35 protein-coding genes and 1 tRNA gene (1 of these 36 only partly in view) are annotated in these 42,310 nt (G+C 71.1%); 22 read left to right on the forward strand and 14 right to left on the reverse strand.

Annotation, left to right across the window (positions count from 1 at the left end):
* Both recB and recD read left to right on the forward strand, forming a co-directional pair.
* Positions 1-2,292 carry the 3' portion of an exodeoxyribonuclease V subunit beta gene (gene recB / locus JMV16_RS07250; protein WP_201493569.1) on the forward strand. It extends 1,398 nt beyond the left edge of the window, so the window shows 2,292 of its 3,690 coding nt (coding positions 1,399-3,690); its start codon lies beyond the left edge, outside the window; the stop codon is at positions 2,290-2,292.
* A complete protein-coding gene (gene recD, locus JMV16_RS07255; RefSeq protein ID WP_201493571.1) occupies positions 2,289-4,256 on the forward strand; it encodes an exodeoxyribonuclease V subunit alpha in 1,968 nt (655 codons plus the stop codon). The genes recB and recD overlap by 4 nt, the downstream gene beginning before the upstream one ends.
* Before the next feature lie 3 nt (positions 4,257-4,259).
* Here the strand turns inward: recD and JMV16_RS07260 are convergent, their stop codons facing one another.
* From JMV16_RS07260 to JMV16_RS07270, 3 genes are all read right to left on the reverse strand, one after another.
* Positions 4,260-6,908, reverse strand: coding sequence for an AAA family ATPase (locus tag JMV16_RS07260; RefSeq protein WP_201493573.1), 2,649 nt, complete (start codon positions 6,906-6,908; stop codon positions 4,260-4,262).
* The gene (locus tag JMV16_RS07265; RefSeq protein WP_201493575.1) at positions 6,905-8,041 is read right to left on the reverse strand and encodes an exonuclease SbcCD subunit D; all 1,137 of its coding nucleotides are present in this window, start codon (positions 8,039-8,041) and stop codon (positions 6,905-6,907) included. The genes JMV16_RS07260 and JMV16_RS07265 overlap by 4 nt, the downstream gene beginning before the upstream one ends.
* A gap of 68 nt (positions 8,042-8,109) precedes the next feature.
* Positions 8,110-8,592, reverse strand: a complete 483-nt coding sequence (locus JMV16_RS07270; protein WP_201493577.1) for a hypothetical protein — start codon at positions 8,590-8,592, stop codon at positions 8,110-8,112.
* 259 nt (positions 8,593-8,851) lie between these two features.
* Here JMV16_RS07270 and JMV16_RS07275 point away from each other — a divergent pair, with 259 nt between their 5' ends.
* Positions 8,852-9,367 carry a GNAT family N-acetyltransferase gene (locus JMV16_RS07275; RefSeq protein WP_201493579.1) on the forward strand — a complete coding sequence of 172 codons (516 nt, stop codon included), beginning with the start codon at positions 8,852-8,854 and terminating at the stop codon, positions 9,365-9,367.
* Here the strand turns inward: JMV16_RS07275 and JMV16_RS07280 are convergent.
* Positions 9,344-10,465, reverse strand: coding sequence for an HD-GYP domain-containing protein (locus JMV16_RS07280; protein ID WP_201493581.1), 1,122 nt, complete (start codon positions 10,463-10,465; stop codon positions 9,344-9,346). The two genes, JMV16_RS07275 and JMV16_RS07280, sit on opposite strands and share 24 nt — an antisense overlap.
* A gap of 132 nt (positions 10,466-10,597) precedes the next feature.
* Between JMV16_RS07280 and JMV16_RS07285 the strand changes: the two genes are divergently transcribed.
* The 4 genes from JMV16_RS07285 to ybaK are packed head-to-tail and all read left to right on the forward strand — an operon-like array spanning position 10,598 to position 16,422.
* Positions 10,598-12,355, forward strand: coding sequence for an acyl-CoA synthetase (locus JMV16_RS07285; RefSeq protein WP_201493583.1), 1,758 nt, complete (start codon positions 10,598-10,600; stop codon positions 12,353-12,355).
* Between the two features lie 60 nt (positions 12,356-12,415).
* Complete coding sequence (locus tag JMV16_RS07290; protein ID WP_201493585.1) at positions 12,416-13,717, forward strand: UDP-N-acetylglucosamine 1-carboxyvinyltransferase; 1,302 nt, start codon at positions 12,416-12,418, stop codon at positions 13,715-13,717.
* 41 nt (positions 13,718-13,758) lie between these two features.
* Entirely contained in the window at positions 13,759-15,921 is a 2,163-nt protein-coding gene (locus JMV16_RS07295; protein ID WP_201493587.1) for a prolyl oligopeptidase family serine peptidase, read from the forward strand.
* A 6-nt stretch (positions 15,922-15,927) separates the two neighbouring features.
* A complete protein-coding gene (gene ybaK / locus JMV16_RS07300) occupies positions 15,928-16,422 on the forward strand; it encodes a Cys-tRNA(Pro) deacylase (RefSeq protein WP_201493589.1) in 495 nt (164 codons plus the stop codon).
* 39 nt (positions 16,423-16,461) lie between these two features.
* On the opposite strand, the gene JMV16_RS07305 is transcribed toward ybaK, so the two are convergent.
* Both JMV16_RS07305 and JMV16_RS07310 read right to left on the reverse strand, forming a co-directional pair.
* Positions 16,462-17,004: a carboxymuconolactone decarboxylase family protein gene (locus tag JMV16_RS07305; RefSeq protein ID WP_201493590.1), complete on the reverse strand. Its 543-nt coding sequence runs from the start codon at positions 17,002-17,004 to the stop codon at positions 16,462-16,464.
* A gap of 14 nt (positions 17,005-17,018) precedes the next feature.
* Positions 17,019-18,017 (reverse strand): tripartite tricarboxylate transporter substrate binding protein, encoded by a 999-nt coding sequence (locus JMV16_RS07310; protein ID WP_201493591.1) that lies wholly within the window; start codon positions 18,015-18,017, stop codon positions 17,019-17,021.
* Positions 18,018-18,155: 138 nt separating this feature from the next.
* Here JMV16_RS07310 and plsY point away from each other — a divergent pair, with 138 nt between their 5' ends.
* The 5 genes from plsY to JMV16_RS07335 are packed head-to-tail and all read left to right on the forward strand — an operon-like array spanning position 18,156 to position 21,429.
* Positions 18,156-18,854, forward strand: a complete 699-nt coding sequence (gene plsY / locus JMV16_RS07315) for a glycerol-3-phosphate 1-O-acyltransferase PlsY (protein WP_201493592.1) — start codon at positions 18,156-18,158, stop codon at positions 18,852-18,854.
* A gap of 1 nt (position 18,855) precedes the next feature.
* On the forward strand, positions 18,856-19,200 hold the full coding sequence (locus JMV16_RS07320; RefSeq protein WP_201493593.1) for a RidA family protein: 345 nt from the start codon (positions 18,856-18,858) through the stop codon (positions 19,198-19,200).
* A gap of 4 nt (positions 19,201-19,204) precedes the next feature.
* Positions 19,205-19,603: a glutaredoxin family protein gene (locus JMV16_RS07325; protein ID WP_201493594.1), complete on the forward strand. Its 399-nt coding sequence runs from the start codon at positions 19,205-19,207 to the stop codon at positions 19,601-19,603.
* Positions 19,604-19,609: 6 nt separating this feature from the next.
* Entirely contained in the window at positions 19,610-20,320 is a 711-nt protein-coding gene (locus JMV16_RS07330; RefSeq protein ID WP_201493595.1) for a B12-binding domain-containing protein, read from the forward strand.
* Between the two features lie 11 nt (positions 20,321-20,331).
* The gene (locus JMV16_RS07335) at positions 20,332-21,429 is read left to right on the forward strand and encodes a GGDEF domain-containing protein (protein WP_201493596.1); all 1,098 of its coding nucleotides are present in this window, start codon (positions 20,332-20,334) and stop codon (positions 21,427-21,429) included.
* On the opposite strand, the gene JMV16_RS07340 is transcribed toward JMV16_RS07335, so the two are convergent.
* Genes JMV16_RS07340 through JMV16_RS07350 form a run of 3 tightly spaced genes read right to left on the reverse strand, consistent with a single transcriptional unit; the run spans position 21,386 to position 24,168 of the window.
* Positions 21,386-22,009: an L-threonylcarbamoyladenylate synthase gene (locus JMV16_RS07340; protein WP_201493597.1), complete on the reverse strand. Its 624-nt coding sequence runs from the start codon at positions 22,007-22,009 to the stop codon at positions 21,386-21,388. The genes JMV16_RS07335 and JMV16_RS07340 overlap by 44 nt on opposite strands.
* A gap of 31 nt (positions 22,010-22,040) precedes the next feature.
* Positions 22,041-23,567, reverse strand: a complete 1,527-nt coding sequence (locus tag JMV16_RS07345; RefSeq protein ID WP_201493598.1) for a fumarate hydratase — start codon at positions 23,565-23,567, stop codon at positions 22,041-22,043.
* 16 nt (positions 23,568-23,583) lie between these two features.
* The gene (locus tag JMV16_RS07350) at positions 23,584-24,168 is read right to left on the reverse strand and encodes a TIGR00645 family protein (RefSeq protein WP_201493599.1); all 585 of its coding nucleotides are present in this window, start codon (positions 24,166-24,168) and stop codon (positions 23,584-23,586) included.
* 190 nt (positions 24,169-24,358) lie between these two features.
* Here JMV16_RS07350 and acs point away from each other — a divergent pair, with 190 nt between their 5' ends.
* Entirely contained in the window at positions 24,359-26,335 is a 1,977-nt protein-coding gene (acs, locus tag JMV16_RS07355; RefSeq protein WP_201493600.1) for an acetate--CoA ligase, read from the forward strand.
* 79 nt (positions 26,336-26,414) lie between these two features.
* On the opposite strand, the gene JMV16_RS07360 is transcribed toward acs, so the two are convergent.
* Positions 26,415-26,750 carry a c-type cytochrome gene (locus JMV16_RS07360; protein WP_236580399.1) on the reverse strand — a complete coding sequence of 112 codons (336 nt, stop codon included), beginning with the start codon at positions 26,748-26,750 and terminating at the stop codon, positions 26,415-26,417.
* Here JMV16_RS07360 and JMV16_RS07365 point away from each other — a divergent pair.
* Positions 26,749-27,096: a TIGR04438 family Trp-rich protein gene (locus JMV16_RS07365; RefSeq protein WP_201493601.1), complete on the forward strand. Its 348-nt coding sequence runs from the start codon at positions 26,749-26,751 to the stop codon at positions 27,094-27,096. The genes JMV16_RS07360 and JMV16_RS07365 overlap by 2 nt on opposite strands.
* An 11-nt stretch (positions 27,097-27,107) precedes the next feature.
* On the opposite strand, the gene ilvD is transcribed toward JMV16_RS07365, so the two are convergent.
* Positions 27,108-28,787: a dihydroxy-acid dehydratase gene (ilvD, locus tag JMV16_RS07370; RefSeq protein WP_201493602.1), complete on the reverse strand. Its 1,680-nt coding sequence runs from the start codon at positions 28,785-28,787 to the stop codon at positions 27,108-27,110.
* 125 nt (positions 28,788-28,912) lie between these two features.
* On the opposite strand from ilvD, the gene lgt reads away from it, so the two are divergent.
* The 8 genes from lgt to JMV16_RS07410 all read left to right on the forward strand — a co-directional run bounded on the left by lgt (position 28,913) and on the right by JMV16_RS07410 (position 37,911).
* The gene (lgt, locus tag JMV16_RS07375) at positions 28,913-29,713 is read left to right on the forward strand and encodes a prolipoprotein diacylglyceryl transferase (RefSeq protein WP_201493603.1); all 801 of its coding nucleotides are present in this window, start codon (positions 28,913-28,915) and stop codon (positions 29,711-29,713) included.
* A gap of 4 nt (positions 29,714-29,717) precedes the next feature.
* Positions 29,718-30,425 carry a DNA polymerase III subunit epsilon gene (gene dnaQ, locus JMV16_RS07380; RefSeq protein WP_201493604.1) on the forward strand — a complete coding sequence of 236 codons (708 nt, stop codon included), beginning with the start codon at positions 29,718-29,720 and terminating at the stop codon, positions 30,423-30,425.
* A 44-nt stretch (positions 30,426-30,469) separates the two neighbouring features.
* Positions 30,470-30,544 (forward strand) — tRNA-Val (locus tag JMV16_RS07385).
* Positions 30,545-30,790: 246 nt separating this feature from the next.
* Positions 30,791-34,258: a type I restriction-modification system endonuclease gene (gene hsdR / locus JMV16_RS07390; protein ID WP_201493605.1), complete on the forward strand. Its 3,468-nt coding sequence runs from the start codon at positions 30,791-30,793 to the stop codon at positions 34,256-34,258.
* 54 nt (positions 34,259-34,312) lie between these two features.
* Positions 34,313-34,627 carry a type II toxin-antitoxin system Phd/YefM family antitoxin gene (locus tag JMV16_RS07395; protein WP_201493606.1) on the forward strand — a complete coding sequence of 105 codons (315 nt, stop codon included), beginning with the start codon at positions 34,313-34,315 and terminating at the stop codon, positions 34,625-34,627.
* A gap of 2 nt (positions 34,628-34,629) precedes the next feature.
* The gene (locus tag JMV16_RS07400; RefSeq protein ID WP_201493607.1) at positions 34,630-35,061 is read left to right on the forward strand and encodes a type II toxin-antitoxin system VapC family toxin; all 432 of its coding nucleotides are present in this window, start codon (positions 34,630-34,632) and stop codon (positions 35,059-35,061) included.
* Position 35,062: 1 nt separating this feature from the next.
* On the forward strand, positions 35,063-36,520 hold the full coding sequence (locus tag JMV16_RS07405) for an N-6 DNA methylase (RefSeq protein WP_201493608.1): 1,458 nt from the start codon (positions 35,063-35,065) through the stop codon (positions 36,518-36,520).
* Positions 36,517-37,911, forward strand: a complete 1,395-nt coding sequence (locus tag JMV16_RS07410) for a restriction endonuclease subunit S (protein ID WP_201493609.1) — start codon at positions 36,517-36,519, stop codon at positions 37,909-37,911. The genes JMV16_RS07405 and JMV16_RS07410 overlap by 4 nt, the downstream gene beginning before the upstream one ends.
* 231 nt (positions 37,912-38,142) lie before the next feature.
* On the opposite strand, the gene JMV16_RS07415 is transcribed toward JMV16_RS07410, so the two are convergent.
* From JMV16_RS07415 to JMV16_RS07425, 3 genes are all read right to left on the reverse strand, one after another.
* Entirely contained in the window at positions 38,143-38,847 is a 705-nt protein-coding gene (locus tag JMV16_RS07415) for a PEP-CTERM sorting domain-containing protein (RefSeq protein WP_201493610.1), read from the reverse strand.
* A 34-nt stretch (positions 38,848-38,881) separates the two neighbouring features.
* Positions 38,882-39,097, reverse strand: coding sequence for a hypothetical protein (locus JMV16_RS07420; RefSeq protein WP_201493611.1), 216 nt, complete (start codon positions 39,095-39,097; stop codon positions 38,882-38,884).
* Between the two features lie 118 nt (positions 39,098-39,215).
* On the reverse strand, positions 39,216-42,310 hold a 3,095-nt coding region (locus JMV16_RS07425; protein ID WP_201493612.1), incomplete at its 5' end, for an ATP-binding protein.

The raw sequence follows: 42,310 nt of genomic DNA on the forward strand, positions 1-42,310 counted from the left end.
CGCTCGACCACCGCCCTGGTGGCGGCTGTCAACCACGTCTTCGGCACGGCCGAGGCGCGCGGCGGTGCCGGGGCCTTCCAGCTGCGTGCGGCGGACCAGGAAGGCGAGGATGACGGCGCCGCGCTGCCCTTTGTGGCTGTCGCTGCCCGCGGGCGTGCCGAGCGCTTTGTCTGCGGCGGCAGCGAGTGGCCGGCTCTGACCCTGTTTGTCGACGACCAGGGCCTCAACAAGGCCGACAGCCGGGCGCTTTACGCCGCGCTGTGCGCCGAGCGCATCGTGACCCTCCTCAACGACGCCGGCGCCGCCTTTGTGGGCGACGGCGCACAGCCGCGCCCGCTGCGGCCGGCCGACATCGCGGTGCTGGTGCGTACCGGCGGCGAGGCCGCCGCCGTGCGCCAGGCGCTGCAGCGGCGCGGCGTGGCCTCGGTCTATCTGTCGGACAAGGACAGCGTCTACGCCAGCGCCGAGGCGGCCGACCTGCTGCGCCTGCTGCAGGCCGTGGCCGCGCCGCGCGAGGTGGCGCTGGCCCGCGCCGCCCTGGCCAGCGCGACCATGGGCCTGAGCCTGGATGAGTTGCGGGCCCTGGCCGACGACGACGAGGCCTTCGACGCCCGCTGCGACACGCTGCGCCAGCTGCAGACGGTGTGGCAGGGCCAGGGCGTGCTGGCCATGCTGCGGCGCGCGCTCCATGCCTTCGGCCTGCCAGCGCGCTGCCTGGGCGCGCCCGACGGCGAGCGGCGCCTCACCAACCTGCTGCACCTGGCCGAGCTGCTGCAGGCGGCCAGCGCCACGGCCGAGGGCGAGCAGGCGTTGATGCGCTGGCTGGGGCAGCAGATCGCCGATGCCTCGGCCGGCCGCGGCGGCGGCGACGAGCAGGTGCTGCGCCTGGAAAGCGATGCCGACCTGGTGCAGGTGGTCACCGTCCACAAGTCCAAGGGCCTGGAGTACCCGCTGGTCTTTTTACCCTTCGCGGCCCACTTCCGTGGCCGCCGCAGCGGCGACGTGCTGCTGCTGGCCGATGGTGCCGGCGGCCGCCGCCTGGTGCTGGAGCCCGACGCCGAAGACCTGGCCGCGGCCGAGGCCGAACGGCTGCGCGAAGACCTGCGCCTGCTCTACGTGGCGCTCACGCGCGCCCGCCACGGCCTCTGGGTCGGCGCGGCGGCGCTGTGCGTGGGCAGGGCAGCCGAGTACATCTGGCACCGCAGCGCCCTCGGCTGCCTGCTCACCGGCCCGGTGGCGCGCCCGCGCGAGTCGCTGGTCGCTGACCTGCGGGCCCTGGCCGCCGGTTGCGCCGGCATCGAGGTGCAGGCCCTGGATCCGGGCGCTGCGGCCGTGCCGCCACTGACTCGGCTGCGCCCCCGCGCCGCGCCGCTGGCGCTGCTGGCGGCGCCGGCCTACAGCGCCGCCTTCGACCGCGACTGGGCCATCGCCAGCTATTCGGCCCTGGTGCGCGAGCTGGGTGCAGCGCCCGTGGCCGTCACCGCCGCCGGCGCCGTGCAGGTCCACACCGTGCTCGACGACGAACCGGCCGAGGCGGCGCCGTCGCCGACCGCGGCCGCCGCGCCCTGGCACCGCTTTCCACGCGGCGCCCTGGCCGGCAACTTCCTGCACGACCAGCTCGAATGGCTGGCCGGCGAGGGCTTTGCGCTGGCTGATTCGGCGGCCCTGCAGCAGGCTCTGCTGCGGCGCTGCGAGCGCCAGGGCTGGGGTCACCGGGGCGACGATGTGCGGCGCTGGCTGAGCGAGATCTGCAGCCGCCCGCTGCCACCGCTGGGCGCGGCGCTTTCCGAACTGCCGGCCCTGGTGCCCGAGCTGGAGTTCTGGTTTTCCAGCGACGGCCTTGGCGCCGCGGCGCTGGACGACCTCTGCCGCCGCCACCTGCTGCCCGGCCGCCCGCGCCCGGCCCTGCCTGAGCGTGAGCTGCACGGCCTCTTCATGGGCTTTGCCGACCTCGTCTTCGAGCACGGCGGGCGCTGGTGGGTGCTGGACTACAAGTCCAATGCACTGGGCGCGGGCGATGCCGACTACACAGCCGCGGCCCTGGAGGCGTCGATGCTGGAGCACCGCTACGACGTGCAGGCCGCGCTCTACCTGCTGGCCCTGCACCGGCTGCTCAAGGCACGCCTGGGCGCGGCCTATGTGCCGGCACAGCACCTGGGCGGCGCGGTTTATCTCTACCTGCGCGGCATCCACGGCCCGGCCGGCGGCTGCTGCCACCTGGCGCCGCCGCCGGCGCTGGTCGAGGCGCTGGATGCACTCTTGCCCGCGCCGGGCGCGGAGGCCGCGCCATGACGCCGGCCCAGCAATTGCAGAACCTGCGCGCCTGGCGCGAGGCCGGCTGGCTGCGCAGCCTGGACCTGGCCTTCGCCGCCTTCCTCCACGAGCTGGACCCGCAAGCCCCCGCCAGCCTGCTGCTGGCCTCGGCGCTGCTGGCCAGCCTGGAAGGCCGCGGCCACGGCGGCCTGCCGCTGAATGGCCTGGCCGAGCAGGCCGCGGCGCTGCTGGAAGGACCGCCCGAGGCCCAGGCCGCCTGGCGCGAGGCGCTGGCCGGCTTTCCCACCGACGAGGCCGCGTGCCGCCAGGCCTGGCAGGGGCGGCCGGTGCTGCAGTTCGATCCGATGGACGAGGGTGGCCGCACGCCGCTGGTGCTGTCGCGCGGCCTGCTCTACCTGCGCCGTGGCTGGCGCCATGAGTCGCGCGTGGCGGCCCGCATCGTCGCGCGTGCCGAGGCCGCGCCGGGCCAGGTCGATGCGGGTGCGGCGCGGGCCCTGATGCGCCAGCTCTTCAAGCCGTCGGCCGCCGCCATCGACTGGCAGCAGGTGGCCTGCGCCGTGGCCCTGCGCGGGCGCCTGACCGTCATCACCGGCGGCCCCGGCACCGGCAAGACCTACACCGCGGCGCGGCTGCTGGTTCTTTTGCAGGCGCTGCACGCGGGGCCGCAGCCCCTGCGCGTGGCCCTGGCCGCGCCCACCGGCAAGGCGGCGGCAAGGCTGCGCCAGTCCATCGATGCGGCGCTGCAGGGCCTGCGCCAGGCGCTGGGCACGGCGTTGCCGCTGGACGACTGGGCGGATGGCCTGGGCCCGGCGCGCACCCTGCACGCGCTGCTGGGCGCCCGGCCCGGCACGCGGCGCTTCCGCCACGACGCCACCGCACCGCTGGACCTGGACCTGCTGGTCGTCGACGAGGCCTCGATGGTGCATCTGGAGATGATGGCGGCGCTGCTGGACGCGTTGCCGCCCACGGCCCGCCTGGTGCTGCTGGGCGACAAGGACCAGCTCGCCTCGGTCGAGGCCGGCGCGGTGATGGGCGATTTGTGCCAGGGCGCTGGCGGCCCGGGCCAAGCCGGCGCCTACCGGCCGCACACGGCGCAGTGGGTGCAGGCGCTCACGGGCCAGACGCTGCCGGACGACAGCCTGGGCGATGGCCCGGCCCTGGCCCAGCAAACCGTGGTGCTGCGCGAGAGCCGCCGCTTTGCCGGCCCCATAGGCGCGCTGGCGCAGGCGCTCAACGGCGGCGACGCGGCGGCGGCGCTGGTGCTGCTGCGGGCCGCGCCCGCGGGCGCACTGGCCCTGGTGCAGCCGCGCACGGCCGACGCCGTGGCGGCGCTGGCCGTGGCCGGCCGGCCCGGCGCGCCCGGTGGCTACCGCGCTTACCTGGAACTGCTGGCGCAACGCCCGGCCGCCGCAGCCGATTTCGACGACTGGGCCCGCCACCTGCTGCGCGCCTACGACGGATGCCGTGTGCTGTGTGCGCTGCGCGACGGGCCCTGGGGCGTGGCCGGCCTCAACCCCGCCATCGAGCGCGCGCTGCAGGGCGAAGGCCTGCTGCAGCGGCGCGGCGAGTGGTACGAGGGCCGGCCGGTGATGGTGACGCGCAACGAGGCCGCCCTGGGCGTCTTCAACGGCGATGTCGGCCTCGTGCTCAAGCCGCCGGGCGGCGGCACGCTGCGCTGCTGGTTCCTGGACGGCGAGGCGCTGCGCTCGGTGTCGGTGGGCCGGCTGGCCGAGGTCGAGACAGCCTTCGCGATGACGGTCCACAAGAGCCAGGGCTCGGAGTTCGGCCATGTGCTGCTGGTGCTGCCTGGCGAAGACCGCGCCGTGCTCACGCGTGAGCTGGTCTACACCGGCATCACGCGCGCCCGCCTGGCCTGCACCGTGGTCTGCGCCGATCCGGCCGTGCTGGCGCTGGCGGCGGCGCGGCGCACGCGGCGCATCAGCGGCCTGCGCCAGCGCCTGGAGGGGCCGCAAGGCGAGTAAGGGTCAGCCGCGCAGCGCTTCCAGCGCCTGCAGCGGCACGCCCATGTCGCGCCATAGCGCCGGGTGGCAGGTGAAGAGCAGCACCTGGTGGCGCTGGGCGGCGTCGAAGAGGGCGCGCTTCATCAGCGAGAGGCGCTCCTCGTCGCTGTGTACCAGGGCGTCGTCCAGGATCACCAGGGTGGGCCGGCCGGCCTCCTTCAGCAGGTCGGCATAGGCCAGGCGGCTGATCACGCCCATCTGTTCGCGGGCACCGAAGCTCAGGGCCTCGAAGGGGTCGCTGCGCGGGCCGCGCGGCCCGCTGCGCGAGAGGGCGCCGGGCACCAGGTCCTGATCGACCTCCAGCCGTGCCGCCGGCAACAGCAGGCCCAGGTAGTGCTCGAGATGCTTTTGCAGCGGCGCCTGCAGCCGCCGCGTCAGATCCTGGCGGCGCTGTTCCAGGCGCTGCAGCAGATAGTCCAGCGCCTCGGCGCGGCGGCGCAGCTCGGCCAGCCGCCGCGCGGCCTGGGCCTGCTCGCCTTGGCAGCGGGCCAGCTCTTCCTCCAGCCCCTGGGCGCCGGCGGCGGCCAGCGCGGCCTCGAGCTGAACGATCTGGCGGTCGCGCGCCTGGTGCTGGCGCTCGGCCTCGTCGGCGCTGCGGCGCAGGCGTGCGACGTCCTGGTTCAGGATGTCGGGGCGGGCGGCGGCGATCTGGGCCTCGAGGGCCTCGACCGCGGCGCGCTGCGCCGCTTCCTGCACGCCGGCCTCGACCAGGGCCAGGCGCTGGGTGGCCAGTTCGGCCAGCAACTGCGGGCTGTCCAGCGCCAGCTGCAGTGCATCGCGCTCCTGCTGCGCCGCTTCGCGCCGGCTGGCCTGGGTGGCCAGGGTCTGGCGTGCCTTCTGCAGCGCCTGCAGGGCGGCGTCGGCCTGGGCGGTGGCGGCCTCGAAGGCGCGTTGGGCGGCATCCAGGGCCGGCACGGGGCCCGTGGTCGGCTCCGGCGGCGCGGGCAGGCGGGCGAGGGCGCTGCCGGCCTCGGCCTGGCGTGCCTGCGCCGCGTCGAGGGCGGCACGCAGCGTCTCCAGGCCCTGGGGCGCCAGCACGCGGGCGGCCTTCTCGGCGCCCTCGGCATCGGCCAGGCGGGCTGCGTGGCTGCGCTCGCGGGCATCGGCCGCCGCCGCCGAGTCCAGGCCCAGGCGCTGCAGCAAGGCCTGGTGCTCGCCGCGCAGGCGCGCCTGCTCCTGCGCCAGCTCGGCCAGGTCGCGGCCACCGGGGGCGATGGTGAGCGTGCCCACGCCTGCGATGAACACGGTGCAGGGTTCGATCAGCAGGCGTTCGCCGCGGCCGTTGATCTCGCCGCCCTGCAGCTGAATGCGGGCGCCTTCGGCGAGGTCGAAGCCCAGGCGGGTGGCGACGGCGGCCTGGCCGATCTCGAGCGCGGTCAGGCGCTGCTGCTGCTGGCGCAGCGCTTTCAGATCGGCCTCGGCCAGGCCCAGGCGGACGGCCTCGCGGCGCAGCGCGGCGGCGCGCTCGCTCTCGGTGCTGGCGCGCTGCAACAGTTCGGCCAGCTCGGCGGCGCGCGCCTGGGCATCGGCCAGCTGGCGCTGCAGCGTGGCGCGGTTGTCTTCCTGCCGCGCCAGCGCCAGCGCCTGGCGCGCGGCGCGCAGCGTGGTGGCCGCTGCCGCCTCGGCCTGCTCGCTTTGGGCCGCCACGGCCTGGGCCTGCTCATGCTGGTGGCTGGCCTCGGCCAGGGCCTGGCCGCGGGCCAGCAATTGCTGCTGTTGCTGCTCGGCCGCCAGCAGGCGCTGGGCCAGCAGTTCGCGCAGCCCGCTGGTCTGGCGCAGCTGCTCGCGCTCGCGGTCACGCGTGCCGGCCAGGGCCTGGGCCGCCTGCAGCGCCTGGCGGGCGCCAGCCTCTTGCTGGCGCAGCGCGGCCCAGGGCGCATCGCGCGTGTCGGCCGCATGGGCCTGCCGCAGCAGGCGCAATTGGTCGACCTGGCCGCGGTAGTCGGCCACGGCCTGTTGCAGCGCGGCCAACTGCGCCGCCAGCGCCAACTCGTCGGCGATGGCCTTCTGGTAGGCGCCGCGTGGCTTGCCGGTGCCGGTGAGCAGCTCTTCGCGCAGGCCTTGTACCTGGGCCGTGATCTCGTCGCCGCCGCTGGCCGCCACCTCGCCCAGCGAGTTGTCGAGCGCACGGCGCAGATGATCGGCGGCAAAGCCCACCGCGTCGCGCACCGCCTGGCCCGCGCCCTGCTCGATCCACAGCAGGCCGGGGATGCCCCAGTGCTCGGCCCTGCTCGCGCCCTTGCCGGCGAACTGGAAGCCCAGCTGCTCGGCCAGCCAGTCCTCGGCCTCCACGCCTTCGAGGCGCCGCGTGCCCACCATCAGCTCGCAGCGCTTCTTGTGCAGAAAGCTCTTGCTCAGGCGGCAGCTTTCGCCGCCCAGCTCAAAGGCCAGCTCCACCAGCGGCGCGGCGGCACTGTCGCCATGGGGACGCAGGTCGTCGACGCTGGTCGAGCGGTGGCGCTCGAAGAAGGCGGCGCGGATGGCGCGCACCAGCGTGCTCTTGCCGGCCTCATTGGCGCCGGTGTAGATGTTGAGGCCGGGTGCAATGCCGGCCAGCTCGAAAGGCTCGCGGAACTGCCGCAGCTCGGCCACGCGCAGGCTTTGCAGCCTCATGCGGCCCCCGCGCCGCGCGCCACCAGCAGGCCGGTGAGCAGGGCCAGCGCGTCCTGGGCGCGGCGTGGATCGTCGCCGGCGGCGGCGCCGGCCGCGCCGCCGACACCGCGCAGTTCGGCCACCAGCTCGCCCAGCCAGCCATCGACGTGGAGGGCGGCGATGTCTTCGTCGGTGGGTGCCAGGCGCAGGCCGCCCAGGTCGCTGCGCAGGCAGCGCAGCCGCGCCTCGGCCGCACCCAGCGCGGCCTGCAGGCGGGCCTGGCCGGCGAGGTCGATGTGGCCGCTGAGTTGCAGGTCGATCACATCGGGCGCGCCCAAGGCCTCGAGGCGGGCGATGAGGCCGTCGAGGTCGCTCGCCACGTCCAGGCGTGCGGCCAGCTGTTGCCAGCGAAACTGCGCCACCGCCACCGGCCGCACGCGCGGCGGCGTGCCCGGCTCGGCCAGGCTCACCAGCAGCGCCTGCCCGGGATCGTTGCCCTTGAATCTATCGGGCTCGGGCGTGCCGCTGTACCAGGTGCGCGCGTCGATGCACTTGGTGCCATGCCAGTCGCCCAGCGCCAGGTAGTCCAGCCGGGCGCGGACGGCGCGGTCGGGGGCGATGGGGTTGGCGGAATCGATTTCGTCGGCCAGCAGGCCCTGCACGGCGCCGTGGGCGACGCCGATGCGCCACCAGCCGTCGGGCGTCTCGGCGCCGTCGAACCAGTCGCTCAGATCTCCGTGGGTGTGGCGCTGGGTGAGCGGCGCACACAGCAGGGCCAGGCGCGATGCCGCCAGCTCGACCACCCGCGGCTGCAAGGCCAGGTACACATTGTCAGGAACGGCCTGCAGCCGCAACGCGTGGCTCCACACGCTTTCGGCCAGGGCGGCGTCGTGGTTGCCGGGGATCATCACCCAGGGGCCGGCGTAGGCCGCCAGCGCATTGAAGAGGCGGCGGATGCTGCGCGCCGAAACGGTCTGGGCATCGAAGACATCGCCGGCCACGACCACGGCGTCGACCTTCTCGGCCGTGGCCAGGGCGGCCAGTCTTTCGACGGCTGTGTAACGGGCCTCGGCCAGGGCGGCGGCGTCGTCGGGCGCAAAGACGCCGTACTGGCGGCCGATCTGCCAATCGGCGGTATGCAAAAGCGTGGGCATGCGCGAACCTGGATGCGGCTGCGGCGGCGCCGCAGGCTGCGCATTGTCGCGGTGGCCGCGCGCCTTGTTCAGTCGCTGCGGGGCCGGGCGGTGGGAGTGGGTGCTGTGCCGGCCTCGGGCTGGCGCAGCAGGCGCACCAGCAGCAGGGCGGCCGAGGCGGTGAAGGCGGCCATGCCCACGGGCTGCTGGCCGATGAGGCGGGTGAACTCGTGCAGGGCCTGGGGCTGGACCTGGGCGACGAAGCGCGCCAGTTCGGCCATCTGGGCGTTGGAGTAGCGCGCCACCTCGGTCATCGCCGCCTTGCTGCCTTCTGATCCGCTCTGGTACAGGTAGCAGCCGAAGGCACCCGCGGCCACACCCATCGTGCCCAGCGTGCCCAGGGGTTCGAGAAGGCAGTGCAGCAGACGCTCGCGCAGGGCCGGCGGGGCCGCGGCATAGAGGCGCGACACCAGCCGCGGCACCGGCGCCGGCCGCGGCACCGGGGGCTGGGCCAGGGCGGCGGCCTGGGCGCGTGCCGGTTCGGCCAGGTCGTCGAATTCATCAACCAGCAATCCTGAGCTCCTGCATCGTTGGGGGCCTTGATCGAGTGGCGGGTAAACCATGAGTTCCGCCACAAGGGCCGCACTGTGGCGCCTGGACGGCACCTTGATGTTTCGAGCTGTTTATGCCGGTTGCATGTCGGGGGTGTGAAGGGTGAGGGAGCCGGATGTCCCTCCTGGATCGCCGAGCCCATTCTTTCGACGCAGGCGGCTCCAACTTCGAGCTTGCGGAAATGGCAAGCAGCCCTGCGCCGAACGCCACAATCCCGCCATGACCACCCCCACGCCCACCCCCACCCTGCGCCCCGCCACCCCCGCCGACGTGCCCGCCATCGTCGGCCTGATCCGCGAGCTGGCGGTGTTCGAAAAGCTCGAGCACCTGGTCGTCGTGACGCCGGAGTCGCTGCTGCCCCAGCTCTTCGGCGAGCGCCCGGCGGCCGAGGCGCTGGTGGGCGAGGTGGGCGGCACGGTGGTGGCCTTCGCGCTCTTCTTCCACAACTTCAGCACCTTCCTCGGCCGCCCCGGGCTCTACCTGGAAGACCTCTACGTGCAGCCGGCCCACCGCGGCACCGGCCTCGGCAAGGCCCTGCTTCGGGCCCTGGGTGCGCTGGCGGTGGCGCGCGGCTGCGGGCGCTTCGAGTGGAGCGTGCTGGACTGGAATCGCAACGCGATCAACTTTTATGAACGCATGGGCGCCACCGTGATGCCCGATTGGCGCATCTGCCGCATCGCCGGGCCGGCGCTGCAGGCCTTTGCCGCGGGCTCAGGCCAGGATGGCGGCGAGTAGCCGGTCCAGCGGCAGGCGCACATTGAGGCTGCGCTCGCCCACCACGGCAGCCACGGCGCGCCGGCGCGGGTCGGTGGTCACGCGCAGCGGCCGCGGCAGCGGCATGCCGCGTTCGTTGCTCAGGCAGGCCACGATGGGCGTGGTGATGGTGGGGCCGCGCGCCACCACCAAGGCCAGTTCGCCCGAGGCCAGGCGCACATAGCAGCCGGGCGGGTAGAGGCCGAACTCCTTGACCAGCGCCGCCGTCATCTCGTTGCCGGGCTCGCGCACGAACATCTCGCGGCCGGCGCGGTCGGCCGCCTGGGCGTCGCGGCCCACGCGGCCGGCCAGGCGCGCGGTGTAGTTGTCGGCGCGCCGCGCCAACGAGGCCAGGTCGCCGGGCTCCCTGCAGCCGCTGGGGTAGCCGCTGCCGTCTTCGCATTCGTGGTGGCGCAGCACGCCTTCCAGCCACAGCGGGTCGCTGATGCCGGCCTGCTCGAGCATGCGCACGCTGCGCATCGGGTGGGTGCGCAGCAGGCCCAGCTGCTGCGCCGTGGGCGCGGTGATCTGGCGCGCCAGCTGGCCTTGCAGCTCGAGCATGGAGATGTTCATCGTCAGCCCGACCTTGAAGGCGCGTTCGGTCTGCGCCGCGTCCCAGCCCAGGCGCTGCGCCACCAGGGCGCAGGTGATGGCGGTGCGCAGCGAGCGCTGGGCGCCGTAGTCGATATCGTCGTTGTGAACCTGGCGCAGCACCTGGAAGATGGCGAGATCGGGGTCGCGGGCGATGAGCGTCTGCACCGGCGCCGCGGCGGCGTCCAGCGCGTTGGCAAAGCCGGTGCTGTCGGCGCGTGCCAGCGTGCGCGCCGCCTCGGCCAGGCAGCGCGACCACAGCGCCGGCAACTCGTCGCGCCGCGCATTGGCGATGTCGGGCTCGGCGCGCTTGAGCTCGGCGATGTCGACCAGGGCGCCGCGCGTGAACAGCTCTTCGAGCTGGCCCTGCGATTCGATGCGGATGCCGCGCGCCAGCAGCAGCAGGCCGTCGGCGTCGCGCACATTGAAAGGCAGTGCGTGGCCGGGGTGGACCAGGTGCTTGACGGCAGAGAGGGCGGCGTAGGGCATGGGGTTTGCGTACTGCGTGGGCGCGGATGCGTGTACCCGGTGGCTTGTTTTCGGCCCGGGCAGGGCCGAACTTGACGCGACCCCGGGAAACGCCCCGGGGCGTGGGTGCAGAGGCCGCCTTAACCTCGCAGGATGAAAGCTCGGCGAACCCCTTCCCGCACCGATCCGGCCCTGGCCCATGATCATCTCCACGGCAGCTTCCGCTGGCAGGTGCCGGCGCGCTTCAACATCGGCCAGGCCTGCTGCGCACGCTGGGCGCGGCGGCCGGCCACGGCGCGCCGCACCGCCATCGCCTGGGAGCATGAAGACGGCCGCAGCGGCCGCCTCAGCTACGGCCAGCTGCAGCGCCAGGCCGATGCACTGGGCCATGCGCTGCGGCGCCTGGGCGTGCAGCGCGGCGACCGCGTCGCCATCGTGATGCCGCAGCGGCCCGAGACGGCCGCGGCCCACATGGCCGTCTACCAGCTGGGCGCGGTGGCGATGCCGCTGTCCATGCTCTTCGGCCCCGAAGCGCTGGCATACCGGCTGCAGGACAGCGCCGCCGTGCTGGCCATTGCCGACGAGAGTTCCATCGCCAATCTTCGCGCGGTGCGAGGCGAGTGCCCGGCCCTGAAGTGCCTGGTGGCCGTGGGCGGCGCGGCCGGGCAGGGCGATCTGGACTGGGTCGATGTTCAAGCGGCGGGTGCCGGCCTGCCACCGCCCGTGTCCTGCGACACCGCGGCCGACGACGCCGCGGTGCTGATCTACACCAGCGGCACCACCGGCCCGCCCAAGGGCGCGCTGATCCCGCACCGCGCCTTGATCGGCAACCTGAGCGGCTTTGTCTGCAGCCAGAACGGCTTCGGCCTCGGCCGCGGCGAGGTCTTCTGGAGTCCGGCCGACTGGGCCTGGACCGGCGGCCTGATGGACGCACTGCTGCCCACGCTGTACTTCGGCCGCCCCATCGTGGCCTACCAGGGCCGCTTCGCGCCCGAGCGCGCCTTCGAGCTGATGCAGCGCCACCGCGTCACGCACAGCTTTCTCTTCCCCACGGCGCTGAAGGCGATGATGAAGGCGGTGCCGGCGCCGGGCCAGCGCTACCGGCTGCGCCTGCGCGCCGTGATGAGCGCGGGCGAGGCGGTGGGCGATGCCGTCTTCAACTGGTGCCGCGAGGCCCTGGGCCTGACCGTCAACGAGATGTTCGGCCAGACCGAGATCAACTACATCGTCGGCAACTGCGGCGCCTGGCAGGACGTCGAAGGCCGCCGCCACCCCGGCTGGCCGGCGCGGCCCGGCAGCATGGGCCGCGCCTACCCGGGCCACCGCGTCGCCGTGCTCGACGACGAAGGCCGCGTCTGCCCGCCGGGCACGCAGGGCGACGTGGCAGTGCACCGGCGCGACATCCACGGCCACCCCGACCCGGTGTTCTTCCTCGGCTACTGGAACAACGAGGCCGCCACGCGCGCCAAGTTCACCGGCAGCCCCGACGACAGCTGGTGCCGCACCGGCGACACCGCGGTGATGGACGCCGACGGCTGGCTCTGGTACCAGGGCCGCAGCGACGATGTCTTCAAATCCGCCGGCTACCGCATCGGCCCCAGCGAGATCGAGAACTGCCTCGTCAAGCACCCTGCGGTGGCCAATGCCGTGGTGGTGCCCAAGCCCGACGCCGAGCGCGGCGCCGTGGTCAAGGCCTATGTCGTGCTGGCTGCCGGTCATGCGGGTGACGATGTGGACAAGAAGGCCCTGGTGCTGGCGCTGCAGCAGCATGTGCGCGGCCGGCTCGCGCCCTATGAATACCCGAAGGAGATCGAGTTCATAGACGCCCTGCCCATGACCACCACCGGCAAGGTGCAGCGCCGCGTGCTGCGCCTGCAGGAAGAGCAGCGCGCGGCGGCGGCAAAGACCTGAGCCGGGCGGCCCTGGCCGGGGGCGGCGCCACAATGGCGCTTTCAGCTCCACAGGCGCTCCATGGCCAACCTCATCGTCCACGGCGGCACGCCGCTCACCGGCCGCATCACGCCCTCGGCCAACAAGAACGCGGTGCTGCCCATCCTGTGCGCCACCCTGCTCACGCGCGAGCCGGTGCGGCTGCTGGGCATTCCGGAGATCACCGACGTGCGCAAGATCCTCGAGATCTTCCGCATGCTGGGCAGCGAGGTGGCGGTGGACTACGCAGCCGGCGTGCTCGACGTACACCACCGCGACACCCGCTTCGACCCCGCCCAGCACCACCTGCCCGAGGAGATGCGCTCGTCCATCATGCTGGTGCCGGGCCTGCTGGCGCGCTTCGGCGCGGCGCGCATCGAGAACGACGTGCAGGGCTGCACCCTGGGCGTGCGCGAGATCGATCCGCACGTCGAAGTGATGGAGCGCTTTGGCTGCAGCGTCGAGCGCCGGCCCGAGGCGCTGATCATGCGTGCCGACGCCGGCCTCAAGGCCAACCACCACTGGCTGGACTACGCCAGCGTCACCACGACCGAGAACTTCGTGCTCTGCGCCGCCCTGGCCCATGGCACGAGCACGCTGACGAACGCCGCCAGCGAGCCCCATGTGCAGGAGTTCTGCCACTTCATGGCCAAGCTGGGGGCGCAGATCGAGGGCATAGGTACGAGCCGGCTCACGGTACACGGCGTGGCGCGGCTGGGCGGGGGTGAATTCCGCTTCGCGGAGGACTTCCACGAGGCCGTCACCTTCCTGGCCCTGGGCGCCATCACCGGCGGCTGCATCACGGTCAAGAACTCGGCGCCCGAGCAGTTTCCGCTCATCGACCGCACCTTCGCCAAGTTCGGCGTCCAGGTGGTGCATGAGGGCGGCTGGTCGCACACGGTGGTCGACGGCCCGCTGCGCGTGAAGCAGCCCTTCACGCAGAACATCCTGCAGAAGATCGAGGCCGCGCCCTGGCCCTATGTGCCGGTGGACCTGCTGCCCATCTTCGTCGCGCTGGGCGTCAAGGCCGAGGGCAGCGTGATGTACTGGAACAAGGTCTACGAGGGCGCGATGGGCTGGACCAGCGAGCTGGGCAAGTTCGGCGGCCATGCCTTCATGGCCGACCCCCACCGCATCATCACCTTCGGCGGCAAGCCGCTGGTGCCGGCCGAGGTCGAGAGCCCCTACATCATCCGCGTGGCCATTGCGCTGCTGATGCTGGCGGCCAGCATCCCCGGCAAGAGCGTGATCCGCAACGCCACGCCGGTGCGGCGGGCCCACCCGCACTTTGCCGAGAACATCCGCGACCTGGGAGCGCAGATCGAGTGGGTGGATGGAGACTGAGAAACAAGCCTGCGCATGGCGCAGGCCAGGGAGATGACAAGATGAAGTGGACGAATTTCGTTGCCGCTGCGGCGGCCCTGCTGGCCCTGCACCTGGGCGCCGCCCGCGCCGCGCCGCCGGTGGCCGAGGTCGAGAACCAGCCCAGCGTGCTGCACGGCGTGACCGTGCCCGACCCCTACCGCTGGATGGAAGATGTGAAGTCGCCGCGCGCCCAGGCCTGGATGCAGGCCCAGGGCGATGCGACGCGGGCGCTGCTGGACCGCATTGAAGGGCGTGAGCAGATCGCCGCGCGGATGGCCGAGCTGTCGCGCGGCCGCGGCGATGTGCTGCGCGATCTGCTGCGCATGCCGGGCGACCGCCTCTATTACCTCAAGCGCGGCGCCGGCGAGAACCAGTACAAGCTGGTGATGCGCCAGGGCCTGGGCGGACCGGAACGGGTGCTGGTCGACCCGGCCGCCGAGACCGCCCGCACCGGCCAGCCCCACGCCATCAACCACTTCAAGCCCTCGTGGGACGGGCGCTACCTGGCCTATGGCCTGTCGGCCGGCGGCTCCGAGGACGCCGACCTGCGCGTGCTGGACATCGCCAGCGGCAAGGCCGTCGCCACGCCGCTGCCGCGCGTGCCCACGGCCGTGCACTGGTTGCCCGACAGCCGCGGCCTGCTCTTCAACCAGCTCAAGGAACTGGCGCCCGGCGAGCCGCAGACCGAGTTCTTCATGGACAGCCGCGTCTTCTTGTGGCGCCCGGCGGTCGGCGCGGCGCCACTGCCGGTGTTCGGTCGCACGGTCACCCCGGCGCTGGGCCTGGAGCGGCTGGACGTGGCCGAACTGATCACCGCGCCCTCCAGCCGCTGGGTGGTGGCGCGCACCACCGACACCACAGTGCCCGAGGGCAAGCTCTTCGTCGCCCCGGTGGCCGCGCTGGGCCGGCCCGGCATCCGGTGGCGCGCCATCGGCGAGCCGGCCGACAAGATGCAGGAGGTGGCGCTCAAGGCAGAGCGCCTGTTCGTGCTGACGCACGCCGGCGCGCCGCGCAAGCGCGTCGTCGCGGTCGACCTGAAGCGCGGCACGCTCAAGACCGCCGCCGAGGTGGCGGCCGAACCCGCCAGCGGCGTGCTCGAATGGATGCAGCTCACGCGCGGCGGCCTCGTGGTCGGCCACCGCACCGGCACCACGATACAGCCGCGCCGCCATGCCGCGGGTGATCGCGCCGGCCAGCTGGTGGCCTTGCCCGGGCCTGGGGCAGCCAGGCCCACCGATGCGCCGGCGGCCGATCACGATGACCTCATCCTGCGCTATGCCACCTGGTCGGACACCGACCGCCACCTGCGCCTGCAGGGCACGCGCACGGCCGAGCTGGCGCTGCGCAGCGAGGCGCCGGCGCCGCTGGCGCTGAAGCTGCAGGCGAGCGATGTCGAATTCGCCAGCCACGACGGCGTCAAGGTGCCGATGACGGTGCTGCACCGCGCAGGCCTGCCGCTGGATGGGCGCAACCCGGTGCTGGTGATCGGCTATGCCAGCTACGGCTTCTCGATGACGGCCGGCTTCTGGCCCGGCAATATCTCGTGGATGGAGCGCGGCGGCGTGATTGCGCTGGTCAACGCGCGTGGCAGCGGCGTACACGGCGAGGCCTGGCACCGCGCCGGCTTCAAGCAGACCAAGCGCAACACCTGGCTTGATGGCGTGGCGGCGGCACGCTGGCTCATCGCCCAGGGCTATGGCTCGGCGGCGACGATGACGGCCCTGGGCGGCAGCGCCGGCGGCATCTTCGTCGGCCGTGCCACCACCAGCGCGCCCGAGCTGTTTGCCGCCGCGGTCTACTCGGTGGGTGTGCTCGACGCCGTGCGCTCCGAAGAAAGCGCCAACGGCATCACCAACATCTCGGAGTTCGGCAGCGTCAAGAACGCCGGCGAGTTTGCGGCCCTGGTCGAGATGAGCACCTACCACGCCATCCGCGACGGCACGGCCTATCCCGGCGTGCTGCTGGTGCATGGCATGAACGACCCGCGCGTGGACGTCTGGCACAGCGCCAAGACGGCGGCGCGGCTGCAGGCCGCCAGCAGCAGCGGCCGCCCGGCCCTGCTGCGGCTGGACCTGCAGGCCGGCCACGGCGTGGGCAGCACCGTGAGCCAGCGCGACGCCGAGGAGGCCGACATCCAGGCTTTCTTGCTCTGGCAGACGGGCAAGCTCAAGCTCAGGGATTGAGCCGGCATGGCGAAGAAGGACAAGCACGTCAGCGAGACGCCGGCCACGCAGATGCTGCGCGCGGCCGGCATCGCCTACAGCGAGCACCCTTACGACTACGTGGACCACGGCGGCACGGCCGAGAGCGCGCGCCAGCTGGGCGTGCCCGAGCACGCGGTCGTCAAGACCCTGGTGATGCAGGACGAGAAGGCCCAACCCCTCATCGTGCTGATGCACGGTGACCGCCAGGTCAGCACCAAGAACCTGGCGCGCGAGATCGGCGCCAAGAGCGTGGAGCCCTGCAAGCCCGAGGTCGCCCAGCGCCACAGCGGCTACCTGGTGGGTGGCACCTCGCCCTTCGGCCTGCGCAAGGCCATCCCGGTCTACGTGGAGGCCTCGGTGCTTGATCTGCCGCGCATCTGCATCAATGGCGGCCGGCGCGGCTTTCTCGTGGGCATGGCGCCGCAGGTGCTGGTGGCGCTGCTGGGCGCCAAGCCGGTGCATTGCGCACTGGCGGGCTGAAGCCCGCCTGCGTTCTCCAGCGTCCGGCTGCCGAATCGATCAGGGCGCGGTCTCGGGCCGCGCGTCGTCGGCATGGATGTCCAGCGCTTCCAGAAACCGCGACACCATGTTGTAGGCGGCAATGGTGCCCACCAGCTCCACCACTTCGCGTTCGCCCAGCAGCGCGCGCAAGGCCTCGATCTGCACCCGCGGCACCTGGATCTCGCGCGTCATCGTGTCGGCCAGGGCCAGCGCCGCCTGTTGCAGCGGGCTGAAAAGCGCTGCAGCTGCACGCCAGTCGGCCAGCGCGGCCAGCTGGGCGGGGCTCAGGCCTTCCTGGATCGCGATGGGCGCGTGCTGCTGGGCTTCATAGGGCGCGCCGTTGAGATGGGCGATGCGCATGATGACCAGCTCGCGCAGCCCGCCGGCCAGTTGCAGGCGCTGGCGGACATTCGTCAGAAAGCCGAGCCAGCCCTCGGCCAGCGGCGGGCTGTGCAGCAGCATCTGGTACAGGTGCAGCACGCTGCCGCGCTCGGCCACGATGCGCTCGACCAGCGGCGCGGCCTCGGGGTGGGCGAGATCGGCATAGGGCAGGTGGGCCATGGCTTTGCGCCTTCTCAATCGGTCTTGATGCCGCTGGCCTTGACGACCTTGGCCCAGGTCTCGATCTGGCCCTCGATGAAGGCCTGGGCCGCCGCCGTGGTGTCGGCCGCGACCTCAATGCCCTGGGCCGCCAGCTTCTGCGCCACCTCGCCTTGTTGCAGCGCCTTGTTGATCTCCTCATTCATGCGCTTGACGATCTCCGGCGGCGTCTTCGCCGGCGCCAGCACGGCCCACCAGGCGGGCGCGTCGAAGCCGGCGTAGCCGTTCTCGGCAATGGTCGGCACCTCCGGCAGGTTGGCGCTGCGGCGGCTGGTGGTGACGGCCAGGGCGCGCAGGCGCTTGCTGTCGATGTGGGGCTTGGACAGGAAGACCGAGCCTATGGCCAGCGGCACATGGCCGGCGATGGCGTCGTTCATCAGTGGGCCGCCGCCGCGGTAAGGCACATGGTCCAGCGCCAGGCCGCCGCCCTGGGCCATCAGCGTGATGGCCAGGTGGCCCAGGCTGCCCGAGCCTATGCTGCCGTAGCCTATGCTTTTCGCGCTGCCGCCCTTGGCCGTTTTCACCACGTCGGCAAAGCTCTTGTAGGGCGAATCGGCAAAGGTGGTGAGCACCATGGCGCCCTTGCCGATCAGCGCCACCGCGGCCAGGTCCTTGCGTGTGTCGAAGGGCAGGCTGGCCTGCAGGCTGGGGTTGACGCCGTGGGTGTCGAAGACCACGGCGAAGGTGTAGCCGTCGGGCGGCGCGGCGGCCACGGCGGCCGTGCCGATGGAGCCCGAGGCCCCGCCCTTGTTGTCGACCACCACCGCCTGGCCCAGTTGCTGCTGCAGCACCGGCGCCAGGATGCGCGCCACCTGGTCGACCGAGCCGCCGGGCGGGAACACGGCCACCAGCTTGATGGGCTGCTTGGTCGGCCAGGCCTGGGCCAGGACCGATGCGGCGGGCAGCAGGGCTGACAGGCCGAGCAAGGCGCTGGCGGCAAGGCGCTGCCAGGGGTGGCTGGAATGGCGAAGCATGGGCAGGCCTTGTTCTGTGGGTGGTGACGCGGGCCAGTGTGCCCGCGCGCCTGCCGGCCTCCGGCCCAGGAAAACACGGGGCCGCCCCAGCACCGTCACCGCCGCCGCGGCGCCGCGCCGACTTAAACTCGTCCGGCCATGAACATCCTCGCCAACGCCGCCGCCGTGCTTGCCGGCTACCTGATCGGCTCGCTGTCCTTTGCCGTCATCGTCAGCCGCCTGATGGGCCTGGCCGATCCGCGCAGCTACGGCTCGGGCAACCCCGGGGCCACCAATGTGCTGCGCTCGGGCAATCGCGCCGCCGCCGTGGCCACGCTGGCGCTGGACGCGCTCAAGGGCTATCTGCCGGTGCTGGCGGTCTTGCTCTGGGGGCCGGCCTATGGCGTCGGCGAGACGGCCGCGGCCTTCGTGGGCCTGGCCGCTTTTGTGGGCCATCTGTGGCCGGTGTTCTTCCGCTTCCAGGGCGGCAAGGGCGTGGCCACGGCGGCCGGCGCGCTGCTGGCCATCAACCCCTGGCTGGGCGCGGCGACGCTGCTCACCTGGATCATCATCGCCGCCTTCTTCCGCTATTCCTCGCTCGCCTCGCTGGTGGCGGCCCTCTTCGCGCCCTTCTACCAGGCCCTGATCTGGGGCCTGGAGCCGCTGGTGCTGGCCCTGGTGCCGATGAGCCTGCTGCTGATCTGGCGCCACGAGGGCAATATCCGCAAGCTGTTGGCCGGCACCGAAAGCAAGCTGGGCCAGAAGGCCGCCGCGGCGCCGCCGCCCAAGGCCGCGCCCGCCCACCACGGCCACACCCATTCTCATCACCACTCCAAGCACCGCAAGGGACACCACTGACATGGTTCAACGATTCGACGTCGGCGCCCGCCTTTCCGAGATGGCCGTCCACAACGGCGTCTGCTACCTGGCCGGCCAGGTGGCCGCCGACGGCAGCCAGGACATCACCGGCCAGACGCGCCAGGTGCTGGCCGCCATCGACGCCCTGCTGGCGCGCGCCGGCAGCGACAAGAGCAAGCTGCTGCGCGTGCAGATCTTCATCAAGGACCTGGCCGACTTTCCGGCGCTCAACGCCGTCTGGGAAGCCTGGCTACCGGCCGGCGCCGCGCCGCCGCGGGCCACCGTCAAGGCCGACCTGGCCAAGCCGGAGTGGCTGGTCGAGATGGTGGTGACCGCGGCGCTCTGAAGCCTTGAAGACGACGCCGCGCGAATGGCTGGTGCTGGCGCTGCTGGTGCTGGCCGTGGGCGGCGCCAGCCAGTGGTGGGCCGGCCACCGGCGCAACGCCACCGCGGTCGAGTTGGCGGCGCTGGCGCGGCCGGGCGACATTCGCATGCTGGCGTCCGAAACCTGCGGCATCTGTGTGCTTGCCCGGCGGTGGTTTGCGGAGCACGGCATCCCGTTCAGCGAGTGCGTCATCGAGCGCGACCCGGCCTGCCGCGCCCAGTTCGAGGCCAGCCGCGCGCCCGGCACGCCCCTGATGCTGGTGCGTGGCAGCGTGGTGGTGGGCTTCGACCCGCAGCGCCTGCTTGCCGTGTTGCAGCAGCCGCCGCGGTTCAGCCTCAAGTCAGGATTTGACTTGCCGAAGTAGCGGGGTATGCACAAGCTGTACGCATCTCGGGCGCCGGGTGACACTCTGGCCGCCTACCTGGCCGCACTACTGGCCGGCGACAGGGATGCGGCGCTCGAGGCCGCGCTGGCGCCGGTGCGTGAAGGCGCCGACGTCCTTGACGTGCATACCGGCCTGCTGCAACCGGCCCTTGACGAGATCGGGCGCCTCTGGGAGACGGGAAGGGTCTCGGTGGCCGCCGAACATGTGGCCACGGCGATCACCCAGTTCGTCGTCGTGCGCCTTTACGCCTGGCTGGTGCGGCCGCCGACCCAGCATGGCCGCCTGTTGCTGACGGGCATCGAAGGTGAACACCACCAGCTTGGCGCCCACATGGTGGCCGACGCGCTGGAGTCCGATGGCTGGAACGTGCGCTTCCTCGGCTCGGATGTGCCGGCGGCCGATGTGATGCGCTGCGTCCATGATTTCCGCCCTCAGGTGCTGGGCATCTCCTGCACGATGCCAGCCAATCTGGGCCGGGTGGCCGTCCTCATCGACGCCTTGCGCCAGCGCCAGGGAGCCGACGCGCCCCCCACGCTCGTGGGCGGCGGCGCCTTCCGCCGCCTCGACGGTGAACGCGCGGCGCGTGCCGCCCGCGCCGATGCCTGGGCCCCCGACCTGCGCGCCGCAGTAACGGCGGCACGCACGCTGGTCACCGAGGCACCGGCGAGCCTCCGCCTGGTCGCCGGCGGGCGGTAGCAGCAGCGGCCATGCCTGAGTTTGAATGGGGCGCCAGCCCGGCTGTGGCCGATTGCGACAGCCTGCTCGAGCTGATGCGGCAGGCGCCCGAGATCGTCCAGTGGCGCACCGATGCCCTGGGCCGCCTGGTCGCCACCAATGCGGCGGCCATGGCTGCGGACGGCCCCGCCGCCCCCTGGCAGATCGGCCTCATGCTGGGCGAACTCGCGGCCCCAGCCGACGCGGCCTGGCTGATGGCCCTGCTGGCGCAGCCGCCGTCGCACCATGGCCCTCGCCTGCTCAACCTGCTCGATGCCTGCGGCCATCCCTACACGGTTCGCGGCGTGGTGGATGTCGGCCCGTCGGGCCTCACCCTGAGTGGCGTGTGTACGGTGCGGCACGAAGCCCTGCTGCGGGACGAACTGGTGCGGCGGAACAACGAGCTCTCGACCGTCACCCGCGAACTGGCGCGCCAGGGCTTCGCGCTGGAGCGCACGGTGCGCGAACTGCAGCTCCGCAATGACGAACTGGCACAGGCCAACGCCGAGATCGACCGCCTGGCCCGCACCGATCCCCTCACCGGGCTGCTCAACCGGCGCGCGCTGGAGGACGAATTGGCGCGCGAGATCGAGCGCACGCGCCGCCATCCCGCGCCGCTTTCGGTGGTGGAGTTCGATCTGGACCACTTCAAGCGCATCAACGACGTCTGGGGCCATGCCACCGGCGACCGGGCGCTGGTTCAGGTGTGCCGCCTCCTCCTGGCCGGCATCCGCCGGGTCGATGTGGCGATCCGCCTGGGCGGCGAGGAACTGTTGCTGGTGCTGCCGCAGACCGCCATCGGCGCCGCCATGTGCATTGCAGAACGCCTGCGCGAGGCGGTGGCCCGGCTCGACATCGAGGGCCTGCCCGAGCATGTGACGGCCAGTGTGGGCGTGGCGGCCCTGACGCGTGGCGAGAGCGCTGAATCGCTGCTGCGCCGGGCCGACCAGGCCATGTACCGGGCCAAGGCTGCCGGCCGCAACCGTGTGGTGCGGGCGGTGGGCAAGGCCCGCGCGGGCAGCGCCGGCTTGGCGCGGGGACTTCCGCCTACAGACCCAGCCGCGCCAACGGCCCGCGCCCCTGGCGGATGAGCTGCGGCTCGTCGCCGCTGAAATCGATGATCGTCGTCGGCTCGAGCGGGCAGGCGCCCGCGTCGACCACCGCCTGCACCAGCTTCTGGAAGCGGTCGCGGATCTCGGCCGCGTCGTTCAGCGGTTCGGTCTCGCCGGGCGGGATCAGCGTCGTCGCCAGCAGCGGTTCGCCGAAGAGGGCCAGCAGTTCCTGCGTCACCCGGTGCTCGGGCACGCGCAGGCCTATGGTGCGGCGGCTGGGGTGGGACAGGCGCCGCGGCACCTCTTTCGTGGCCTCGAGGATGAAGGTGTAGGGCCCCGGCGTGCCCAGCTTGAGCAGGCGGTACTGGCGGTTGTCGACGCGGGCGTAGCTGGCGAGCTCGCTCAGGTCCTTGCACAACAGCGTCAGGTGGTGCTTCTCGTCCACCTGGCGGATGCGCCGCAGCGCCTCGGCCGCGGCCTTGTCGTCGAGCCGGCACACCAGCGCATAGCTGCTGTCGGTGGGCACGGCGGCCACGCCGCCGGCCTGCAGGATCTGCGCCGCCTGCTTGAGCAGGCGGGGCTGCGGGTTCTGCGGGTGGACTTCGAAGAACTGCGACACCGGGCCGGGGCCTCCCTCAGGTGCTTGCTCGTCAGGCCGTGGCGACCGGAATCTTGCCGATGCGGCCCTGCCACTCGGCCGGGCCGGTGTTGTGGACGCTCACGCCCGCGGCGTCCACCGCCACCGTCACCGGCATGTCGGCCACGTCGAACTCGTAGATGGCTTCCATGCCGAGATCGGCAAAGCCCACCACCTTGGCGCCCTTGATGGCCTTGGCCACCAGGTAGGCGGCGCCGCCCACGGCCATCAGGTAGGCGCTCTTGTGCTTGCGGATGGCCTCGATGGCGGCGGGGCCGCGCTCGGCCTTGCCGACCATGCTGATGAGGCCGGTCTGGGCCAGCATCATCTCGGTGAACTTGTCCATGCGCGTGGCCGTGGTGGGGCCGGCCGGGCCGACGACCTCGTCGCGCACCGGGTCGACCGGGCCGACGTAGTAGATGACGCGGTTGGTGAAGTCCACCGGCAGCTTTTCGCCCTTGGCCAGCATGTCCTGGATGCGCTTGTGGGCGGCGTCGCGGCCGGTCAGCATCTTGCCGTTGAGCAGCAGGGTGTCGCCCGGCTTCCAGCTCGCCACCTGCTCGCGCGTGAGCGTGTTGAGGTCGACCTTCTTCGACTTGTTGTAGTCGGGCGCCCAGTTCACGTCGGGCCACAGGTCGAGGCTCGGCGCTTCGAGGTAGGCCGGGCCCGAACCGTCGAGCACCACATGGGCGTGGCGGGTGGCGGCGCAGTTGGGGATCATCGCCACCGGCTTGCTGGCGGCGTGCGTGGGGTAGGTGGCGATCTTGACGTCGAGCACCGTGGTCAGGCCGCCCAGGCCCTGCGCGCCAATGCCCAGCGCGTTGACCTTCTCGTAGAGCTCGATGCGCAACTCTTCCAGCTTGTTGGCCGGGCCGCGGGCCAGCAGCTCGTACATGTCCACCGGGTCCATCAGCACTTCCTTGGCCAGCAACATGGCCTTCTCGGCCGTGCCGCCCACGCCAATGCCCAGCATGCCCGGCGGACACCAGCCGGCGCCCATGGTGGGCACGGTCTTCATGACCCAGTCGACCAGGTTGTCGCTCGGGTTCATCATGATGAACTTGCTCTTGTTCTCGCTGCCGCCGCCCTTGGCCGCCACCGTGACATCGAGCTTGTCGCCCGGCACCACCGTCATGTGGATCACTGCCGGCGTGTTGTCCTTGGTGTTCTTGCGCTCGAAGATGGGGTCGGACAGCACCGAGGCGCGCAGCTTGTTGTCGCCGTCGAGATAGCCGCGGCGCACGCCCTCGTTGATGGCGTCTTCCAGCGAGCCCGAGAAGCCCTCGAAGCGCACGTCCATGCCGATCTTGAGGAAGACGTTGACGATGCCGGTGTCCTGGCAGATGGGCCGGCGGCCCTCGGCGCACATGCGGCTGTTGGTGAGGATTTGCGCGATGGCATCCTTGGCCGCCGGGCTCTGCTCGCGCTCGTAGGCGCGCGCCAGGTGGGCGATGTAGTCGGCCGGGTGGTAGTAGCTGATGTACTGCAGGGCGGCGGCGACGGTCTCGACGAGGTCGGCCTGGCGGATGGTGGTGGTCATGGGGCGGGCTCCGGTGTCAGTCGTGCGGCTTGCTGGGCGCCATCAGGCGGTCGGTGACGGCGATGGCCATCGCCGAGAGCAGGAAGGCGATGTGGATCAGGGTCTGCCACAGCAGCACCTTTTCCTCGTAGTTGGCGGCGTTGATGAATGTCTTGAGCAGGTGGATCGAGCTGATGCCGATGATGGCGGTGGCCAGCTTGACCTTGAGCACCGAGGCGTTGACGTGGCTCAGCCATTCCGGCTGGTCGGGGTGGCCTTCGAGGTTGAGGCGCGAGACGAAGGTCTCGTAGCCGCCGACGATGACCATGATGAGCAGGTTGCTGATCATCACCACGTCGATCAGCGCCAGCACCACCAGCATGATGATGGTTTCGTTGAGCGAGGTGACGGCGGCGTCGCTCTTGTAGCCGATGCTGCTCACCAACTTGGCCAGCGCCGCGGTGTTGCCGAAGGCAGCCTCGACCAGGTGGACCAGCTCGACCCAGAAATGCACCACGTAGACGCACTGCGCCACGATCAGGCCCAGGTACAGCGGCACCTGCAGCCAGCGGCTGGAGAAGATCAACCGGGGCAAAAGGCCGGGCAGGGGAGTTGGGTTCATGCGCCTTCGATGCGGTTCGGTGTGGAGGGGGTCGGGGCCCAGGCTGGGGCAGGGGGAAAAGCCCTGGCCGGGAAATTGTAGATGCCGCACCATGGCGCAGTCGCACGCTACCGTAAGGGGTCCGTCAGAGCGGACCCTTAGCTTTCGCGCTCTCAGACCGCCCCCTAAATCCGCATCGCAGGAGACAAACATGGCCCAGGATCAAGCAACCGAGTTGAAGACACACGAACCGCCCGCCTCGCTGGTGGCCGGCGCCCGCGTGTCGGGCATGGCCGCCTACGACGCCCTGTGCGCCGAGGCCGACCGTGACTACGAGGGCTACTGGGCGCGCCTGGCGCGCGAGTTCGTGACCTGGAAGACGCCCTTCACCAAGGTGCTCGACAGCAGCAACGCGCCTTTCTTCAAGTGGTTCGAGGACGGCACGCTCAACGTCAGTTACAACTGCCTCGACCGCAACGTCGAGCGCGGCCTGGGCGACAAGACGGCCATCATCTTCGAGGCCGACGACGGCGCCGTGACCAAGGTCAGCTACGCCGAGCTGCTGGCCAAGGTGAGCCAGTTCGCCAACGCGCTGAAGGCGCGCGGCGTCAAGAAGGGTGACCGCGTCGTCATCTACATGAGCATGAGCGTCGAAGGCGTGGCCGCGATGCAGGCCTGTGCCCGCATCGGCGCCATCCACTCGGTGGTCTTCGGCGGCTTCAGCGCCCAGAGCGTGCGCGACCGCGTGCAGGACGCCGGCGCGGTGATGATCATCACCGCCGACGAGCAGCTGCGCGGCGGCAAGAGCCTGCCGCTGAAGGCCATCGTCGACGAGGCCATCGGCCTGGGCGGCTGCGAGACCATCCAGAACGTCATCGTCTTCAAGCGCACCGGCGGCAACATCGCCTGGAACCCGGCGCGCGACCGCTGGCTGCACGAAGAGCTGGCCGGCCAGAGCACCACCTGCGAGCCCGAATGGGTGGGCGCCGAGCATCCGCTGTTCCTGCTTTACACCAGCGGCTCCACCGGCAAGCCCAAGGGCGTGCAGCACAGCACCGGCGGCTACCTGCTGCATGCGGCGCTGACCACGGCCTGGACCTTCGACCTCAAGCCCGACGACGTGTTCTGGTGCACCGCCGACATCGGCTGGGTCACCGGCCACAGCTACATCACCTACGGCCCGCTGGCCCTGGGCGGCACCGAGATCGTGTTCGAGGGCGTGCCCACCTACCCCGACGCGGCGCGCTTCTGGAAGACCATCGAAAAGCACAAGGTCAGCATCTTCTACACCGCGCCCACCGCCATCCGCTCGCTCATCAAGGCGGCCGAAGGCAATGCCGCGGTGCACCCGAACAAGAGCGATCTGTCCAGCCTGCGCATCCTGGGCTCGGTGGGCGAGCCCATCAACCCGGCCGCCTGGGAGTGGTATTACCTGCATGTGGGCGGCGGCCGCTGCCCCATCGTCGACACCTTCTGGCAGACCGAGACCGGCGGCCACGTCATCACCCCGATGCCGGGCGCCACGCCCATGGTGCCGGGCTCGTGTACGCTGCCCTTCCCGGGCATCACCGCGGCCATCGTCGATGAGACCGGCGCCGACGTGCCCCACGGCAGCGGCGGCATCCTGGTCATCAAGAAGCCCTGGCCCAGCATGATCCGCACCATCTGGGGCGACGGCGACCGCTTCGTCAAGAGCTACTACCCGCCCGAGCTGAAGGGCTACTACCTGGCTGGCGACGGCGCCATCCGCGACGCCAAGACCACCTACTTCACCATCACCGGCCGCATCGACGACGTGCTCAACGTCTCCGGTCACCGCATGGGCACGATGGAGATCGAGAGCGCCCTCGTCAGCTGCACCGACCTGGTGGCCGAGGCCGCCGTGGTGGGCCGCCCCGACGACACCACCGGCGAGGCCATCTGCGCCTTCGTCGTGCTCAAGCGCAGCCGCCCCACCGGCGACGAAGCCAAGAAGATTGCCACCGAGCTGCGCAACTGGGTCGCCAAGGAAATCGGCCCCATCGCCAAGCCCAAGGACATCCGCTTCGGCGACAACCTGCCCAAGACGCGCAGCGGCAAGATCATGCGCCGCCTGCTGCGCAGCATCGCCAAGGGCGAGGCCATCACCCAGGACACCAGCACGCTGGAGAACCCGGCCATCCTGGATCAGCTGACGCAAGCCAACTGACGGGGCGCGCGGCGCGCAAGAGCGCGCTGCCCACACATCGAAGGCCCGGCCTGCACGCCTGCAGGCCGGGCCTTTTCCTTTACTTGACCGTCAGCACCCAGGCCGCCAGCCGCCGCGCCTCGTCTTGCGACACGCGGGGGTTGGCCGCCATCGGCACCGGGCCCCAGCCACCGCCGCCGCCCTGGATGATCTTCTTCGCCAGCAGCGGCTCGGCGCCGGGCTTGCCGGCATAGCGCGCCGCCACATCCTTGAACGCGGGGCCGACGATCTTGCGGTCCAGGCCGTGGCAGTTCAGGCAGTTGCGCTCGCGCGCCAGTTCGGGGTTGGCCCGGGCAGGGCCCGCGGCGGTCAGGATCAGCAGCAGCAGCGCCATGGCCGCTTGCGCTACATTGCCGCCAGGAGAGATCGTCGTCATGCCCATGGTCGTGCTCGGATTGCTGCTGGTGGGGCTCAAGGTCGCCGAGTTCGGCCCCTTTGCCAACTGGCCCTGGTGGGGCGTGCTGCTGCCCTTCGGCCTGGCCATCGTGTGGTGGGAGTTCGCCGACGGCAGCGGCCTGACCAAGCGTCGTGCGATCGAGAAGATGGAAAAGCGCAAGGAAGAGCGGCGCGACCGCGCTCTCGAGGCGCTGGGCCTCAACACGCGGCACCAAAAGCAGGTAACCAAGGTGCGCGAGGCCAAGGCCCGCACCGCGTCCTCGGCCGATCCGACCCAGGCCGACACCCGGCCGCCCGAGCCGCCGCGGCGCGATCCGCGGCTCTGAGCCCGGCCGGATCAGTCACCGTCCAGCACCGCGCCGCGGCTGGCGCTGGAAGCGTTCTTGGCAAACTTCGCCAGCACGCCGCGCGTGTAGCGCGGGCCCGGCTGCACCCAGGCGGCGCGGCGGCGCGCGATCTCGGCCTCGGCCACATCCAGCTGCAGCAGCAGGCGGTGGGCGTCGATGGTGATGGTGTCGCCCTCGTGTACCAGCGCGATCAGGCCGCCCGCGTAGGCCTCGGGCGCGACATGGCCGACCACCATGCCCCAGGTGCCGCCCGAGAAGCGGCCGTCGGTGATCAGGCCCACGCTCTCGCCCAGCCCCTGGCCGATCAGCGCGCCGGTGGGCGCCAGCATCTCCGGCATGCCGGGGCCGCCCTTGGGGCCCAGGTAGCGCAGCACCATCACGTCGCCGGCGACGATCTTGCCGGCCATGATGGCGGCCAGCGCGCTCTGCTCGTCGTCGAACACGCGCGCCGGGCCGGTGATGACCGGGTTCTTGAGCCCGGTGATCTTGGCCACGCAGCCCTCGGGGCTGAGATTGCCCTTGAGGATGGCCAGGTGGCCCTCGGCATAGATCGGCTTGGTCACCGGGCGGATCACGTCCTGATCCTTGCGCAGCGGCGCCAGGCCGGCCAGGTTCTCGGCCACGGTCTTGCCGGTGATGGTGATGCAGTCGCCGTGGATGAGGCCGGCGTCGAGCAACTCCTTCATCACCGCCGGGATGCCGCCGGCGCGGTGCAGGTCGATGGCCAGGTAGCGCCCGCTGGGCTTGAGATCGCACAGCACCGGCACCTTGCGGCGCACGCGCTCGAAGTCGTCGATGGTCCACGGCACCTCGGCCGCGTGGGCGATGGCCAGGAAGTGCAGCACGGCATTGGTGCTGCCGCCGGTGGCCATGATCACCGCCACGGCGTTCTCGATCGCCTTCTTGGTGACGATGTCGCGCGGCTTCAGGTCGGCCTTCACTGCGTCCACCAGCGCCCGCGCCGCGGCTGCGGTGTGGGCGACGATGGGGTCTTCGACATTGGCCATGGTGCTGGCAAAGGGCAGGCTCATGCCCAGGGCCTCGAAGGCGCTGCTCATGGTGTTGGCGGTGTACATGCCGCCGCAGCTGCCGCTGCCGGGGATGGCGCGCCGCTCGATCTGGCAGAAGTCTTCCTCGCTCATCTTGCCGGCGCTGAACTGGCCCACGGCCTCGAAGACGCTGACGATGTTGAGATCCTGGTCCTTGTAGCGGCCCGGCAGGATGGTGCCGCCGTAGACGTAGATGGCCGGCACATTGGCGCGCAGCATGCCCATCATGCCGCCGGGCATGTTCTTGTCGCAGCCGCCGATGACGAGCACGCCGTCCATCCACTGGCCGCCGACGCAGGTTTCCACGCAGTCGGAGATGACCTCGCGGCTGACCAGGCTGTACTTCATGCCCTCGGTGCCCATCGCCATCCCGTCGGAAATCGTGGGCGTGCCGAAGATCTGCGGGTTGGCGCCGGCTGCCTCGAGCGCATCCACCGCCGCATCGGCCAGCTTCTGCAGCCCCGAGTTGCAGGGCGTGATGGTGCTGTGCCCGTTGGCCACGCCGATCATGGGCTTGCCGAAGTCGCCCTCGGTATAGCCCATGGCGTAGTACATGCTGCGGTTGGGCGCGCGGGCCACGCCTTCGGTGATGTTCTTCGAGCGGCGGTTGCTGGTGGTCATCGGGGCATCCTTGGTGAGCAGCCGGGAGTTTAGCCAGCCCGCCGAAGGCGCCGTCGGTACAGCAGGCGTCGGGGACGCGGCAGGCGCCGTACACAATGGCGGCTGTCCCAGCCCGGAGCCCATCGATGCTCGTGCATCCGCAGTTCGACCCCGTCGCCCTGGCCCTCGGGCCCTTGCGCATCCACTGGTACGGGCTTACCTACCTGGCCGCCTTCGGCCTTTTTCTCTGGTTGGGCGCACGCCGCGTGCGCCTGCCGCATTACGCCGCCGCCGGCTGGACGCGGCGCGACATCGAGGACATGCTGTTCTACGGCGTGCTGGGCGTGGTGCTGGGCGGGCGCATCGGCTATGCGCTGTTCTACAAGCCGGGCGACTACCTGGCCCATCCGCTGGACATCCTGATGGTGTGGAAGGGCGGCATGTCCTTCCACGGCGGCTTGATCGGCGTCACGGCGGCGATGGCCTGGTTCGCGCGGGCGCGCAAGCGCTCCTTCCTGCAGGTGATGGACGTGGTGGCGCCCTGCGTGCCCACCGGCCTTGCGGCGGGCCGCATCGGCAACTTCATCAACGGCGAGTTGTGGGGTCGCGCGGCCGACCCGGCGCTGCCCTGGGCGATGGTGTTTCCGCAGAGCGGCAGCGCGCTGCCGCGCCACCCCTCGCAGCTCTACCAGTTCGCGCTTGAAGGCCTGCTGCTGTTTGCCCTGCTGTGGCTGTACGCGCGGCGTGAACGCGCCACCGGCCAGGTGGCGGCGGCCTTCGTGGCCGGCTACGGCGTGCTGCGCTTCGTGGCCGAGTACTTCCGCGAGCCCGATGCCTTCCTGGGCGTGCTGGCCCTGGGCATGAGCATGGGCCAATGGCTGTGCCTGCCGATGATCTTCGGCGGCGCCGCGCTCTGGGCCTGGTTCGGGCGCAGCCGGGTAGCATGAGGCCATGAGACAGATCTTCCTCGACACCGAGACCACCGGCCTCAACCCCGACCAGGGCGACCGCCTGATCGAGATCGGCTGCATCGAGATGATCGACCGCCGGGCCACCGGCGTGAACCTGCACCGCTACGTCAACCCGCAGCGCAGCAGCCACCCCGACGCGCTGCGCGTCCACGGCATCACCGACGAGTTCCTGGCCGACAAGCCGCTTTTCGCCGACATTGCCGACGAGTTGCTGGCCTACCTGGCCGGCGCCGAGATCGTGATCCACAACGCCGCCTTCGACGTCGGCTTCATCGACGCCGAACTCGCCCGCCTGGGCCGCGGCCGCCTGGCCGGGCAAGTCGCGCGCATCACCGACAGCCTGACGCTGGCGCGCGAGACCTTCCCCGGCAAGAGCAACTCGTTGGACGCGCTGTGCAAGCGGCTCGAGGTCGACAACAGCCAGCGCGAACTGCACGGCGCCCTGCTCGACGCCGGCCTGCTGGCCGAGGTCTACCTGCGCATGACGCGCGGCCAGAAATCGCTGGTCATCGACAGCGAAGAAGCTTCGCGCGGCCCGGCGGCCGTCGAGGCCATCGACCTGGGTTCCATCGCGCTGCCGGTGCTGGCCGCCAGCGCCGAGGAAGAGCAGGCGCACCAGGCCCTGCTGGCCGAGATCGACAAGGCCAGCGGCGGCAAGACCTTGTGGCGCCGCTTGGAGGCCGCGTGAGTCATGGCATAATCTTTGGCTCACCGGATCGGTAAACAGATTCCGGGCGGTTAGCTCAGCGGTAGAGCACTGCCTTCACACGGCAGGGGTCGCAGGTTCGAACCCTGCACCGCCCACCAGACAAAAGCCCTGCAAGTTCAACAGCTTGCAGGGCTTTTTCTTTGGGCGCAACGGGCCCATCGGCGGGCCCGGTGCAAGGCGCTGGGGCAAGGCGCTGGTGCAACCAACGGCGGCGGCCAAGGCTTTCGAGGGCTCTGCGCTGGGGCGGCCAGCCTGCCCATGCGGGCGCCCCCGCAGCCTTTACATTCCACCGCAGGGACTTCTGTCCTGCCATACCAACAAGCCATGGGCACGCGGAAACAGGGATGAGCACGCCGGGCAACTTCGCCTTCCTGGCCGAGCACTCGCCTTTGCTGGCCGATCTGGGCGCCACGGCCGAGCGCCTGTTTCCCTTTGACCCGGCCAGCTGCGTGCTCAAGCTTCGGCTGCTGGCCGAAGCCATCACGCAGGACATCGCCGCACGCCTGGGCATCAGCCTGGTCCAGCCCACCCAGGCCGAGCTGCTGCGCGCCGTGGATGCGCGCCTGGGCATGGACGCCCAGGTCAGGCAGCTGTTCCAGCTGCTGCGGCGCACCGGCAACCAGGCCGCGCACCAGGCCGACCACGGCATCTCCTACCGCGAGGGCCTGGGCGCGCTGAAGGTGGCGCGCGAGATCGCCGTGTGGTACCACCGCAGCTTCGGCGGCACGCCGGGCTTCAAGCCGGGGCCGTTTGTGCTGCCGGACGATCCAAGCCAGAAGCTGCTGACCCTGCAGCAGCAGATCGGCCAGCTCAACACCCGGCTGCAGGATGCGCAGGCGGCCCAGGCCGCTCAAGTGGAGATGGCGGCGCTGCACAGCGCGCAGGCAGAACAAGAACGCGCCATGGCGCTGCAGGCGCAGGAAGAGGTCGCCATCTACCGCGTGCTGGCCGAGGAAGCCGGTGATCGCGCCGCGCGGCTGCAGGCCCAGTTCGATGCCCAGCTCGAGGACATCGGCCGGCGCGCCAACGCCGATGACCTGGCCCGCTTCAGCCAGCGCGCGGCCGAGGCCGCCAAGTCGGTATTGCTGGACGAGGCCGGCACGCGCCAGCTGATCGACCTGCAACTCATAGCAGCCGGCTGGGACGCCGACACGGTGAAGATCAGCCACGCCCGCGGCGCACGCCCCGAGCGCGGCCGCAACAAGGCCATTGCCGAGTGGCCGACCCAGGGCCAGCAGGCGGCGGACTACGTGCTGTTCGCCGGCCTCACCCCCGTCGCGGCCGTGGAAGCCAAGCGCAAGAACATCAACGTGTCCGGCAAGATCGTCCAGGCCGAACGCTATGCGCGCGGCCTGGTGGTGGCAGAAGGCATGAACCCGGCCTGGCAGGTGGCAGGGCGCGACGGCCCCTGGCCCGATGGCCAGGGCGGGCTCTTCCAGCTGCCCTTCGTCTACTCCAGCAACGGCCGCCCCTTCGTCAAGCAATTGGCTGAGCTGAGCGGCACCTGGTTTCGCGACGCCAGGGCGCCTTCGCACACCGCCCGCGCCCTGGCCGGCTTCCACTCACCCCAGGGCCTGCTGGACCTGCTGACACGCAGCCGGGAAGCCGCCGGGCAAAAGCTGCAGCAAGACAGCTACGGCTACCTGCGCCTGCGCGACTACCAGATCAAGGCCATCGCGGCGGTGGAGGCCGCGCTTGCCGAAGGCCGCGGCACCTGCCTGCTGGCCATGGCCACCGGCACGGGCAAGACGCGCACCATCATCGGCCTGATGTACCGCCTGCTCAAGGCCGAACGCTTTCGCCGCATCCTGTTTCTGGTGGACCGCACGGCGCTGGGCGCGCAGGCGCAGGACGTTTTCGACGAAGCGCCGCTGGAGCAGAACCAGCCGCTCAGCAAGATCTACAACGTGGCCGAGCTGGGCGACATGGCCGCCGCGGCCGAGACCCGCGTGCAGGTGGCCACGGTGCAGGCCATGGTCAGGCGCGTGTTCGGCAGCGACACCCCGCCGCCCGTGGATGCCTACGACTGCATCATCGTGGACGAGGCCCACCGCGGCTATGCGCTCGACCAGCAGATGACCGAAGGCGAGCTGGCTCTGCGCGACCACGCGCAGTACCTGTCCAGCTACCGCCGCGTGCTGGACTACTTCGATGCCGTGCGCGTGGGCCTGACCGCCACGCCGGCCCGCCACACCTCCGAGATCTTCGGCAAGCCGGTCTTTACCTATTCCTACCGCGAGGCCGTGGCCGACGACTGGCTGATCGACCACGAGCCGCCCATCCGCTACCAGACCCTGCTCAGCCGCCACGGCATCCACTTCGCCAAGGGCGAGACGGTGGAGGCGCTGAACCTGGCCACGGGCGAGCTGGAAGCCGCCGAACTGGACGACGAGCTTGATTTCCAGGTCGAGAGCTTCAACAAGCGCGTCATCAACGAAGACTTCAACCGCGTCATCTGCGAGCAGCTGGCCGAGGAACTGGACCCCTTCGGCGAAGAGAAGGCGCTGATCTTCTGCGCCACCGATGCCCATGCCGACATGGTCAAGCGCCTGCTCGACACCGCCTTCAAGGCCAGGTACGACGAGCAGTACAACGAAGCCGCGGTGCGCAAGATAACCGGCGCCTCGGACAAGGTGGACCAGCTCATCCGCCAGTTCAAGAACGAACGCCTGCCCAGCATTGCCATCACCGTGGACCTGCTGAGCACGGGCATCGACGTGCCCACCATCTGCCACCTGGTGTTTCTGCGGCGCGTGCGCAGCCGCATCCTGTACGAGCAGATGATCGGCCGCGCCACGCGGCGCTGCGACGAGATCGGCAAGACGGTCTTCAAGATCTACGACCCGGTGGACATCTACGCCACGCTGCAGGCCGTGAACACCATGCGCCCGCTGGTGAAGGATTCGAACGTCACGCTGGAACAGCTGATCGACGAGCTGAACAACCCGGCCAGCTTTGCGGCCCCCGGCAGCGCCCAGGGCAGAACGCACGCCCACGAGGTGCTGGACCAGTTGAACCAGAAGCTGATGCGCGTGCTGCGCCGCGCCGGGCACGAGGCCGCCAAGCGGCCCCCGCTGCAGGCCCGGCTGGACGAACTGGAACAGCAATGGGGCGTACACCCGGCCCAGCTGCACCGGCATCTGCACGGCCTGGGGCCGCAGGGCGCGGCTGATTACTTGCGGCACAGCACCCGGCTGCTGACGCAACTGGTGGAGGTGCAGGCGCTGATGGGCTCGGCCTACAGGCCCATCCTGTCAACGCACGCCGATGAACTGCTGGCCCGCGAACAGAGCTGGGGCCAGCACACCCGGCCCGAGGACTACCTGGACAGCTTTGGCCGCTTCGTGCGCGAGCAGATCAACCAGTCGGCCGCCCTGGCCGTGGTGGTCAACGCGCCCAAGGATTTGACGCGCGACCAGCTGCGCGAGGTGCGCCTGCTGCTGGACGCCCATGGCTTCAGCGAGGCCAGGCTCAAGGCCGCCTGGCGCCACACCCGCCACGCCGACATCGCCGCCAGCATCATCGGCTACATCCGCCAGGCGGCGCTGGGCGAGGCGCTGCTGCCCTTCGAGCAGCGCGTGGCCCAGGCCATGCTGCGCATCTACGCCATGAAGCCCTGGACGCCGGTGCAGCGCAAGTGGCTGGACCGCCTGGCCCGGCAGCTCGTGCTGGAAGTGGTGATCGACCCCGCCTTCGTGAACCAGGCCTTTGAGCTAGACGGCGGCGCCCGGCGGCTGGACAAGCTGCTGGGCGGCGAACTGGCCCCCGTGATGCACGACCTGGCCGCCCACCTGTGGCCCAGCCAGGCCTGAACGCCGCCTTGCAGTTGTACAATTGAAACGTACAACTCAAAGCAAGGGCGGCCCATGGACAGCATCCCCTACAGCGAAGTCCGCGCGCATCTGGCCGAAACGCTCAAGAAGCTGGAAGTGCGTGAAGAGCCGGTCTACATCAGCCGCCGGGGTGAACCGGCCGGGGTGTTGATGTCGGTGGCGCAGTACCAGCGGCTGCAGAGCAAGGCCGACGGCCCATTCGCGCGCTGGTTGGAGTGGCGTACCCAACATGCCAAGGAGTTCGAGGCCTGGAAGGACGAGCCTGACCCTTGGGCCGATGTGCGAGACCGCACACCGCCTCGCCCGGTGACTTGGACGGACGACATTGCCGACCCTGAAGAGCCCTGAGCATGGCCGCTCACGACGGCCTGCTCTGGCTTCTGGACACCAACACCATTTCCGAATTGGGCCGCGCGCAGCCGTCTGCGCAAGTGGTGCAACGTTTCACCCACGAAGCCTCGGCGTGCGCGCTTGCGGCGGTCGTTTGGCATGAGCTTTGGTTTGGCGTCTTGCGCCTGCCCACGGGGCGCCGCCGTGACGGTTTGACCCACTTCGTGCGCAGCGTGGCGGGCGGCCTGCCCAAGCTGCCCTACACCGAAGCCACGGCGCGCAAGCATGCTGAACTGCGTGCGCAACTGGCTGCGAAGGGCCGCATCCTGCCCGAGCCCGACGCACACATTGCAGCCGTCGCCATCACCCACGGCCTGACCCTGGTCACCCGCAACACGCGCGACTTCAAAGGCCTGCCCGGCCTTCAACTGGCCAACTGGTTCCAGGACTGAGATGACCCCCAACGACATCGTCCAGAAACTCTGGAACCTCTGCGACGTGCTGCGTGACGACGGCATCAACTACAGCGACTACGTGGCCGAGCTGGTGCTGCTGCTGTTCATCAAGATGGAGCACGAGAACCGGGCCAGCGGCATCCTGGCCGAGCACAAGCTGCCCGAGTACGCGCGCTGGTCCACGCTGTCGGCGCTGAGCGGGCTGAACCTGCTCAAGCACTACCGCGCCGCGCTGCTGCGCCTGAGCGAAAGCGAAGACCCGCTGATCGCCGCCATCTACGCCGACGCGCAGACCAGCCTGAAGGAAGCGCGCCACCTGGAACAGCTGATCAAGAGCCTGGACGGCATCGACTGGTTCAGCGCCGCCAAGGACGGCCTGGGTGACCTGTACGAAGGCCTGCTGGAAAAGAACGCCAGCGAAACCAAGAGCGGCGCCGGCCAGTACTTCACGCCGCGCCCGCTGATCGACAGCATCATCGCGCGGGTCAAGCCGCTGCCCGGCGAAACCCTCCAGGACCCGGCCGCCGGCACGGCCGGCTTTTTGATCGCCGCCGACACCTACATCAAGGCCCGCACCGACCAGCTCTATGACCTGGGCGAAAAGCAGCGCCGCTTCCAGCGCACCCGCGCCTACCTGGGCATGGAGCTGGTGACCGGCACGCGCCGCCTGGCGCTGATGAACTGCCTGCTGCACGGCATGGAAGGCGATGCCGAGGGCGTGGTACACCTGGGCAACACGCTGGGCAGCGCCGGCAGTGCACTGCCGAAGGCCGACGTCATTCTCAGCAACCCGCCCTTCGGCACGGCCAAGGGCGGCGGCGGCCCCACGCGCGACGACCTCACCTACGCCACCAGCAACAAGCAACTGGCCTTTTTGCAGCACATCGTGCGCCACCTGAAGGACGGCGGCCGCGCCGCGGTGGTGCTGCCCGACAACGTGCTGTTCGAGGCCGGCGTGGGCGCCGACATCCGGCGCGACCTGATGGACAAGTGCAATCTGCACACCATCCTGCGCCTGCCCACCGGCATCTTCTACGCCCAGGGCGTGAAGACCAATGTGCTGTTCTTCCAGAAGCTGAGCGAGGCCGCCACCGGCAGCACGAAGGAAGTGTGGGTCTACGACCTGCGCGCCAACATGCCGAAGTTCGGCAAGCGCACGCCGCTGACGCGCGAGCATTTCAGCGCCTTCGAGGCGGCCTATGGCGACGATGCCAACGGCCGCAGTGCACGCACCGACGAAGGCGAGGGCGGGCGCTTCCGCTGCTTCAGCCGCGAGGCGGTGAAGGCGCGCGGCGACAGCCTGGACATCAGCTGGCTGAAGGACGACAGCGCGGAGGACGCGGCGGACTTGCCGGAGCCGGCGGTGTTGGCGCGGGAGGCGGTGGAGGAGTTGAACGGGGCGTTGGCGGAATTGGAGGCGATCCTGGCCGAATTGGGCGAGGAAGCGGTGTCGTGAGCGACTGGCCAGAGAGTTGGGTTCCGGCCACGGGCAACACTGTTTTTGAACTGGTGACCAGCGGGTCGCGCGGTTGGGCCAAACACTACGCTGAGTCCGGTGCAGCGTTCATCCGCGTCGGCAACCTCGATCACGACACGATCCGACTGGACCTCCGCGACATCCAGCGCGTGGTACCTCCAGCCGGCGCCGAGGGTGAGCGGACCCGCCTGAAGGCGAATGACTTGCTGGTCTCGATCACCGCCGAAGTGGGCATGGTGGGGCTCGTTCCGGAGGGACTGGGCGAGGCCTATATCAACCAGCACATTGCGTTGGCCCGTTCACTGCCTGGTGTCGATCAGCGGTTCATCGCTTGGTACCTGGCCTCCGAAGCCGATGGAAAACGTCGGCTTCGCGAAGTCAGCCGTGGTGGAACGAAGTCGGGCCTGGGTCTGGACGATATTCGCAATGTCAGCGTCCCACTTGCTCCGCTGGCAGAGCAGCAACGCATCGCCGACAAACTCGACACCGTGCTCGCCCGCGTGGACTTCTGCCGCGACCGCCTGGCCCGTGTCGCCCCGCTACTCAAACGCTTCCGCCAATCCGTCCTCGCCGCCGCTACGTCGGGGCGGTTGACTTTGGACTTTCGGATTCACGGAGGCGATGACTGGACTCAGGCATCGCCGCGGGAGCTCAAAACGCACTGCGAACTGGATGTCGGATACGCATTCAGGAGCGCCGAGTTCGAAGACGAAGGCGTAAGACTTCTACGCGGCGACAACATTGAACCGGGCCGTTGTAGATGGATCGACGCAAAGTGCTTCCCAGCCGAGAAGCTTGCTGAGCTCGCGCACTTTATGCTGCGTGAGGGTGATGTCGTGCTGGCAATGGATCGCCCGATCATCAGCACCGGTCTCAAGCTCGCGCGGGTCAGAGCATCGGACCTGCCTGCGGTACTGGTGCAACGAGTCTGCCGCTTTCGACCGATACCTCAGCTGCATTCGGCATTCCTCTACTTGGTGCTTCAAAGTTCGGCGTTCATTGAACACCTGAGCAGCAAGCAAAACGGCTCGAGCATCCCGCACATCAGTGGTGGTCAGATTCTCAGCTTCGCTTTTGTGGTGCCGCCACTTGAAGAGCAAACCGAAATCGTCCGCCGCGTCGAAACCCTCTTCGCCTTCGCCGACCGCCTGCAAGCCCGCCTCACCCAGGCCCAGACCGCCGTGGACCGCCTGACGCCGTCGTTGCTGAGCAAGGCCTTCCGCGGCGAACTGGTGCCGCAAGACCCGGCCGACGAACCCGCCGCCGAACTGCTGGCCCGGCTGGCCCGGGCTGCGGCCGACAATGGCGGGCCCACCCGCCCGGGCCCGCGCCGCGGGCGCCGGCCCGCCGCTGTGCAGGACACGCCATGAAGATCGAATCCATCCGCCTGAAGAGCTTCAAGGCTTTGCAGGCCGAGCTGCTGGCATTGCCGGGTGGCGGGCCGGTGTGATGCGCGTCCAATGGGTTCAAACCGCGGCCAGCAGCCCCGCCGGCAGTGGATGGTCACCCGCTCCATGCCGATAACCACCCCCCTGGTGGCCCTTTCGCCGCGGGGAAGCCTTTGATCCTGCTGCCTTGCGAAGGACGCGCCGCCCTGGCGCCTAGGCGGGCTGGCCCATGCGGCGGCGGCGCGCCAGCAGCAGGCCCGCGCCGGCCAGCATCAGCAGCGTCGCATGCGGCTCGGGCACCGGGGCCGACACCAGCGTCAGATCGGCGGCGGTGACGAGGGCATCGTCGGCATAGCGCATGGGAAACAGGCCGCCGTGCGATGACAGCCAGTTGAACAGTTCCGCCGGGTTCATGCCCACCTGGGAGACCAGGCTGGTGACGATGCTGCCGCTGTTGTAGTTGCCGGCCACGCCGTTGATGAAGCTGGGCAAGGTCCAGGCCGGGAACAGCCCGGTCACGCCGTCGGAAGGCAAGGCCACATCGGTGCTGGGCCCCACGCCGTTGATGAAGAACTGCGTGTTCAGCGTCAGCCGCAGCCGCGCCTCCACCAGGCCGCCGGTGGCCATGAAGGCGGCGTAGCCGGGATCGGCCGTGAAGTCGAAGGCCCAGCGCGTGGTCTCGTCCACGCCGTCGCCGGTGACATGGCCCGGGCCGGCGGCAGGGTTGGCGCCTATCGTGAAATCGCCATTGACCAGGTCTTGCGTCAACGCCACCGGGCCGGGCTGGCTGCTCGCCGCGGTGGCCGTGGCGCTGATGGTGATGGCGTGGGCCGGCGCGGCTGCGCACAGCAAGCCTGCCAGCACGGTGATGGCCGGGGTGATGGCCGGAGTGATGTGCTTGAAGAATCGGGCTTTCATGGGGGCGCTCCTGTCGTGGTGGTGAAAGAGGGGGTCAGCGCAGGCCCGGCGGTTCGCCGCGGGGCGCGTCAATGCGGTCCAGCCGCGCGATGTAGCCGATCAGCGCCGGCAGCGTGGCAAAGCGCAGCGGCGGTGCGCCGGGCGCGGCAGACAGCTCGGCCGACCATTGCGAAAGCGGCCCCGTGCGCCGCAGCCGCAGGTGCAGTTGCAGCGTGAGTTGCAGTTCGGGTTCGGCGGGCTCGGTGACCATGGGGCCACTGTGCCGGCAGGGCGTTGCGAATGCGTTGCAAGCCTCGGCCGGGCGCGCGGGCCGGGCCTGGCGCAGCCTGCCGCCGGCCCTTGCGGGCCTTGCGGCCCTTGCGGCGGGCTCAGGGCAAGGCGGGCTGCCAGCGGCGCTCGAAGCCTTGTTGCAGTGCCGGCCAGGCCTGCAGCCGGGGGGCCAGGCGCGCGACATCGGCCCGCTGCTCCTCGCGCAGGCGCGCTGCCAACGCCCCACCCGCGCCAGCTGCGCCGGCCAGGCGCTCGCGGCGCAGCAGCAGCCGGGTCAGGGCGGGCGTGGCCGGGCTGGACAGTGCCGCGTCGGCGGCGGCCAGGGCCGCCGCCGGAATGGGGCCCAGGCCGCGTGTGGCCGCCAGCCAGGCCGCACACACCAAGGCCCAGGTGTGGGCATGGGGCACGCCGCCCAGGCAGGGCGCCAGGGCTTGCAGGGCCGCGGCCGGCTGCGCCTCGCACAGGGCGATCTGCGCCTGCGCCAGGGCCACGCCCTGGCGATCGATGGGCTGGGTCACGCTGGACGGCGGGCCGATGAGCGCGAAGTGCCGGCGCGCCAGCGCGGCCTGGCCGCGCTGCGTGGCATTGAGCACGAGGTTGAAGGCCAGCTTGACGGTGTACTGGGCCACGCCGGCAAGCTCGCGCGCCAGCACGCTGCTGATCAGGCGGTCGGCGCCGGCCTCGTCGCCGACCAGGGTGTACAGGTCCAGCACCATCGACACCAGGTCGGCCAGGAGCGCCGGCTCGTCCACCCCGCACGCCAAGGCAAAAAGGCGCTCGGCTTCGTCGCGCGCCGCGCCCAGTTCACCCAGGAAGCACAGCGCCTGCGACGCCATCGCGCCTATGCCCACCTCGTTGCCCAGGCGCGAGAAGTGCGGCGCCAGCGCCACCGATTCCCGCGCACGCTGCAGCGCGCGTGCGGCCTGGCCCTGGTGCAGATCCATGTCGGCCAGGCCGTGCAGGGCCTCGCGCTGCTGATCCACCAGGCGCAGTTCGCGCGCCTGCGTCAGCGCGGTCTGGAAGGCAGCCTGGGCGCCTTCGAGGTCACCGCACAGGCCGCGCATGGCGCCGATGTTGCAGTGCGCCTTGGCCACCAGGTGGCGCGCGCCCAGCGCTTCGGCCAGAGGCAGCAAGGCCTGGGCCTCCCGCAGCGCGGCCGGCCCGTCACCGCGCATGTAGTGGTTGAACATGAGCTGGTGGCGCAGCCGCAGTTGCTGCATGGGGTCCAGCTCGGGGCTGCCGGCGAAGCGGTTCAGGGCCTCGCGCGCCAGCTGCGCGGCCTCGTCGGTGCGGCCCAGCGACGACAGCGCCAGGCTGCGCACCTCCATCGCCCGCGCCTGGTCCAGCGCCGGCAGCGCCGGCTGCGCGAGGCAGGCGTCCACGCGTTGCAGCGCCTCGGCCGCGCGGTGGCTGATGCTGCAGATGGACGCCGCCTCCAGCGCCGCCTTCAGCGCCACGCCCGGCTGCGCCTGCTGACCCGCTTGCCGGGCCAGCGCGTCGAAATCGGCCACCGCCGCGGCCAGCGCCGCCGCGTCGCCCCGGCCGCGCTGCACCGGCCAGCGCCTTTGCAGCACGCGGCCGTGCTCGGCCAGCGTGGGGCCGTCGTCCAGCGCGGCCTGCCAGTGCGCCAGCGCGGCCTCGTGGCTGCTCAGCCGTGCCGCAGCCTCGGCCGCGTCGATGCGGTAGGCCACCGCGCGCCGGGGCTCGCCGCCGGCCTCCCAATGTTGCGCCACCTGGGCCGGCGGCAGCCTGGCGGCCTGGGCGCCCAGCGCCAGGCGGCGGTGGACGAGGCGGCGGCGCTCGGCGCCGAGGTGGCTGTCCAGCGCCACCTGCACCAGGTCGTGCGCGAAGGCGTAGCCGCTGTCGCGCTCGCGCAGCAGTTGCGCGGCCACCGCGTCCTCGATGGCGCCGAGCGCCTCCACTTCGCTGAGCGCGCAGGCGCCCGCCAGCAGCGCGGGCGCGAAGGGCTCCGAGGCCAGTGCCGCGGCTTCCAGCAGGCGCTGCGCGGCTTCGGGCAGGCGCTGCACGCGCGCCAGCACGGCTTCGCGCACGCTGGCGGGCACGGGCAGCTCGGCGTAGTCGCGCGTGCCGTCGTCGAAGGGGGTTTGCCAGACACCACGGCTGTCCACGCTGAGCAATTGCAGGCCTTGCCAGTGGCGCAGCGTTTCGACCACGAAGAAGGGGTTGCCGCCGGTGGCGCCTTCCAGGTGCCGGGCAAAGCGGAGCGGGTCAGCGGCGCCCGATATACGGCGCACGAGGTCGTGGACCTGCGCGCTGCCCAGGGCCGGCAGGCGCAGGTGCAAGGCGCCGCCATCCACCAGCGCCTGGCGCGCCGCCAGTGCGGCGGCGTCGAGCTCGGGGCGCAGGGTCAGCAGTTCACGCGCGCCGGGCGTGCGGGCGGGGCCGGATTCGGCACGGCGTTCGGCCACCAGGCTCAGCACGGCGCGGCTGGCGGCGTCGCACCAGTGCCAGTCATCGACGATCACGGTGTCGAAGCTGTCTTGCGCCAGCGCCAGCCAGGCCGCGGCGCAGGCTTCCATCACCAGGCGCTGCTGGTCGGGCGCCTGCAGGCTGGCGCGCGCCGCGGGGCGCGGGTCCAGCTCGGGCAGCAGCAAGGCCAGCGTGTCCAGCGCCCAGCCGGCGATGCCGGCGTCGGCCAGGTTGGCGCGGCTCAGCCTGGCCCCGGCCAGGCGGCGCAGCAGCCGCGCGAACGAAGCGTAGGGCAGGCCGGCGTCGCTGCGCCGGCACTGCGCCAGCGCATAGGGGCCCTGGGCGGCGGCGAAGTCGCGCGCCAGGCGGCTTTTGCCGATGCCGGCCACGCCTTCCAGCAGCAGCGTGCGGCCTTGCTGCCAGGCGGTTTGCAGCGCGGCGAGCTCGCCGTCACGGCCCACCAGCGGCAGCTCGGTCGGCCAGCGCGTGACGCTGGCGGTGATGGCGAGGGCCGCGGGCGCTGCGGCCGGCGCCCGCAGGCCGTCGGCCAGCGCCGTGGTCTCGGCCATCGGGGCCAGGCCGAGTTCGGCCGCCAGCAGCGCGCGGCAGCGCTCGTACTGCGCCAGCGCGGCTTCGCGGCGGCCCGCGGCCGCATGCAGGCGCATGGCGTCGCGGTGGGCCTGCTCCTGCAGCGGTTCGTCGGCCAGCAGCACTTCCATGCGCGCCAGCGCGGCGGTGGGGCGGCCCGCGGCCTCGTGCGCCA

Source organism: Rubrivivax sp. A210 (genome assembly GCF_904426505.1).
Lineage (GTDB): Bacteria > Pseudomonadota > Gammaproteobacteria > Burkholderiales > Burkholderiaceae_C > Rubrivivax.

Bases quoted from the DNA above. Each gene is read 5' to 3' on its own strand.
- plsY (WP_201493592.1), top strand. From the start codon at position 18,156: ATGAACATCCTCGCCAACGCCGCCGCCGTGCTTGCCGGCTACCTGATC.
- ybaK (WP_201493589.1), top strand. From the start codon at position 15,928: ATGGCGAAGAAGGACAAGCACGTCAGCGAGACGCCGGCCACGCAGATG.
- JMV16_RS07310 (WP_201493591.1), bottom strand. From the start codon at position 18,017: ATGCTTCGCCATTCCAGCCACCCCTGGCAGCGCCTTGCCGCCAGCGCC.
- JMV16_RS07405 (WP_201493608.1), top strand. From the start codon at position 35,063: ATGACCCCCAACGACATCGTCCAGAAACTCTGGAACCTCTGCGACGTG.
- hsdR (WP_201493605.1), top strand. From the start codon at position 30,791: ATGAGCACGCCGGGCAACTTCGCCTTCCTGGCCGAGCACTCGCCTTTG.
- JMV16_RS07295 (WP_201493587.1), top strand. From the start codon at position 13,759: ATGAAGTGGACGAATTTCGTTGCCGCTGCGGCGGCCCTGCTGGCCCTG.
- recD (WP_201493571.1), top strand. From the start codon at position 2,289: ATGACGCCGGCCCAGCAATTGCAGAACCTGCGCGCCTGGCGCGAGGCC.
- JMV16_RS07285 (WP_201493583.1), top strand. From the start codon at position 10,598: ATGAAAGCTCGGCGAACCCCTTCCCGCACCGATCCGGCCCTGGCCCAT.
- JMV16_RS07275 (WP_201493579.1), top strand. From the start codon at position 8,852: ATGACCACCCCCACGCCCACCCCCACCCTGCGCCCCGCCACCCCCGCC.
- JMV16_RS07335 (WP_201493596.1), top strand. From the start codon at position 20,332: ATGCCTGAGTTTGAATGGGGCGCCAGCCCGGCTGTGGCCGATTGCGAC.
- JMV16_RS07420 (WP_201493611.1), bottom strand. From the start codon at position 39,097: ATGGTCACCGAGCCCGCCGAACCCGAACTGCAACTCACGCTGCAACTG.
- JMV16_RS07360 (WP_236580399.1), bottom strand. From the start codon at position 26,750: ATGACGACGATCTCTCCTGGCGGCAATGTAGCGCAAGCGGCCATGGCG.
- JMV16_RS07365 (WP_201493601.1), top strand. From the start codon at position 26,749: ATGCCCATGGTCGTGCTCGGATTGCTGCTGGTGGGGCTCAAGGTCGCC.
- JMV16_RS07400 (WP_201493607.1), top strand. From the start codon at position 34,630: ATGGCCGCTCACGACGGCCTGCTCTGGCTTCTGGACACCAACACCATT.
- JMV16_RS07260 (WP_201493573.1), bottom strand. From the start codon at position 6,908: ATGAGGCTGCAAAGCCTGCGCGTGGCCGAGCTGCGGCAGTTCCGCGAG.
- JMV16_RS07330 (WP_201493595.1), top strand. From the start codon at position 19,610: ATGCACAAGCTGTACGCATCTCGGGCGCCGGGTGACACTCTGGCCGCC.
- ilvD (WP_201493602.1), bottom strand. From the start codon at position 28,787: ATGACCACCAGCAACCGCCGCTCGAAGAACATCACCGAAGGCGTGGCC.
- JMV16_RS07305 (WP_201493590.1), bottom strand. From the start codon at position 17,004: ATGGCCCACCTGCCCTATGCCGATCTCGCCCACCCCGAGGCCGCGCCG.
- JMV16_RS07265 (WP_201493575.1), bottom strand. From the start codon at position 8,041: ATGCCCACGCTTTTGCATACCGCCGATTGGCAGATCGGCCGCCAGTAC.
- JMV16_RS07395 (WP_201493606.1), top strand. From the start codon at position 34,313: ATGGACAGCATCCCCTACAGCGAAGTCCGCGCGCATCTGGCCGAAACG.
- dnaQ (WP_201493604.1), top strand. From the start codon at position 29,718: ATGAGACAGATCTTCCTCGACACCGAGACCACCGGCCTCAACCCCGAC.
- JMV16_RS07320 (WP_201493593.1), top strand. From the start codon at position 18,856: ATGGTTCAACGATTCGACGTCGGCGCCCGCCTTTCCGAGATGGCCGTC.
- JMV16_RS07280 (WP_201493581.1), bottom strand. From the start codon at position 10,465: ATGCCCTACGCCGCCCTCTCTGCCGTCAAGCACCTGGTCCACCCCGGC.
- acs (WP_201493600.1), top strand. From the start codon at position 24,359: ATGGCCCAGGATCAAGCAACCGAGTTGAAGACACACGAACCGCCCGCC.
- JMV16_RS07415 (WP_201493610.1), bottom strand. From the start codon at position 38,847: ATGAAAGCCCGATTCTTCAAGCACATCACTCCGGCCATCACCCCGGCC.
- JMV16_RS07345 (WP_201493598.1), bottom strand. From the start codon at position 23,567: ATGACCACCACCATCCGCCAGGCCGACCTCGTCGAGACCGTCGCCGCC.
- JMV16_RS07350 (WP_201493599.1), bottom strand. From the start codon at position 24,168: ATGAACCCAACTCCCCTGCCCGGCCTTTTGCCCCGGTTGATCTTCTCC.
- lgt (WP_201493603.1), top strand. From the start codon at position 28,913: ATGCTCGTGCATCCGCAGTTCGACCCCGTCGCCCTGGCCCTCGGGCCC.
- JMV16_RS07290 (WP_201493585.1), top strand. From the start codon at position 12,416: ATGGCCAACCTCATCGTCCACGGCGGCACGCCGCTCACCGGCCGCATC.